The following is a 55,204-nucleotide window of genomic DNA, read 5'->3' on the forward strand; positions in this document are numbered from 1 at the left end:
GCCGAGATCGCCATCTTGGCGCTGCCCTCCTTCACCTCGCGCGAATGCGAGAGGTAGATCAGCGTGTCGTTCGCCTTGTCGTAGACGCGGGTGACGACCAGCGCCTTGAAGATCAGCGATCGACGTTCGGAGAAGATCTCCTCGCCGCCCTCGTCGAGGTCGATGTCGCCGATGACGATCGGCCCGGTCTGGCGACAGGCGATCGACGAGTTCGACGGATCCTCGAACCAGTTTCCCTGGCGCAGCCGGTCGACGACGCTGCGGTCGAAATAGCTGACATGGCAGGTGACGCCGGAGATCTTCGGATCGGTGATGGCGTCGATCTTGATGTCGTTGCCGAGCCAGTCCGTCGAGATTTCGCCGACCTGCTCGGCCACGGCGGGTGCGACGGACGGCAACAGCGCGAGGCCGGCGATCAGGGAAAGGGCGAAACGCATCTGCAGGGTTTCCTTGCGGGCCGGAAGGTCCACCCCACATGGGCCGGACAGCTTGTTTTGCAACGGCCGGTGCAGCGCGCTTGAGCCGCTTCCGTTAGGCCACAGCAGCGGCGCGGTTCATCCTATGGCCGACTTAGTGGATTTCTATCCAGCGGATATATCTGTAGAAGTCTCCCCGTCATGACGTTTCGATGATGGCCAGGGCCGTTGGTGCAAGGCCGGAAAGTTGACCTCCATGCCTTTGAAGAAATCGCCCGAGACCGACGGTCGCCGAACCTGGGAGGGCTCTCCCACCCCACGTCCCCTCCCGTGGCTCGCCGCCGCCCTCCTGTTGCTGCTGGGCGCGATGCTGCTCGGCACCGTCGTGCGCGAGTTCGACGACATCCAGGCCATGTTCATGGAGGACGGTCCGATCGAGATACTCCAGGCGGGCATGCTGGTGATCGCCGCGGCGGTGTTTGCCCTCGGCTTCCTGCGATCGGCCGGCTCGCGCGCGCTGTTCTGCGCAGTTGCCGCCTTCGCGCTGATCTTTGCGGTGACCCGCGAACTGCCGCGCTGCGGCAGCGCTTTCAGCGGCGACGGCATGTGCCTGCAATCCGGCTGGAAAACCATCATCGTTGCAGGCGCGGCTCTGCTCGCGCTCACCGCCGTCCTCGTCCGGCGCCGGGAATGGACGCGCGACGTGCTCCGTCTGTCAAATATCCGCTGGGTCTGGCCGTGCTTCGTGGTCGTTCTCTTCCTCGCCGGCGGGGAAGCGGCGGAGCACCGTATCCATGTCGAGATCGAGGAGTCGCTGGAACTGGCGGCCTATCTCTATGTCACCGCTTACGGCCTCTGGATCCTGCGCCAGACGCGGGCCGCAACCAACGCTGCAGAGCCTCGGCTGGCGGCCGGGCGCCGACACGCCGACGAGGTTCCGGGGTAGACCAGCGGCCGGCCGACACGATCCATTAAGCCTTACAGAGCATCATGGCCGGGTCCCGTCGACGCTGGAAACCTATGTCTCTCGTTGTGTCCCCGACCCGCATCCCTCTTTTTCTCGGCCTCGCCGCCCTGCTGATGCTGGCTTCCTGCGCCCGCATGCCGCGGACGATGTCGTCCGAGGAATGCATGACGCGGGTGATGTATTTCGAGTCCAACCGTTCCAGCGCCGAGGGCATGCTGGCGGTCGGCACCGTGGTGATGAACCGGATGAACTCCGGCAAATATCCCAAAAGCGTCTGCGGCGTCGTCGGCCAGAAGAACCAGTTCGCGCCGGGCGTCCTGTCGAAGCCGATGGGCAAGGGGCGCGAGCTCGCGACGAAGACGGCGCGCATCGTGCTGCGCGGCAGCAAGCATCCCGAGGTCGGCCGGGCGATGTTCTTCCACACCGCGGGCTATTCCTACCCATACAACAACATGCACTACGTCGCGATCGCCGGGGGCAACGCCTTCTACGAGAAGCGCCGCGATGCCAGCTCGACGCAGGCCGAGGTCGCCGCCCGCGGCAGCCGCCTCAGCTACGAGCCGCCGGAGCGCCGGGTCGTCGTTCGCACCGCGCCGGCGCGGCAGGTGATGGTGGTTCCAGATCCCGTGACCCCGGCGGACTGGAACCAGCCGCAGGACATCAGGACCTTCCAGGCCAGACCCCAGGCGACGCCCGCCCCAATTACGCCGGCGCCCCAGACCCTCGACGCACAGCGTCTTGCACCGATGAGCATTGACGAGGTCATCGCCGGACAAGGCCTCTATTAGGCGGCGCAGCCTGTTCGGGTAATCGACTTCCACCCTCCCGCCGGCTAAGTCCGGCCGTCTGCCGGCGAGCGACGCCGGCCCTCGTGGGAGAAAGCGCCATGTCCGACCAACTCGTCTGGGGCATCATGGGGGCGGCCAACATCGCCCTTCGCAAGGTCATTCCAGGCATGCTCGGCGATGCCACGTCGCACATCCGCGGCATTGCCTCACGCGACGGGGCCAAGGCGAAAGCTGCCGCCGAACAGTTCGGCTTCGAGACGCACTATGACAGCTACGAGGCGCTGCTCGCCGACCCCGCGATCGAGGCGGTCTACATTCCACTGCCGAACCATCTGCATGTGCCTTGGTCGGTGAAGGCGCTGGAGGCCGGCAAGCACGTGCTCTGCGAGAAGCCGATCGCGCTCGACGCGGCAGAGGCCGGACAGCTGATCGCAGCGCGCGATCGCAGCGGCAAACAGGTGCTCGAGGCCTTCATGGTGCGCCAGCATCCGCAATGGCTGCGCGCCCGTGAGATCCTGCGCAGCGGCGAGATCGGCCCGGCAAAACTGGTGCAGACGACGCTTAGCTACTTTAACGCCGACCCCGCCAATGTCCGCAACATCGCCGAGATCGGCGGCGGAGCGCTCTACGACGTCGGCTGCTATGCCTTGCAGCTCGGGCGCTTTCTCTTCGAGAGCGAGCCACTTCGCGCCATCTCGCTGATCGACCGCGACCCCGAGATGAAGACCGACCGGCTGACCTCGGCCATTCTCGATTTCGGCGCCGGCCGGCAGCTGGCCTTCTCCACCTCGACGCAGCTCGTCCCCGCGCAGCGCACGCAGATCTTCGGCACCACCGGCCGCATCGAGGTGCCGGTCTCGCTCAACGCACCGCAAGGCGAGGAAACGCGAATTCACGTCGACACGACGGGGGCAATCGACGGCAGCGGCATCCGCACCGAGACGCTTGCGCCTTGCGACCAGTACACGCTGCAGTCCGCCATGGCGGTCCGGGTATTCCAAGGGCTGGAGACACCAGATTTTCCGATCGAGGATGCCATCGCCAACATGCGGTGCATCGACGCGGTCTACCGCTCGGGGCTGAGCGGCGCCTGGAAGACAATCTGACGCGGCAGGACGGCAGCGCCTTCAAACGAGAACGCCGAGCAGCCGGAGCGAGCTAAGGATTAGGCCGTCTTCCAGACCGCGCTGCCAGCCATCGCAGCGGCAAGCTTGGTCTCGCCCTATCAAGAGTAGCTAAAGGCCGAGGGCGAGAGGAATACCGATACCGGCTGCCAGCTGACCGATCACGCCGACCGACCGTTCCACCCGGTCGTCAGCGGTGACGGACGTTCCGTTTAATGCGACACGCCGGGCATGGCGGCGCCCGTCAGTGAAGCGTAGGAATGGCGGATGGCAGACGAAGCGACGATCAATGAAGAGCCCTCGATGCGATATCGGTGTAGGCCACCTCTGTCTGCGATGATACCATCGCCATCGGCGATGTTTTCGACACTGGCGATGGTTCGGATACTGCGCGCCCCGGTTTCAAGGCACTAAGCTGCAATGGCGCATTTCGCCCTGATCTGCCCCCCGTTCTACAGTCACCTCAAGGTGTTTGAGGCACTCGCGAGCGTCCTCGTGGCGCGCGGCCATCACGTCACCTTTGTGCTGAATGCCGGTGGGGAGAAGCTTCTGACGCCGGGTGAACAGGTGGCCTGGAGAATCGTCGGCAGCGGCAATACCGACCTTGCCGCGATCACGCGCCGTGCGGCGCGGCCGAACGGCCCGCTCGGCATCCTGCGCACGGTTGCCGACACCACGGCGCTGACCGCCGCCCTCTGCCGGGACGGACCGGCAATCCTCCGCGATCTCGGCGTCGATGCGGTGATCGGTGACCAAATGGAGCCGGCTGCCGGCCTCTTGGCCGCCGCGCTGGGCCTGAAACAGATCTCGGTGGCCGCAGCACTGCCGGTCAACAGCGCGCCGGGCGTCCCGCTGCCCTTCCTCGACTGGCCCTATGATCCCTCGCAGGAGGGCCTGAAGCGCAACCGCGGCGGCGAGCGGGTGGCCGCGCTCCTTCTGCGCCGGCAACGGCGTGGGCTGGAGGAATGGTCACGCCAATTCGACCTGCCGCGCCGGGGCAGCCTCGAGGACTGCCTGTCGCCGCTGCTGCAAATCGCGCAATGCCCGGCGGCGTTCGATTTCCCGCGGCCGCCGCTCAGTGGCTTCCACGCGGTGGGCCCGATCCGATCCGAGACCCATGCGGCGACCGCGTCCCTGCCGTTCGACATCGACCCGGCAAGGCCCTTCGTCTTCGCCTCGCTCGGCACGCTGCAGGGACACCGCCTCGACATCTTCCAGGCGGTCGCAGCTGCGTGCCGGCGGCTCGGCGCGCAGCTGCTCGTCGCCCATTGCGGCGGCCTTACCCCAGAACAGGCCGGCACGATCGACGCCGACGCCGTCACCGACTTCGCCGACCAGGCGACCGTTCTCGACCGCGCCGACGTTTGTGTGACGCATGGCGGCATGAACACCGTGCTCGATGCGCTGCAGCGCCACGTGCCGCTGCTGGTCATTCCGATCGCCTTCGACCAGCCCGGCATCGCCGCCCGCGTGGTGCACCATGGCGTCGGGCGGATGCGGGCGCGCCGCGGCCTGACGGCGGCCAAGGTGGAGGCGGATCTTCGCGCCCTCATCGGATCAACGGGCACGCGCGCCGCGGCCCTGGCACTTGGTCGCGATATCGGTGCCGATCAGCACGGCCAAGGCGGCGCCCGGCGGGCCGCCGACCTGATCGAGGCGGCCATCGGTGGCTGAGATCGATCGGCAGCGGCGCCTCCGATCGACTGAACGAAGCCAGTACCTGTACTAAAGGACTTTACCGTCCACGCCGAAACGGTGGACCGGTCCGCCCCGGGGCGACAGCCCGATCGTGGTGCCGACGGCGATCTCGCTCTGGCCGGAAAGGCGGACGGTGAGTTCGGCGCCCTCGCTGAGCGTCACGTAGAGATAGGTGTCGGAGCCGAGGTGCTCGGCATGGCGGACCGTGCCGGACCAGCGCGCGCCCTCGCCGTCGACGGCCAGATGCTCGGGCCGGATGCCGATCGTCTCGGCGCCCTCCCGCGCGGCATAGGCGCCGGTCAAAAAATTCATCTTCGGCGAGCCGATGAAGCCGGCGACGAAGAGGTTGTCCGGCTTGTTGTAGAGGTCGATCGGCCGGCCGACCTGCTCAATGCGACCGGCGTTCAGAACCACGATCTTGTCGGCGAGCGTCATCGCCTCGATCTGGTCGTGGGTGACGTAAATCATCGTCGCGCCGAGCGCGCGGTGCAGGCGGGCGATCTCCAGCCGCGTGTTCACCCGCAGCGCCGCGTCGAGATTGGACAGCGGCTCGTCGAACAGGAAGAGCTTTGGGTCGCGGACGATCGCCCGGCCGATGGCGACGCGCTGGCGCTGGCCGCCGGACAGCTCGGACGGGCGGCGCTTCAGGAGCGCCGTGAGGTCGAGCAGGTTTGCGGCCTTCGCCACCGCCGCCTCGCGCTCGGCCTTGCCGATGCCGGCCTGCTTCAGCGCGAGATCCATGTTGCCGGCGACCGTGAGGTGCGGATAGAGCGCATAGGACTGGAACACCATGGCAATGCCGCGCTCGGCCGGCGGCACCGCATCGACCGACTTTCCGGCGATCTCGACCGAACCGGAGGTCTGGTCTTCGAGCCCGGCGATGATGCGCAGGAGCGTCGACTTCCCGCAGCCGGACGGGCCGACGAAGACGACGAACTCGCCGGTGCCGACCTCGAGGTCGATGCCCTTCAGGACCTCGGTGGTGCCGAAAGTCTTGACGATCCGGCTGAGACGCAGCGACTTCATGATGGCATCCTTGTCTGGCTCACAGCGTCACGCTGCGGTTCTCGCGCATGCTGACCTCGGCGGCGAGCACGATCTCCAGCGAGCGCACCGCGTCCTCGTTGTGGCGGGTGAGGTCGAGGTCCTCGCGGATGGCCTTCAGCACAAACGCCTGCTCCCGGTCGCAAAGCGCCTGATGGTCCGGCTCGTCCGCCGTCGACAGCCATGTGTCGGGCCTCGCGAAACGGCCATCGGCGCCGCGCTCGGCATGGTGCACGCGGATGCGGGCGGTGCGGGTGTGCGTGTCGATGTCGCTGGAGGCGGCGCCCTCCTCCATGACGATCGACACCGAGCCTTTCGGGCTCATCACGTCCTTCACGAAGAAGGCGGTCTCGGAAATCATCGGGCCCCAGCCGGCCTCGTACCAGCCGACCGACCCGTCGTCGAACAGCACCTGCAGATGACCGTAATTGACCTGGCTTTCGGCGATCTCGTTCGACAGGCGCACGCCCATGCCGCGCACCTCGACCGGCCGGGCATCGGTGATCTGGCACATCACGTCGACATAGTGGACGCCGCAATCGACCAGCGGCGAGGTCGTCTGCATCAGCCGCTTGTGGATCTCCCAGGCCGGCCCCGTCGACTGCTGGTTGAGGTTCAGCCGCATCACGAAGGGGGGCCCGAGCTCGCGGGCCGTTTTGATGAACTGGATCCAGGACGGGTGGTGGCGCAGGATATAGCCGATGACGAGCTTCTTGCCGGTGCGCTTGGCGCAATCGGTGACGCGCCGCGCCTCCTCGGCGGTGCCGGCGAGCGGCTTCTCGACGAAGACATGCGCCCCCGCCTCCATCGCCCGCACGGCGAAGTCGGCATGGCTGTCGGTATAGGTGCTGATGGCGACGAGGTCCGGCGATAGCGCCAAACCCGCATCGAAGCTGCTCAGCAACGGATAGGCGGCGAGTTCCGGTGGCAGGTCGACGGGCGAACGGTTGTAGAAGCCTACGATCTCGAAGCCGGGATGGGCGTGATAGGCCAGCGCATGGCTGCGGCCCATCTGGCCGAGCCCGGCGACGAAGACGCGAAGGGGTGGGCTGTCACTCATTCGGTGTTCCATCTTCGAAACTTGCGAGCGTTGCCTTAGCGGCATCGACGATCGCAGGCACAGACTGACTGGCGGCGGACCAGAGCCGATCGACAGCGATCTCGAAATATCCGTGGCTCAGCTTGTTGCGGATTGCGTAGGCCGTGCGCAGGTCGAGCCCGGCAAGGACGCTCGTGTGATCAGGTACGAGCCTCATCAGATGTCCCGAGGCCTCGCCGATCACCTCGATGCATTTCATGACGGCATGCTGCGTCATCAAGTCTGCTGCAAAAGTCTTCCGGTCCTTGCCAGCAATATGGCGCGCGACCGCGTCCCCCCACTCAATAATGTCTTCAAGCCGGGCTCTGGAGCTTCGCTGCGTCGCCATCGTCAAAGTGGCCGCTGGTCACGCAGGACGTTCGGGCGAATGTCCTTCTTCAGCGTGTCCAACGTGAAAAGATCGACGCGGACTCCCAAGAGATCGATGAGCTGGAGCTCCAGTCCAACCAGGTCGAAGAGCGACACGTCAGCGGGCGCATCTACCAGGATGTCGAGATCACTGCCGTCGCTGTCGTCACCACGCCCAACGGAGCCGAACAGCCGTGGATTGTTAAACTGCGAGGCGGCGATCACCGCCAGCACTTCGTCGCGTTTCTCCGCCAGAATCTGCGAAGGCTTCATCTCACCCTCCCTCACTTCACCGCGCCCGAAGTAATGCCGCGGATGAGGTTCTTCGAGAAGAGGAGATAGAGCACCAGAACCGGCAGGATCGCCAGCGACAGCGCCGACAGCACCGCCTCCCAGTTGGTGAGGTACTGGCCGAGGAACTGCTGGGCGCCGAGCGTCACGGTCTTGGTGGACTCGCCGGGGGCGAGGATCAGCGGGAACCAGAGGTCGTTCCAGATCGGGATCATGGTGAACACCGCGACCGTCGCCATCGCCGGCCGCACCAAAGGCAGGACGAGGACGAAGAACACCTTGTACTCCGACATCCCGTCGATCCGCCCGGCATTCTTTAGATCGTCCGAGACCTGGCGCATGAACTCCGACAGGATGAAGACGGCCAGCGGCAGGCCTTGCGCGGTGTAGACGAGGACCAGCGCCGTCAGCGTGTTGACGAGGCCCGACGCCACCATCATCTCGAGGATTGCCACCGTACCCAGCCGGATCGGGATCATGATGCCGAGCGCCAGGAAAAGGCCGAGCAGCATGTTGCCGCGGAACTTGTATTCCGACAGCGCAAAGGCCGCCATCGCCCCGAACAAAAGGACCAGGAAGATTGCCAGCAGCGTGACGATCAGGCTGTTCTGGAAGTAGAGCAGGAAGTCGCCTTGCGCCGCGACGGTGCGGTAGCCGGCGACGCTCGCCGTCTCCGGCAGCGGCGGCATCATCGGGCTGCCGAAGATGGCGCGGCGGGTCTTGAACGAGTTCATCACCACCAGGAGCACCGGCAGGACGGCGATTAGCGAATAGCCGACGAGCGCGAGGTGGACGAGGCCGGTGCGCAGGGATGCGGGTCGGGAACGGGCCATGTCAGCGCCTACATCTGGTAGCGGCGGATGCGCCGCTGGATGACGAAGAGATAGAGCGACACACCGAGGAGGATGATCAGGAACATCGCCGTTGCGATGGCCGCGCCCATCGACCGGTCGCCTTGCTGCAGCTGGAAGCCGAAGAAGGTGCGGTAAAGGAAGGTGCCGAGAATATCGGTCGAGCCGTTCGGGCCGGCGAGCGCCCCTTGCATGGAATAGACGAGGTCGAACGCGTTGAAGTTGGCGACGAAGGTGAGGATCGCGACGAGGCCGATGGTCGGCAGGATCAAGGGCAGCTTGATTTTCCAGAACTGGCTGAAGCCGGTGACGCCGTCGCATTCCGCCGCTTCCAGGATCTCGTCGGGAATGGTCAGGAGCGCGGCATAAACCAGCATCATCGGGATGCCGACATACTGCCAGACCGAGACCAGCGAGACCGTGGTCAGCGCATAGGCTTCCTGGCCGAGATAGGGCGCGAACAAGCTCTTCAAACCGACGGCGCCGAGGAGGCCGGGCGCGACGCCCCAGATCGGCGAGAGGATCAGCTTCCAGATGAAGCCGACGATGACGAAGGACAGGATCGTCGGCAGGAAGATCACCGTCCGGTAGATGGCGACGCCCCTGAGTTTCGGGATCGACAGGAGGGCGGCGAGCGCGATGCCGACCGGGTTCTGCACCAGCATGTGGATGGCGAAGAAGTAGAAATTATTGCCGAGCGCGTTCCAGAAGCTTTCCGACCAGCGTGGGTCGCCGAACAGAACCCCGAAATTGGCGAGGCCGACGAACTCCGTCCCCTCGGCGGTGCGCCGCTGCAGCGCCGCCCAGAGCGTGTCGGCGAGCGGGAAGATCATGATCGCGGTGTAGACGATGACAGCCGGTGCGAGGAACACGGCGATGTGCCAGCGTCGGGGCTTCTTCGGGGCCGTATCGTGCATGGGCTCTGGTTTCCGATGCCGGATGCGGGGACGGCGGCAGGGTTTTCGCCCGCCGCCGCGATGGATGGGTCGGCGCTTACTTCGCGATTGGCGTCGCGGTGCCCGGCTTGTACCAGCTGTCGAGGCCCTTCTGCAGCTTCTCGGCGGCTTCCGCCGGGGTTTCGACCTTGTTCATGACATTGGCCGATTCCGCCCAGGTCTCGTTCTCAAGGTTCGGCGTGCCGCGCGACAGGATCTGGTAGGTCGAGCGGATGGTCGGCTCGCATTCCGAGCGCCACTTCACGAACTCCTGCGCCAGCGGATCCTTCAGCTCGATCTTGGCGTCGATCAGCGGGAAGAAGCCCGGCGCCTCGTTGGCGTAGATCGTCGCGAACTCCGGCGACGCGACCCAGGACAGGAAGGTCTTCGCCGCCTCGGCATTCGGGCTGGCGGCGTTGAGGCCCATGGCGATGTCCGGATGGTCGGAGATGTAGCACTTGTCGCCGGCCTTCGGCACCGGCGGCTTGAAGGCGCCCATCTCGAAGTCCACCTGACCCTTGAACGGCGAGATTTCCCAAGAGCCGGTCGGGTAGATCGCGGCGCGGCCGAGGGTGAAGAGGTTCTGGCTGTCGGGATAGGTCTGCGCCTCGAAGCCGTCGCCCATATAGGGCACCCACTTCACCAGTTGCTCGTAGGGTTTTACCCAGTCGGCATCAGTCAGCTTCTGCTGGCCGCCGACCAGCGCCTTGCGGCCCTCCTCGCCCTTCCAGTAGTTCGGACCAATGTTCTGGTAGCCCATGGTGGCCGCCTCCCACTGGTCCTTGGTGCCCATGGCGAGCGGGACATAGGTGCCGTCGGCCTTGATCTTGTCGAGCACCGCGAAGAACTCGTCTTCGGTGGTCGGCACCTCGAGCTTCAGATCGGCGAACGCCTTCTTGTTGTACATGAAGCCGTGCAGCACCGAGGCCATCGGCACGCAGAAGGTCACTTTGCCGTCGTCGGTCGACCAGGCGGTCTTGGCGATGGCGCCGAAATTCTCCATGCCCGGCAGGCCGGTGAGATCGGCGAGCTGCTTCTTCTGGAACAGCGCGAGCGAGCCGTCGAACGGGCGGCAGGCGATCAGGTCGCCGCCTGAGCCGGCGTCGAGCTTGGCCGAGAGGGCCGAGTTGTACTCGGTCGGCGCCGAGGGCGAGAACACCACCTTGATGTCGGGATGCTGTGCCTCGAAGGCCGGGATGATCTTCTCCTGCCAGACGGCGAGATCGTCATTGCGCCAGCTCTCGATCGTCAGCGTCGTTTCGGCCATGGCCGGCAGCGATACGGTCAGCGCGGCAAGGCTGGCGAAGGTCTTCAGAAACATGCGGTTCATCACGGGCGTCTCCATCGGATCAAGGGTTCGGGTCAACAGGCAGACGACAGGCGCCGAGCGCGCCCGTTAGAGATCGGAGAGGGCGCGACGGAGACTTCCGTCATGCCCGGCGAGGCGCGCCCTTGCGGCGTCCAGGCCAGGCGCACCCGATGCGATGAGCACGGCGAGCTTGACGTCGCCGCCGGCCGCGCCGACGGCAGCGACCGCGGCGGCCGCGTCGACGCCGGCGATGTCGCCGACCATGCGCGCCGCCCGCTGCCGCAGCTTCTCGTTGTCGGCGCGAAGCCCCACCATGTGGCCGTCATGGACATGGCCGAGCCGCAGGGCGACGAGGGTGGACAGCATGTTGAGCGCGATCTTCTGCGCGGTCCCCGCGCCCATGCGGGTGGATCCGGCGACGACCTCCGGCCCGCTGTCGAGGACAACCGCGACGTCGGCGACCGCCAGCATCGGCGCGCCGGAATTGTTGGCGATGGCGGCGGTCGCGGCCCCGGCGGCGCGCGCCGCGACAAGGCCCGCCAGCGTATAGGGCGTCGAGCCGCTGGCGGAGATGGCGATGACGCAGTCCTTTGCGCCGACCTTGGCGGCCGCGACATCGAGCGCCGCCTGTTCGCCGTCGTCTTCCGGCCCACCGACAAGGCTCTCCGTGATCGCGAGGCCGCCGGCGAGGATGGTCGCAAAGCGCTCGGCCGGCTCGCCATAGGTCTGCGGTATTTCGAGCGCGTCGCCGAGGGCGATGAGGGCCGGGCTGCCGGAGGCGAGATAGATCAGGCGGCCGCCGTCCTTCAAGCGGCCGACGGCCAGCACTGCTACCTTTTCCAGCGCAGGAATGGCGGCACCGACACAGGCGACCGCGCGCGTCTGGCCCTCGAGCAAGACCTTCAGGACCTGCGCATCCTCCCATCCGTCGATGCCGATCACTGCCGGATCCCGCTGCTCCGTCGCGCGCAGCGTCATCGCGGGATGCCCCGAAAGGTCTCGGCGCAGACAAGGGCGGGATGATGGGAAATGGCGATCACTCTCGGTTTCGGTCCGCTGGTTTCGGTCGAGCTTGATTTTCGCCAGAGCGCTGAGAGCATTGCCTAGCTTGCAGGGATGTTACCAACTTAATGCCATTCGTCCAGCCGAAACTGTTAACTTTTTCATCTGCTGCAATGTAGCATGATTTTTGAGCATAAACGATGAATATTCTCGGTCGCGTGACCTTTCGGTAAGAGCACGTCTAGGTCAGATCCCCGATATTGGTTGCACCTCTGGCCTGTTTTGGTATTACTTCGGGATGGAGGCCTCATGCAGCAGCCTATCTTGATCGGTGTCGATGGCGGGGGCAGCCGGTGCCGTGTGCGGGCCCGACTGCGCGACGGAACGCCGCTCGGCGAAGCCGAAGGCGGATCGGCGAACATCTTCAGCGATCTCGACGGCGCGCTGGCGACGATCGTCGCGGTGGCGGCCGAGTCGCTCGCAGCGGCAGGGCTCGGCAAGGCCGATCTCGGCCGATGCCATGTCGGGCTCGGGCTCGCCGGCGCCAACATCCCCTCGCTCTCGGCCGAGCTGATGCAGCGTCCCCTGCCCTTCGCCGCCCGCGCGCTGGAAAGCGACGCCGTGGTCGCCTGCCGCGGCGCGCATGCCGGAGCGGACGGGGCGATCGCGATCATCGGCACCGGCACCGCCTATGTACTGCGGCGCGGCGACGCCTTCACCTCGATCGGCGGCTGGGGCTTCGCCCTGTCCGACCATGGCAGCGGCGCCTTCCTCGGCCGTGCCGCGCTCACCGCAGCGCTCCTCGCCCATGACGGCATCGGCCCGACGAGCGGTCTGACGGACACAGTGCTCGAGCGCTTCCACCAGGATGCGGCGCGGCTGGTGGAGTTTGCCGACGAAGCGCGCCCGGGCGATTTCGGCGGTTTCGCACCATTGGTCGTTGACCGGGCACAGGGCGGGGACGCGGTCGCCGAGGCGATCCTTTCCGACGGCCAGCGCCACATCGAGGCGGCACTGCAGCGGCTGCTCTACCTCGGCGCGCCGTCGATCGTCCTCCTCGGCGGACTGGCGCCGCGCTACCGCCCGCGTTTGCCGCAGACACTTCAGGAAAGACTCGCCGAGCCGCGCGGCGACGCGCTCGACGGCGCGCTGGCGCTGGCCGCGACGCTGCTGCCGGAGGCCCGGCCTTGAACGAGGTCTTCGACCAGAACTTCATGACGCCCGGCACCGGCGGCCCGCTCTACCGCCAGCTGCAGGAGCGTATCCGCCGCTCGGTCGCGGAGGGCCGGCTGAAGCCCAACGAGGCCTTGCCGCCCGAGCGAGACATCGCCGCCGGCATCGGCATCTCGCGCGTCACCGTGCGCAAGGCGATCCAGGCGCTGGTCGGCGAGGGCGTGATCCGCCAGCGGCATGGGTCCGGCAACTTCGTGGCGGAAGCGCCGAGCCGGGTGCAGATGGGCCTGTCGCACCTCAAATCCTTCACCGAGGACATGCGGAGCCGCGGCTCGGCCACCGGCTCGCGCTGGCTGGAACGCACGCTGTCGACCGTCAGCCCCGACGAGGCCATGCAGTTGCGGCTTTCCCCCGGCGAGCCGGTCGCGCGCTTCCACCGTCTCCGCCTCGCCAACGCGTTGCCGATGGCGATCGAGCGGGCCGTGGTGCCCGCCCGCATCCTGCCCGACCCCGCCGCGGTCGAGGCCTCGCTCTACCAGGCGATGGAGGCAGCCGGCCACCGGCCGGTGCGGGCGCTGCAGCGGATGACGGCGGCCAATCTCGCCGCGGCCGATGCGGCCCTCCTTGGGTTGGAGCCGGGCGCCGCGGCGCTGTCGATCCTGCGGCTCTGCTTCGACGCCCATGGCGAGGCCGTCGAGTTCACCCGCTCGCTCTACCGCGGCGACGCCTACGACTTCGTCGCCGAACTCACGATCTGAAGGATCCCATGAGCCAGTCCCAGAAGAGCCTGATGCGGTCCGAAATCGACGAGACGCCAGAGGCCGTGCGCCGCCTCCTGGCGCAGTCCGGCGCCGCGATGCATGCGGCAGGGCGGGCGCTGCGCGATCTCGATCCGCCGGTGGTGGCGACGGTCGCCCGCGGCTCCTCCGACCATGCCGCGACCTATTTCAAATACGCGACGGAGATTCTGAGCGGCGTGCCGGTCGCTTCCTTCGGCCCCTCCGTCGTCTCGATCTATGGCGCCCGGCTGAAGCTGAAGGGCGCCGCGGCGCTGGCGATCTCGCAGTCCGGCCAGAGCCCCGACATCGTCTCGCTGCTCGCCGCCGCGCGCACCGGCGGGGCGAAGACGATCGCGCTGGTCAATGCGCCGGACTCGCCGCTCGAGGCGTCGGCAGACCATGCCGTCCGCCTCTCGGCCGGTCCGGAGCGAAGCGTCGCGGCCACCAAGAGCTTCGTCGCCTCGGTCGCCGCCGCGCTCGGCATCCTCGCCGCCTGGACCGGCGACGAGAAGCTCGGCGCAGCGCTCGACGCCCTGCCCGGCCACCTCGACGCGGCGCTGACGCACGACTGGTCCGAGGCGCTCGAGGCAACCGTTCAGGCGGGGTCGCTCTATACGCTCGGCCGCGGCGTCGGCTTTGCGGTCGCCGGCGAGGCGGCGCTCAAATTCAAGGAGACCTCGCTCCTCCACGCCGAATCCTATTCCGGCGCCGAGCTGCTGCACGGGCCGGTCTCGCTGGTCGAAGGCGGCTTTCCGGTCTTCGCCTTCCTGCCGGACGATGCCGCGCATGCCAATCTCGTCGGCGTCGCCCGCCGGCTGGAAGAAAAAGGCGCGAAACTCTTCGTCGCCGGGCGCAACGCGCCGGGCCGCCTCCTGCCGACGACCGCCACCGGGCACCCGCTGACCGAACCACTGGTCATGCTTCTGTCGTTCTACGGCTTCGTCGAAGAGGTGGCGCGCGCCCGGGGGCTCGATCCCGACGTGCCGCGCGGCCTCTCGAAGGTGACGGAGACCGTCTGATGGCCGCATTTGCGCTGGTCGGCGCCGAAATCTTCGATGGAGAAAGCCGCCATGCCGGGCAAGCGCTGGTCGTCGCCGGCGGCGTGATCCGGGCGATGGTGCCGGCGGTGGCACTCGACCCCGTGGTCGAGCGGGTGACGCTGGACGGTGGCCTTCTCGCACCGGGCTTCATCGATATCCAGGTAAACGGCGGCGGCGGCGTGCTCCTCAACGACACGCCGACCGTCGAGGGCGTCCGCGCGATCTGCGCCGCGCATGCCCGCTTCGGCTCCACCGCCTTGCTGCCGACGGTCATCACCGACCGCCCGGCCGTCACCTTCGCCGCCATCGCCGCGGTCGAAGCGGCCCTCGCGGCCGGCGTGCCCGGCTGCCTCGGCATCCACGTCGAGGGGCCGTTCCTGTCGGTCGCCCGCAAAGGCGCACACGACCCCGCGCTGATCCGCCCAATGCAGGACGACGACCTCGCCGCATTGGTCGCGACGACCGTGCGGCCGCTGCTGCTGACCGTCGCACCGGAAAGCGTTTCGCCAGAGCAGATAAGCCGGCTTAGCAAATCTGGAATCGCCGTCTCGCTTGGGCACACCGACACCGATTTCGACACCGCCAACGCCGCCTTCGACGCCGGCGCGCGCGGCGTGACGCATCTCTTCAACGCCATGAGCCAGCTCGGGCACCGCGCGCCCGGCCTCGTCGGCGCGGCGCTGGCACGGCCGGAGATCTGGTGCGGGATCATCGCCGACGGCCACCACGTTCATCCCGCCGCCATCGCCGCCGCCTTGCGCGGCAAACGCCTGCCCGGCCGGTTGATGGCGATCACCGACGCCATGCCGACGGTCGGCGTCGACGACGATGTCTTCGTCCTCAGCGGCCGCACGGTCACCCGGCGCGACGGCCAGTTGACGCTCGACGACGGCACGCTGGCCGGCTCCGACCTCTCGATGATTTCAGCCGTCCGCTATCTCGTCGACACCGTCGGCATCGACCTCGACGAGGCGCTGCGGATGGCGGCGGTGTATCCGGCGGAATTCCTCGGGCTCTCGGCAAGCCACGGTCATCTCCGCGTCGGCGCCCGCGCCGACATCGTCCACCTCACCGCCGCGACGGAGATCGCCGGTGTCTGGATCGGCGGCGAGCGTTCGGCCTGAGCGGCGGTCGAACAGAGCCATTCTTCCCAGCGAAGCGCGGGAACCGATGCGGAGGCAAGGAAACTGGCTTCGCTGGTGAACGCGGGCCGGCACTTCCGTTACCGAACCGGCGTGGGAACGCAGAGGCATGGGTCCCCGGGGCCAAGGCCCCGAGGATGACGAGCGTCAGCGTTGCTGCACACACGGCGCCGCAGCTACGCCTCAGGCAAGCCGCTGCGCGTGCCAGCGCAGATGGTCTTCCATGAAGGTCGAGATGAAGTTGTAGCTGTGGTCGTAGCCGGGCTGGCGGCGGAGTTCGAGCGCGATGCCGGCCTTGGCGCAGGCGGCCTCGAGCTGTTCCGGCTTCAGCTGACCCTCGAGGAAGTTGTCGGCCTCGCCTTGGTCGACCAGCAGTTCCTTCACCCGCGCACCATCCTCGATCAGCGCCACCGCATCGTGCTTGCGCCAGGCGGCGCGGTCGTCGCCGAGGTACATGGTCAGCGCCTTGTGGCCCCAGGGAACCTGGCTCGGCGCGACGATCGGCGCGAAGGCCGAGACCGAGCGATAGCGATCAGGGAGACTGAGGCCGATGGTCAGCGCGCCATGGCCGCCCATCGAATGGCCGAAGATCGACTGCCGGGCCGGATCGACCGGGAAGTTGGCGGCAACGAGCGCCGGCAGCTCCTCGGTGACGTAGCGCCACATCTGGTAGTTCTTGGCAAAAGGCTCCCGCGTCGCATCGACGTAGAAGCCGGCGCCGAGGCCGGCGTCATAGGCGCCCTCGGCATCGTCCGGCACGCCCTCGCCGCGCGGCGAGGTATCGGGCGCGACGAGGATCAGGCCGAGCTCGGCGCAGGCCTTGCGGTACTCGCCCTTGTCCATGACGTTGGCATGCGTGCAGGTGAGGCCCGAGAGGTACCAGACCACCGGCAGCTTCGCGCCTTCCGCATGCGGCGGCACGTAGACCGCGAAGGTCATGTCGGTACCGGTCGCGGTGGAGGCATGGCGGTAGACGCCCTGCACCCCGCCATGCGCCTTCGCCGTCGAGACCGTCTCCATCGCCGCCGCCATCAGAACACCACGACCGAGCGGATCGACTTGCCCTCGTGCATGAGGTCGAAGCCCTTGTTGATGTCTTCCAGCGGCAGGACGTGGGTGATCATCGGGTCGATCTGGATCTTGCCGTCCATGTACCAGTCGACGATCTTCGGCGTGTCGGTGCGCCCGCGCGCGCCGCCGAAGGCCGAACCCTTCCAGACGCGGCCGGTGACGAGCTGGAACGGCCGGGTGGAGATCTCCTTGCCGGCCTCGGCGACGCCGATGACGACCGAGACGCCCCAGCCCCGGTGGCAGGCTTCGAGCGCCTGGCGCATGACCATGGTGTTGCCGGTGCAGTCGAAGGTGTAGTCGGCGCCGCCGTCAGTCAGCGCGACGAGGTGCTGGACGATGTCGCCGTCGATCTTCTTCGGGTTGACGAAATGGGTCATGCCGAACTGCCGGCCCCACTCCTCCTTGTCGTCGTTGAGGTCGACGCCGATGATCTTGTCGGCACCGACGAGGCGGGCGCCCTGGATCACGTTGAGGCCGATGCCGCCGAGGCCGAAGACGACGACATTGGCACCCGGCTCGACCTTGGCAGTGTTGACCACGGCGCCGACGCCTGTGGTGACGCCGCAGCCGCAATAGCAGGCGCTCTTGAACGGCGCGTCCTTGCGGATCTTGGCGACCGCGATCTCCGGCACGACGGTGAAGTTCGAGAAGGTCGAGCAGCCCATGTAGTGGTGGATCGCCTGGCCCTTATAGCTGAAGCGGGTGGTGCCGTCGGGCAGGAGGCCCTTGCCTTGCGTGGCGCGGATAGCGGTGCAGAGGTTCGTCTTGCCGGAGAGGCAGGATTTGCACTGCCGGCATTCCGGCGTGTAGAGCGGAATCACGTGGTCGCCGGGCTTCACATAGGTGACGCCGGCGCCGACCTCGCGCACGATGCCCGCGCCTTCATGGCCGAGCACCGAGGGAAACAGGCCCTCGCTGTCGAGGCCGTCCAGCGTATAGGCGTCGGTGTGGCAGATGCCGGTCGCCATGATCTCGACCAGGACCTCGCCGGCCTTCGGGCCTTCCAGGTCGAGCTCGACGATCTCGAGTGGCTTCTTGGCCTCGAAGGCTACGGCGGCGCGGGTCTTCATGTCAGTCTCTCCTCTTCCCTGGCGGCGATTGCTAGCCGCTTCTGCACGCGTTGCAAATGCCGTCGCGGCCAAAAAACGACAGGCTGTGGGAAGCGTGGCCGGGACGCCGGGCGTTAAGGAAGTGGTTACCATCCCAAGCCGATAACCCGGCTCCCCAATGCAAAGGAGCCAGCATGAGTGACACGGTCGGTATCGCAGGCGGACAGATCCGCGCCTTCGTCGAGCGCATCGAGCACATCGAGGCCGAGATCGCCGAGCTGAACGAGGGCAAGAAGGAAGTCTTCGCCGAGGCCAAGGGCGAGGGCTTCGACGTCAAGATCCTGAAAGAGATCATCAAGCTGCGCAAGCAGGACCAGGAAGAGCGCGACGAGCACGACACCGTCCTCGACCTCTACATGCGTGCCATGGAAGAAGAGGCAAAGGCCCCCGCCAAGGCCGCCTGAGCGACGTCCCGCAGGCCGGGGCCGGCAGCTTGATGGACGAAAGGACGGGAGGCAGATGCCTTCCGTCTTTTCACGTTGATAGCCTCAGTCCTTCAGCGTGCGCTCCAGCAGCGCTAGCCAGTTGCCGCCGGCGATCTTGCGGACCAGCGCCTCGCCGTAGCCGTGCTCCTTGAGATAGGCGAGCAGCCGCGGCAGGCCGGCGACGTCGCCGATGGCATCGGGGATGACTGCGCCGTCGAAATCCGAGCCGAGGCCGACGCGATCCTCGCCGAGTTGCTCGATCATCGCGTCGAGATGGCGGGCGACGACGTCGAGGCCGGTGTCGGGGAGCATCTGCCCGTCGGGCCTCAGGAAGGCCGCGGCGTAGTTCAGCCCGACCATGCCATTGCTCTCGCGGATCGCGGCGAACTGGCGGTCGGTGAGGTTGCGGGCGTGCGGGCAGATGGCGTGGACGTTGGAGTGCGTCGCCACCAGCGGCGCGTCGGAGAGTTGCGCGACATCCCAGAAGCCGGCCTCGTTGAGATGCGAGAGGTCGAGGAGGATGCCGAGGTCGTTGGAGCGCCGGACGAGCTCGCGGCCGCGATCGGTGAGGCCCGGGCCGGTATCGGGGGTGCTGGGATAGCGCATCGGCACGCCGTGGCCGAAAATGTTCGGGCGGCTCCAGACCATGCCGATGGAGCGGAGGCCCGCGGCGTAGAGCACGTCGAGCATGCGGAACTCGCCGTCGATCGCCTCGGCGCCCTCGACATGCATCACGGCGGCGATGGCGCCGGCGGCGAGCGCCGCGCGGATGTCGGCGTTGGAGCGGCAGATCCGGAACTGGCCGGCAGAGGCGCGCTCCAGCCGCAGCATGATCGAGGCCATCTTCAAGGTGTGGTGCTGGGCGTCCGTCCAGTCGAGCGGCTTTGGCAGCGGCAGGTTGTAGGCGTGGCCCTGCATCATCGCCAGCATGTCGCGTTCCATCACCGAGGGCGGATAGATCGCGAACAGGCCGCCGACGAAGCCACCCTGGCGCATGCGCGGCAGGTCCATCTGGCCGCCTTGCCCGCCTTCGATAAACCCACGCTCGACGTCGCCTTTCTCCTGCAGCGACAGGCGGAACAACACGTCATTATGGCCGTCAAAGACGGGTACGGGGTTATGGCCGTCGAAGACGGGAATGAGGTCGCTCATGTCGTGATCCTTGCCGGCGGCGCGTGGCAACGCCCGTCCGGCTGGGATAGCGGGCGGCCTGAGCGGAGACAACCGTCCCGGGCCGGGCTTTCCGCCTCAGGCGGCGCTGAACGCCTCCAGGCGCGCCAGCCGCTCGCGGACGCGCAGGTCGCGCGGATCCTCGGCGTCAAAGCCGGCGTCCCCGTCGTCCTCCTCGGCCTCGGTCTCCACCGTCTCGTCCGCATCCTCGTCGAGCGTCGTGCAGAAAATCTTCGAGGGCGCAAAGCGGTTGCCGAGGAAGACAGTCGTCGGGGTCGCCGTGTCGGTCCAGTTCGTCATCGGGTTGCCTCCGCGTTTCATACCGTTCGATATGATTGAAATGACGCAGCCGGCGGCTGAAATCAAGCTAAAACGTATCGGACGGTATGAAATTCCCGTGACGCCGATAAGATGCCGGCATGGCTAGGGAATTCGCTTGGACAGAAAAGCCTAGTGGGCTTGACGCTCGCCGGCTTTCCCTGACTGTGCCGGAAAGAGAATCGGGCTGAGACAAGCGACCCAAAAGGAGCGACGACACTGGAAATCGACGTCGCCACCATCGTCGTGCTGATCGCCGCCGTCGTCGCCTTCGGCGCGTTGGCCCGCCCGCTGTCGAGCCGGCTGCAGGTTCCGGTCTCCATCGTGCTGGCGCTCGGCGGCGCGACCCTCGGTTTCGCCAGCGCCTATTCGATCGCCCATCCCGGCAGCCTGCTGCCGACCGATTTCGCTCTGTTCATCTCCGACCTGCCGATCGGCTCGAACCTCTTCCTCTACGTCTTCCTGCCGACCCTGTTGTTCCAGAGCGCGCTGGGGGTGGACATGCACCGGGTGCGCGAGGACCTGCTGCCGATCATCGCCTTGGCGCTGGTTGCGGTGATCGCCGCCACGATCGGCGTCGCACTCGCGCTCTGGCCGTTCTCCGGCATGCCGCTGCTGGCCTGCCTGCTGCTGGCTTCGCTGATCGCCACCACCGACCCGGTCGCGGTGATCGCGATCTTCAAGGATGTCGGCGCGCCCGAGCGGCTGACGCAGCTCGTCGAGGGTGAGAGCCTGTTCAACGATGCGGCGGCCATCGCGCTGTTCCTGATCTTCTCGGCGGCGATCGTCTCGCCGGCGAGCCTGACCGTCACCGATGCCGCGCTCGACTTCCTGCTGCTGCCGCTCGGCGGGGCAGCCGTCGGCTTCCTGATCGCGCTGATCTTCCTGTCCCTCCTGAAGCTGATCGGCGACGACCGCCTCACCGCCATCTCGCTGAGCCTGGCCGTCCCCTATTTCTGCTTCTGGGGCGCCGAGCACATGCTGCACGTCTCCGGCATCATCGCGGTGGTGACCGCCGGCGTGACGCTCGCAACGCTCGCGCCGGGGCGAATGACCACCGACACCTGGCGCCATCTCGCCGACACCTGGGAGCAGCTCGCCTCCTGGTCGGCGATCCTGATCTTCGTCCTGACCTCGCTGACCATCCCGCGCCTTCTCGGCAAGGCCGAACCCTTCCATCTCGTTCTCCTCGGCATCGTCTTCGTCGCCGCCCTCCTCGCCCGCGCGCTGGTGCTGTTCGGCCTGCTGCCGCTGCTGACGCGGCTCGGGCTGTCGGCCGAAGTGTCGCGTCCCTACCGCATCGTCGTGCTCTGGGGCGGCCTGCGCGGGTCGATGACGCTGGCGCTGGCACTAGCGGTGACCGAGCATCCCGGCATTCCGGACGAGACCGCAGGCTTCGTCGCGACCCTTGCCACCGGCTTCACGCTGATGACGCTGCTGGTGCAAGGCACGACGCTGCGGCCGCTGATCCAAAGGCTCGGGCTGAACAAGCTGACGGGCGTCGACCGGGTGCTGCGCGACATGGCGCTCGACGTCACCGCCACCCGCGTCGGACGGTTTTCCCGCGACATGGCGCAACGCTTCCAGGCCGACGGGGCCGTGGCCGAGGGTGCCGACGACGCTGCGCTGGCCGAAGAGGTGGCGACCACGGCCTCGGCGGAACGCGCCGCCGACGCGCTGACCGAGGCCGAGCGGGTCGCCATCGCGCTCGTGTCGATCGGGCTGCGCGAGCGCGAGACGGTGCTCGAGCATTTCGCCATGGGCACCGTCGCCCCGCGCATCGCCCAGCGGCTCTCAGCCGAGGCCCGACGGCGGCTCGACATGGCGCGCGCCGACGGCATCGAGGGCTATCGCCGGGCGAACCGCGAGGAAATCGAGTTCCTTTGGCTCGACCGCTTCGCCTTCAGCCTGCAGCGCCGCTTCGGCTACAGCCGGCTGCTGTCACTGCGGCTGTCGGTGCGGTTCGAGACGCTGATCGAGACCTCGCTGGTGGTCAGCGAACTCCTGATGTTCGTCGAGAGCGACCTGCGGCCGGTGGTCGGCATAAGCACGCTCGACACCGCCACCGATGCGCTACGCGAGCGGCTGGCGCTGATCGAGCGCGAGATCGATGCGGTGCGGCTGCAATATCCGGCCTATGTCGTGGCGCTGGAAAGGGCGGTCATCGCCCGGTCGGCGCGGGCGCGCGAGGCGATGGAACTCGCGCACCTCCGGCGCTCCGGCCTGATCAGCAGCGAGGTCGAGCGCGACGTGCTCCTGACGCTGTCGGAGCGCGACGACGCCGACACGCTGAGCCCGCCGCTCGATCTCGGCCTCGACACCCGCGACATGATCGACCGATGCGACCTGTTCAGCCCGCTCTCGCCGGACGACCGCACCGATCTCGAACAGTTCCTGAAACCCTTCTTCGCCGCGCCCGGCATGCGCATCATCACCCGCGGCGAGGTCGGCGACGCCGCCTATTTCCTGCTCTCGGGCGCCGTGGAGATCGACACCGGCGCCACCGTGATCCGCCTTGGCCGCGGCGAGGTGTTCGGCGAGATGGCGCTGCTCTTCGACGTCAAGCGCCAGGCCGACGTCACGGCGATCGCCTACTGCACGCTGCTGCAGCTCTCGCTCGCCGACTTCCAGCGCTTCCTGTCGATGCACCCGGCGCTGCGGACGGCGGTCGAAACGGTTGGGCAGCGCCGGCGCGACGAAAATGCGGGGGTTGCCGACGTCGAAGCGGCCTGATGCCCGCCTGTCAGTCCCACTGACCGGCGGCGGCTGGACCGGAATGCTGAGGTTGCGGACGCTTCGTCCCTGCGGTCGAACGTCGCCGGCGCTGATGGGCGGGCTGCAAGACCTTCCGCAGGGATAGGAAGCATGCATGATGGCATCTCCGTACTGCGAGAGGGCCGCCCATGTTCCCCCTGTCCCACATGATGAAAAGCTTCATCCGCAAGGGCACCCTCGTGGTCATCGACGCCGACGGCCGGCGGCACAGTTTCGAGGGCGCGCCCGGCCCGCGCGTCGTGATGCGGCTGACCGAAAAGGCGCTCTACCGCAAGCTGGTGCTGAACCCCGACATGGCCGTCGGCGAGGCCTATACGGATGGCACGCTCCTGTTCGAGGAAGGCTCACATCTCCGCGACTTCCTGGCGCTGTTCTCGCTGAACCGAACGGGGCTCGGCGCCTATCCCTTGCAGAAGTTCGTCCGAAAATGGTCGGGCCTCTTGCGTCAGCGCCGACGCAGCAACGTCGTCGGCGAGGCCGAGAAGAACGTCGCGCACCACTACGATCTCGGCAACGCTTTCTACCGGCTCTTTCTCGACCGCAACATGCTCTACTCCTGCGCCTACTTCCGCAGTGAGGACGAGAGCCTGGAACAGGCGCAGCGCAACAAGCTGCGGCTACTGGCCGCCAAGCTCGACCTGCGGCCGGGACAGAAGGTGCTCGACATCGGCAGCGGCTGGGGGGATCTCGCGCTGTATCTGGCCGCCATGGAGGACGTTGAGGTGCTCGGCGTGACGCTGTCGACGGAGCAGCAGGCGCTGGCGACCCAGCGGGCCGCGGAAGCCGGCCTCTCGCACCGCGTCCGCTTCGAACTCATCGACTACCGAAAGGTCGAGGGACGCTTCGACCGCATCGTCTCCGTCGGCATGTTCGAGCATGTCGGCGTCAGCCACTACGACGAGTTCTTTTCGAAGATCAACGCCCTGCTGCCGGACGACGGCATCGCCCTCCTTCACTCCATCGGCCATATGAGCCCGCCGGCGCGCACCAGCGCCTGGCTGCGCAAGTACATCTTTCCCGGCGCCTATTCGCCCTCGCTGTCGGAGGTCCTGCCGGTGGTCGAGCGGCAATCGCTGTGGGTGGCCGACGTCGAGTGCCTCAGGCTGCACTACGCCCGGACGCTGGCGATCTGGGAAAGCCGCTTCCAGGCCAACCGCCCGGCCGTGGTCGCGCTCTACAACGAGCGCTTCGCCCGGATGTGGGAGTTCTATCTCCTGTCCTGCGAGACGATGTTCCGGTCGGGCGCGCAGATGGTCTTCCACCTGCAACTCTGCCGCCAGCGCGATGCCGTGCCAATCGTGCGGGACTATGCGATCGATACCCAGCGCCGCTACGCCGCGCTCGAAGCAGAACGGCTGCCGCCGCTCTGAGCGCCGGCGTCTCGCCGAGTCCTGACGGAAGGCTCGAAAGTAACGCGCTTGTCCCTAGACAGTCTCGCCGCGCCGTCGCCGCCGTTTACCATTTCTGCAATTTGTCCGTTGCCGCCCTTCGTGGAAACCGAATCATTTAGACTCGGCACGGTAAGGTAATGCAGCTAACGACCGTAAAGCGGCGAGTAGAAGAGGGGCGAAGGGCCCAGGACAGTCAAACTGCCGACCGGCATAGGTCGGCTCGTATCGAGCACCGACGATGACGAACATTGTTTTCCTGCCCGTCAGGAAACGCGAGAAGGAACAGCCCCCTCCGCCTTTGCCGATCCTGACGGCGCGGGTTCAGGAAGTGCTTGCCTTGTTTCGCTAGAACACGGCCCGTCCGACTGGCCGCTCGATCCGTTCTGTCTGCTTGATCCTCATTCGTCCTCGAGTCTCGCGAGGTCGGTGCCTTTGCCGGAGCCGAATGCGTTCCGCCGCCTCAGCGCAGCCGCCCGTTGACGTAGCGATCCCGGAGCGCCTCGACGATGTTGGTAAAGTCGTCGGTCCAGGGACGGCGGTTGAGGTCGGGCACTATCCTCTTCCCGATGCCGGCGGTGGCGATATTGCCAAGATCCTCCGGCGCGGCGGCAAACGCCATGACCTCGCTCGATTGCCGCAGCCGCTTCTCCGGCGGCTCGCTGGAGTGATCCTCGATCTTGTAGGCGACAAGGCCGGCCTCTGCCGCCGTTCGCGCCAGGATCTGGGTGAGGTCGAGGTGCCGGTTGGAGATGTGGACGAGGATGGCGCCGTTCGCCGAGAGCGTCTGCCGGTATAGCGAGAAGGCTTCGCGCGTGATGAGGTGCGCGGGGATGGAGTCGGACGAGAAGGCGTCGATGACGATGAGGCTCTCCCCGCCGGCGTTCTTGCCGAGCGTCAGCCGGGCATCGCCCAGCACCACGCCCGCTGTCGGCGCACAGGCTTCGAGGAAGTGGAAGTAGCGGGGATCGCGGGCGATCTTCAGCACTTCTGGGTCGATCTCGTAGAAGCGCCAGTCCTCGTCCGGCGCGCTGTGGCAGGCAAGACTTCCCGAGCCAAGCCCGATCGCCGCGACGCGGGCGAGATGCCCGCCTTGCGCCGCCCGGATCGACGCGATGCCGACGCCGAGACCGCCCTCGTAGGTGTAGTAGGTGGTCGGCTCCGGGCGCCCGGTGGCCGGCGTCCCGTCGTCGTTAAGACGCCGCTCCGCGCCATGCAGCGTCGTGCCGTGGGCGAGCGTCAGGTAGCGGCCGTCCGCGGTGACATCGAGCTTGTGCACGCCGTAGAACGAGCGGATCGCCTGCTCGGCCGGCGAGCCGAAGCCCGCCAGCAGCATCGCCGCCGCGAGCGCCGCGGGCGCCAGCCAGGACGGCGCCCGCCACTGGGCCATGAGCAGCACGGCGACGACCAGCATCAGCCCGCAGCGCACGAGCGGCAGCGTCCCCAGCCGCGTGCCGAGGGCATGGCCGAGAAGGATAAGCGCGCCAAGGCCGAGGGCGAGCGCCAGCGGCGTGCGCCAGCCGCCCTTGCGCAAGCCAGCGACAAAGCCGGGACTGCAGAACAGCGAGCAGAGCAGCAGCAGCGGATATTCAAGAACGGTCGAGAAGATCAGCGGCGCGACGAGCCCGGCGAAGATCCCGCCGAGGCAACCACCCAGCGACATGAAGAGGTAGAATTCGGTCAACTGCCGCGCCGGCGGACGCTGCCCGTAGAGCGTCGCATGAGAGACCATCGCCGCAAAGAAGAAGGCGACGAGGTGGATGAGGATGCCGAACCAGAACGGGGCGGGCAGCACGAGGTTGATCAGCGCGATCGCCACGGCCCAGACCTGCAGCCGCGCCAGCGCAGGAACGGCGTTCTGGAACCGGTCGCCGAAGACCAGGACGAAGGTCAGGAGGAACAGCGCCAGCGGCACGACCCACAGCAGCGGAACGGCGGCGATGTCGGTCGAAATATGCGCGGTGACCGAGACGAGAAGGCCCGAGGGCACGAAGGCGAGAAGCACCCAGCTCAGCCGCTTCCGGCCATCGATGACCTCCGCCTCGCAAGGTGTTGCCGGTGCCTGGGCGGCCATCGCCCTCCCCCGCTGGAGGGCCGCAGCGCCCGAGGCCGCCAGGAGCACGGCGAGGACGACGAAACCGCCGGCCCAGAGCCCTGTCTGGGCGCCCAGCCGGAGGAAAGGCTCGATCACCACGGGATAGGACAGGAGCGCGGCAAACGAGCCGACGTTCGAGGCGGCATAGAGGAAATAGGGCTGGTCAGCATCCGGACGGCCGCTGCGGGCGTACCAGGCTTGCAGCAGCGGCCCGTTGGCGGACAGCCAGAAGAACGGCAGCCCGACCGCGACGAGGAACAGCCCGAGCAGCCAGACCGGCTGGTAGCGCTCGGGCATGGCGCCCCAGCCGCCGGGAATCGCCACCGGCAGCATGGCGATCGCCAGCAGCGCCAGGCCGAGATGCACCGGCAGGACGAGCCGGCGCGGACAAAACCGCGTCAGGAGGTGGGCATAGCCATAGCCGAACAGCAGGATCGCCTGGAAGAAGACCATGGCGATCGACCACACTGCGGCCGAGCCGCCGACGACCGGCAGGACGAGCTTGGTGAACATCGGCTGCACGCTGAACAGCAGCGCGGCCGAGAGGAACGCCGTCGCGACGAAGAGGACAGGCAGCAGCCGGTCGGCCGACCCGGTCCGCGGCAGAACGTCAGCGGGCGACGAAAGGGACATGGCGCGGTCTCGGCGGGTCGGTCGAACCTTGCTAGCAGGCGCATGGTAAAGATCCGGTTTCCCCGGCGGCAGGCACGCCGCGCCCGCCCGCGGCGCCTCAGGACGGCGCGGTGGCGAGCCAGATGACGTGGCGGGCGCCGCCGCGGCGACCATTGGCGCGGACCTTGACCTCCTCGGCGCGGAAGCCGGCCCGCGTCAGGCGCGCGGTGAAGGCGCGGTCGGGCGCCGAGGACCAGACCGCGAGGACGCCGCCGGGGCGCAGCGCACGCCGGGCCGCGCTGAGGCCCGCCGCGTCGTAGAGACTGTCATTGCCCCGCCGCGTCAGCCCATCCGGCCCGTTGTCGACGTCGAGGAGAATGGCGTCGTAGCGTCGCTCTGCCGTTCGGATGCACGCGCCGACATCGCCCTCGATGATGGCGACCCGCGGATCGTCGAGGCAGCCGGCAAAGACCTCCGCCATCGGCCCCCGCGCCCAGGCGACGACCGCCGGCACGAGTTCGGCGACGGTGACCTTTGCCGCCGGACCAAGCGCTTCAAGCGCCGCGCGCAGCGTGAACCCCATGCCGAGCCCGCCGATCAGAAGGGCGGGCGCTGCCCGCCCGCCGAGCCGGTCGATCGAGAGCGACGCCAGCGCCTCTTCGGAGCCGCTGAGGCGGCTGTTCATCAACTCTGTCGCACCGGCCATGATGGAGAACTCCTGGCCCCGCCGCATCAGCTTGAGCTCGCCGCCACCGGGCACGGCGGCGACATCAAGGGGGATCCACGGAATCATGACGGCCTTATCCTCGATCCCTACGGCGCGACGGCGCGACGGCGCGACGGCGGCAACAAATCCTGACGCCATTCGGCCACGCTCCACCTCTGGAAAGCTTTGCTATGCTGGTAGCTTTGCCAGAGACGTGCCAATAGTTAAGAATTGGTAAAATGCCGATTCCACCGATTTGCTTATTGAGCTATCATTCGGTGATGCGCAGTGTTGGCGGAGTTGACGATGGAACAACCGACAAGGTGGGCGAACGGTCTGGAAGCCTGGGCCTTGCGCGGGACGGGCAACGAGGCAGGTGCGGGAGGCAGGCTCCCGGCGCCGGAAACCGTCGAGCTGCTGCCGCCATCGGAGGACGCCGCGCCACGCGAAGGTCCTGCCTCTGCTCCGAAGGCCGACTGGTCCGGCGCGCTTTCCCTGGTCGAGGATGCCAGCGCCGCGCTGCGCAACAGCGAGGAGCGGATCGCGCGTCTCGAGGCCGAGGCCGAACAGACACGCGAAGAGTCTCGCGCCGAACTGGAGGCGCTGCACGCGCAGCTGCGTCTGGCGCAGCGCGAGATCGAGCGCGCTTACGGCCAGGCCGCCGCCGCGACGGCGCGGGCGACCTCTGCAGAAGCATGGCTCGATCGTCTGGGCGGCACGATCGTCAACAGCTTCGGCAAGCTCGGCGGCAGCTCGCAGCGCCAAGCTTCCTGACGCTGCACTCTTACGGAACAAACGACCCCTGCGTTTGCAGGCGCGGGGCACGTCAAGGAATCAGGGATCATGGCCGAGACTCTTCGAGCACACGCTTTCGCAGACCACGATCGACAGCTGCGGGACGCGGGCGAGGACAGCACGCCCGTGCTGGCCGCGCTGAACTCCAACGCCATTGCGGTAACGACAGAGGCCATCGAGGAAACCGACGGCAACTGGCCGTCCGCCATGAAGCTGGTCGAGCGCGCGGCAGCTACGATCAAGGACTACGAGCGCAAGTTCAAGGACGTGGAAGCCGACACGCGTGCCTTCATGCAGCGGGTCGAGGAAGAACAGGCGCGGCTTCACGCCTATATCGCTTCGCTGGAGGCCAATGTCGCCGAGCTGGAGACACGCGCCCAGGAAACCGACGCTGCCCTGCATGACGTGAAGATCGAGGCCTGGGAGACCAAGCTGAAACTGCGCTCGACCGAGACCCGGCTGGCCGAGGCCGAAGCGGAGACGCAACGCGCCAACGGCTATGCCCTGCGCGTCGGGGAACTGCTCGGCGAGATCTGATCGGCACGGTCTGATTGACCGGAGCGGGCCTTGCCTCTTCCGTAGACAGCGCTGATTCACGCTGCCGGGCGAGCTTCAAGCATCGCTGATCCGTTAGTCTGGAAGTGCCCGCACCTCTTTTCCGGCGTCAGGCCTCCAGCGTCTCGACGCTGACGCCAAAATGGCGTGCCAGCGCCCGCACCGCCTTGTTGGCGGTGCCGATCCGGCCGTTCTCGATCGACAGGATCATCGCTTTTGGCAGCCGCGTGGCGGCGGCAAGCTCTTCCACGGTCTGTCCGTCGGTGATCCGCAGCCGCTGCACGTTGTCTGCAAGGCTCATTCCGTCTCCTCGTTGCCCTGCCAGCCCCTTCGCCCGCATGGCCTCCCCGCTGGGGCCGTCTGAGCTGTTCCCCGCCAGACCTTGCCGCACCCCCTCGAGAGTGGCGCTTCCCGGGACTTAGGGCGGCGGGTCCGGTTTCGGCAAGAGCGCGCGGCCGCCCTGCCCCTGCCGCGCGGCGGGAGTCCACCCAGCTTCGCTCAAGCCCGCGCCCGCTATGGATAGGCGTTCAGGAGCTGACGATGGCCTACGCACTCGACGACCTCAATGCTTTCGGCAACCACACGGCCGCCACGCGGCCCTACCGCTATGCGGCCGCCCGGCTTGCCGTTGAGCATGCCGAACGCCGCCTGCAGCAGGCGGTCGCGGCTTTCGTCGACTCGCTGGATGCGCCGAGCGAGCGCCGCGACTCGCTCGCCGAGCCGCTGTCGCGCCGGCTGGCCGCGCTGCGCGAAGCCGCGACGCCCGCGGGAACCGTGTCGGCCGGCTGACCGCTTCGCCGACCGGACACACTCCTCCCCACCCGCGAATGCAAAAACCTGACGCTGCTTCCGCCCCGCGGCTTGGCCGGCACTGGGAAGCCTTTGCCAAATGCTGCGATCGGCGTTACCGGAGAGCTGTGCCGAACGATCCCTCGGTCGGCGCCGGCGATGGTGTCAAAGCCTGTTCCTGCTCGCGGAACGGGCGGACAACGCCGCTGCGGGGCGGCTTTCAGCGGGCCGGACGCTCCTCTCCCATCCCGCCTTGCCCCACTGGCCAACCAGCTCAGGAACTTCTCCATGACGGACACCAAAGCGGATATCGGCGTGCTCGGCCTCGGCACCATGGGCGCCAATCTCGCACTCAACATCGCCGAGGAAGGTTTCCTCGTCGCCCTCCACAACCGCACGACCGCGAAGGCCTTCGCCCTGCGCGACGAGAACCCGGCGCTCGCCGGCAACCTCGTCCCCTCCGAGACGATCGAGGCCTTCATCGACGGGTTGAAGAGCCCGCGCACCGTGCTGTTCATGGTCAATGCCGGCGCCCCGGTGGACGAGCAGATGGACCTCGTCATGCCGCTGCTGTCGCCCGGCGACATCATGATCGATGCCGGCAATGCCGACTTCAACGATACCGTCCGCCGCTCGAAGCGCGTCGAGGGCACCGGCATCCACTTCGTCGGCATGGGCGTCTCCGGCGGCGAAGTCGGCGCGCGCAACGGCCCCTCGATCATGGTCGGCGGCGAGGAGAAGATCTGGCAGACGCTGCAGCCGATGCTGGAGCCGGTCTCGGCGCAATACGAGGGCCAGCCCTGCGTCGCCTGGCTCGGTCCGGACGGCGCCGGCCATTTCGTCAAGACCATCCACAACGGCATCGAATATGCCGACATGCAGATGATTGCCGAGATCTACGGCATCCTGCGTGACGGCACCGGCATGGCCGCCTCAGGCATGGCGGAGATCTTCGCCGACTGGAACACGCGCGGCCTCTCCTCCTACCTCGTCGAGATCACCGCGACGGTCCTCGCAGAGACCGACCCCGACACCGGCAAGCCGATGGTCGACGTGATCCTCGACGAAGCCGGGCAGAAAGGCACCGGGCGCTGGGCGGTGATCGAGGCGCAGAAGCTCGGCATTGGCGCGACGACGCTGGAATCGGCGGTGTCGGCGCGGGGCGTCTCCTCCCGCCGGACCGAGCGCGCGGGGGCAGAGGCGCTCTATGCCGGCGTCGCGACGAGCGCACCCGCCTTCAAGACCGATGCCGCCGGGCTCGGCGAGCTCGAGGCAGCGCTCGAGACCGCGAAGATCATCGCCTATGCGCAAGGCTATGCGACGATGGCCGAAGCCTCGACCGCCTTCCACTGGAACCTGCCGCTCGGCGACATCGCCCGCATCTGGCGCGCCGGCTGCATCATCCGCTCACGCTTCCTCGACGACATCGCCCAGGCCTACGACACCGGCGAGACGGTGGTGAACCTTCTGCAGGCGCCGAGCTTCGTCGCCCGTGTCACAGAAGGCCAGACGGCGCTGCGCAGCGTCGTCGCCAAGGCCGCGCTTGCCGGCATACCGGTCCCGGCACTCTCGGCCGCCCTCGCCTATTTCGACGATTACCGGCGCGCCCGCGGCACGGCCAACCTGATCCAGGGACAGCGCGACCTGTTCGGCGCGCACACCTATCGCCGGCTCGACCGGGAGGGCGTGTTCCACCACCATTGGCCGATCGTCTGACACCGATCCGCACCCGGTCCATGCACCAATTGCATGGACCGGGTGCGGCAGCGAGCGAAGACCGGTGAAACAGAATACGCACGCCATCTCTGTCGCGGCCCACGTCGTCCGCGTCATCGCCCTCGGCATCTATCTCTATCGTGATGAGACCGAGCCGAAAGGCGTCGAACTAGGATCGACAGGTCCGGCATCGCCTTTCGGTTAAAATAGCGCAGAGCGTTGCCGGGTGAGAGCGCCCGGTATGGCTCTGCGCACGGCTCGTCCCGACCGCTTGCCGGCTTGGCTCTCCAGCTGCCCCCCGTGACATGAAGCAACGTCTTTAACCGCAGCCGGCGCAACGCTCACGGCCGCTTGCGCTTGACCGGATGTGCGTGTTCATGCATGTTTCGGCATGTTGTTGCACGATTGGACGCCATGAGCCCGCAGCTTCTCACCGCTGAACGCCAGACGAAGATCCGCAGCCTGCTTGCGCAGGACGGCCGGGTGCTCGCGGCACGGCTCGCGCAAACCTTCGGGGTTTCCGAGGATACCGTCCGGCGCGATCTCAGGGAGATGGCCGAGGCCGGGCTTTGCCAGCGCGTCTACGGCGGCGCCGTGCCCCTGGCACCGTTCGAGGGCTCGCTTAGCGCGCGGCGACACGTCCGCACCGATGGCAAGTCCGCTCTCGCCACCGCCGTTGCGACCTCCATAGCACCGGGCTCGATGGTGTTTCTCGACGCCGGATCGACCAACCTCGCCATCGCCGGACGCCTTGCCGAAGACGCCGGCCTCACCGTCATCACCAATGCGCCGGCGATCGCCACGGTTCTGCTGGAGCGTCGCGGCATCGAGACCATCCTCCTCGGCGGCAGGGTCGACCCGGTGACCGGCGGCTGCTTCGGCGCGAAGGCACTCGCGGATGCCGAGCGTTTCCGTCCGGACGTTCTGGTGCTCGGCGCCTGCGGTGTCGATGCCGTGGCCGGCATCACCGCTCATGTCTTCGAGGAGGCCGAGTTCAAGGCGGCGCTGGCCTCCTGCAGCCGGCAGGTGCTCGTGGCCGCCACCACCGACAAGATCGGCACCGCCGCGGCCTATGCCGTGCTGGCGCCGGAGGGAATCTCGACCCTCTTCGTGGAGGCCGACTGTCCGGCAGCACTGCTCGCACGGTTCACGGCAAGCCAGATCGCCGTCGTGACCGCAGGCGCCGAGAAACCGTCGGCGACGGGCCGCCGACGATCTCGGGCCTGATGCACTTCCGCGTGACAGCATAACCCTTGATAGCCCCCAGCGAGACCAGATGACCCTCAGCCTCGACATCCCCGCCCACTCATGGCCCCGCGAGCGCATTGCCGTCGCCGCCGCCTTTCTCGCCAACGGTCTTTTGATCGGCAGCTGGGCGCCGGAGATTCCGCTGTTCCGCGAACGGCTCGGCCTGTCGGAGTCGCAGCTGGGGCTGATGATCCTCGCCTTCGGCGTCGGGGCGGTTGCGACGATGCCGCTCGCCGGCCGGGCGATCGCCGCCATGGGGTCGCGCCGGCCGACGATCATCCTGCACCTCGCGCTGATCGCAGCCCTCCCTTTGCTGGTCTTCGCACCGTCCTTGCCGCTGGCGATCCTTGCCATCGTCTTCGCCGGGATGACCACGGGCGGGCTCGACATCGCGATGAACGCCAACGCCGTCTCGGTGGAGCGGCGTCTGCCGAACCCGATCATGTCCTCCTGCCACGGCTTCTGGAGCGTCGGCGGTCTTGTCGGCGCAGGCGCCGGCGGCTTCCTGATCGAGGCCGTGGGGCCCGAGGGTCACGCCCTCATCGTGGCCGCCGTCACGCTGCTGCTGTGGTTCGTGGTCTGGCGCCATGCGCTGTCGGACAGGCTCGAGGCCCAGACCCATGTGGCGACAGGATCGGCTGGCGATACCGCCGCTCCCAGAAGCGACACCACCGCCGGCCTGCTGCTGGCCGCCGCCGTCGGCATGTTCGCGCTGTTCGCGATGATCCCGGAAGGGGCGGCGATCGACTGGAGCGCCCTCTACATGCGCCAGGAACTCGGCGCGGATGCCGCCACCTCGGGCCTTGCCTTCGCGGCGTTCTCCCTCAGCATGGCCGTGCTGCGCTTTGCTGGCGACGGGATTCGCGGCCGCTTCGGCGCGGTCACCACCACGCGTTTCAGCAGCCTCGCCGCCGGCCTCGGCCTCGTGCTCATCGCCGCCGCGAACGGCACGCCAATGGCGCTGGTGGGCTTTGCAGTGATGGGCATCGGCGTCGCCAACATCGTGCCGATCGCCTTTTCCGCTGCCGGCAACGTGCCCGGACTGAAGCCCGGCACCGGCCTCAGCATCGTGTCGGGGCTCGGCTATTCCGGCATCCTGATCGCGCCCTCGGTGATCGGCTTCGTCGCCGAGCACACCGGTTTTGCAGCGGTCTTCGCCGGCCTGTCGCTGCTGCTGGTGGTGACCTTCTTCGCCGCCCGGCTGGTCGCCGTCGCCGATCGCGCGGACGTTTGAACGCCTCAACGCAAAACGCCGGCCCCTTCCGGGACCGGCGCTTCGACGGCAGACTACTGAGACAGTTAGATCCGTCCCATCAGCAGCAGGATCAGGATCACCACGACGACGACACCCAGGATGCCGCTCGGGCCATAGCCCCAGCTGCGCGAATGCGGCCAGGACGGCAGAGCACCGATCAGGACGAGAACGAGGATGATGATGAGGATTGTGCCGAGCGTCATGTCGATATTTCCTGCCTGAGAACAACGTATGGTGTCACAAACTCGCGAGGCTACCGTGAGTTCCACTGTTGCCGCAGAAGCGCCATCTTCTGGTTCGGCATGAAGGGCTTTAGAGTGTTCGTTCCAGCCGACGGCAGGACTTGATGCTGTTGCGATCAGACCGCATTTGACAAGCTGCGCCGAAAGCGCGAACTCGAAGTGATACACGCCGCTTTGCCCGTGACCTCGACCGTCCCGGGACCTCGACCGTCTTAGAACCTCTACCGCCCCATGACCTCGACCGGATGTCGCCGATGAACATCGAAGCCCCCATCGAAGCCTTTGAGGCCCAGCCGACACCGAAGCGCCCGACCGTCGGCGTCAGGGTCGGCGGCGTGCTGGTGGGCGGCACCGCCCCGGTCGTCGTACAGTCGATGACCAACACGGACACTGCCGACGTCGATGCGACCGTCGCCCAGGTGGCGGCGCTTGCCAAGGCCGGCTCGGAGATCGTGCGCATCACCGTCGACCGCGACGAATCGGCCGCCGCCGTGCCGCATGTGCGCGATCGACTGGAGCGGCTCGGCATCTACGTGCCGCTGGTCGGCGACTTCCACTATATCGGCCACAAGCTGCTCGCCGATCACCCGGCCTGCGCCGAGGCGTTGGCGAAATACCGGATCAATCCCGGCAATGTCGGCTTCAAGGACAAGAAGGACCGGCAGTTCACCCAGATCATTGAGACCGCGATCCGCTACCAGAAGCCGGTGCGTATTGGCGTCAACTGGGGCTCGCTCGACCAGGACCTGCTGACCGCGCTGATGGACGCCAACTCGCTGCTGCACCGCCCGCGCTCTGCCGGCGCGGTGATGCGCGAGGCGATCATCCAGTCGGCGCTGCTCTCGGCGGAACTCGCCGAGGAGACCGGCCTCGCACGCGACAAGATCATCCTCTCGGCCAAGGTCTCCAACGTCCAGGACCTCATCGCCGTCTACCGCGACCTCTCCAGCCGCACCGATCTCGCGCTGCATCTCGGCTTGACCGAGGCCGGCATGGGTTCGAAGGGCATCGTCGCCTCGTCGGCGGCGCTCGGCATCCTGCTGCAGGAAGGCATTGGCGACACCATCCGCGTTTCGCTGACGCCCGAGCCCGGCGGCGATCGCACCCGCGAGGTGCAGGTGGCGCAGGAAATCCTGCAGACCATGGGCTTTCGCCAGTTCGTGCCGATCGTCGCCGCGTGCCCCGGCTGCGGGCGCACAACCTCAACCGTGTTCCAGGAACTCGCCGAACAGATCCAGGATGACCTGCGCACGTCGATGCCCGCCTGGCGGGAGAAATATCCGGGCGTCGAGGGCCTGAAAGTCGCCGTCATGGGCTGCATCGTCAACGGTCCCGGCGAATCCAAGCACGCCGACATCGGCATTTCGCTGCCCGGCACGGGCGAGACGCCATCGGCGCCGATCTTCGTCGACGGGCAGAAGGTCGCGACCTTGCGCGGTCCCAACATCGCGGAGGACTTCAAGGTGATGGTCGCCGACTACATCGAGAAGCGCTTTGGCGTCACCCACGCTGCCGCCGAGTAAACGGCGCCCGTCACGATTGCGCCGACCGTCCCTGGCCTTTCGAACCGGCCTCGCGATGAACGCTGTGACCATGGTGCTGCTGTGGGCCTTGGTGCCGGCATCGGCGGCTCCCGCACTGACCAATCTCGACCCGGGAACGCATAACCTCGCCCTCGTCCCGCCCGATCTCGTCCGCATCTCCATCCCGGTCAAGGAGCGCAGCGGCATCGACCTCGTCTGCGACCTCATCGCTGCCAACGCCGCCGCCACCGCCATGCCCCCGGACTACTTCGCCCGGCTGATCTGGAAGGAAAGCCGCTTCGACGCCGACGCACGCTCGCCGGTGGGGGCACAGGGCATCGCCCAGTTCATGCCCTACACCGCCAAGGAGCGGGGGCTCGCCGACCCGTTCGACGTGCGCGAGGCGATCCGCCATTCCGCGCTGTATCTGCGCGACCTGAAGTCCGAGCTCGGCAATTGGGGCCTTGCCGCCGCCGCCTACAATGGCGGCATCAACCGCGTGAAGCGCTGGCGCGTCAGCGGCGGGGCACTGCCCTACGAGACCGAGAACTACGTCCTCTCGATCACCGCGCGGCCGGCCGACTGGTTCGTCGACGAAGGCCGGGAGATCGAGGAGACCCCGCTCGACGAGGGCAAGGGCTTTGACGAGGCTTGCCGCGCATTGCCGGTGATGCGCACCCGCACGGCGAAGATCGCGAGTGCCCCAATGCAGCCCTGGGGCGTCCAGATCGCCGGCCACCCCAACCAGTCGATGGCGCTGAAATCGTTCCGGCGCGTGCAGGGCCGCTTCTCCTCGGTGCTCGGCGACAAGGCGCCGATCGTCCTGCGCGACCGCGCCAGCCATGGCCGCATCTACGCCGTGCGCATCGGCGCCGACTCGCGCGGCGAAGCCGACAGCCTCTGCGGCAAGCTCCGCAGCGCGGGCGGGGCCTGTGCGGTGTTCAGGAATTAGAGCTACCGGATAAGCTCGACGGATGCTGGCGATCAATCTGCTTGGGAATACAGCCGTCAGGCAGTAGGGTTCGGCAGGGGTAGAGGAGGCACGGCCATGCGCATGACCTTTTCGGTGGACGATGAACTTCTGGCGAAGGCCCAGTTCTACACCGGCCTGACCGAAACCGGCGCTGTCCTGGACGAGGCCCTGAGAGCCTTGGTGGCGCGCGAGAGCGCCCGGCGCCTCGCGCTACTGGGCGGAACCGAGCCCGAGGCCGAGCCCGCACCGAGGCCACGCTCCGGCACGCGATGATCCTCGTCGACACATCGGTCTGGATCGATCATTTCCGGACAAAGGACACCCATCTCATCGCCCTGCTGGAACGGGACTTGGTGCTTGGCCATGCCTTCGTGATCGGCGAGCTTGCGCTCGGGACATTGCGGCAGAGAGCGGTCATTCTCGACGCCCTCGGCAACCTGCCGCCGGCTGGACTGGCTGCGGACGCCGTTGTTCGCGAAGCCATCGAACGGCATTCGCTGGCGGGAAGCGGCATCGGGTATGTCGATGCCCATCTTCTCAGCGCCGTCGGGGCTATCGACGGCGCGCTTCTCTGGACACGCGACAGGCGCCTCGATGCCGTCGCCCGCCAGATGGATCGGGCCTACCTCAGCTCTTCCGCTCCGCAATAAACCGCGCCGCCGCCACCAGCACCGCCGCCCGCTCGCCATAGGGCGCGAGCAGTTCGCTCGCCTCGGCGACAAGGGCCGCCAGCCGGTCCTCCGTCCAGGCATGGCCATGCAGCGCCGGCAGCGTCTTCTTGCCGCGCGCGCGATCCTTGCCGGCGGCCTTGCCAAGGGCGGCGGCATCGGCGGTCTCGTCGAGCAGGTCGTCGGCAAGCTGGAAGGCAAGGCCGATGGTCTCGCCAAAACGCCGAAGCCGCGCCCAATCCTCCGGTGACGCTTCCGCCAGCATCGGCCCGGCCTCGCAGGCGAAGGTGATGAGCGCGCCGGTCTTCATGGCTTGCATCCGCGAGATCTCGGCCTCGCCGAGATCCTGCTGCTCGGCCTCCAGATCCAGCGCCTGCCCGCCGACCATGCCGGGCGCCCCCGCCTGCCGCGCCAGAGCACGCACCAAGTCCAGCCGGCCGGACGCGCCGATCCCCGGCGCGTCCGCGAGGAGGCCGAAAGCCAGCGTCAGCAGCGCGTCGCCGGCGAGGATAGCCGTCGCCTCGTCGAACGCCTTGTGCACCGTCGGCTGGCCGCGGCGGAGGTCGTCATCGTCCATCGCCGGCAGATCGTCGTGCACCAGCGAATAGCTGTGGATGCACTCGAGCGCAGCGGCCACCGTCACCGCCTCGTCCTGCGCGCGGCCGAAAAGCCGGGCCGTCTCGATCACCAGGAAGGGCCGCAGCCGCTTGCCGCCGTTCAGGACGCCGTGGCGCATGGCAGCGCGCAGCCGCTCCGGCGTGCCGCGCATCAGCGGATGGGCGGCGTCGAGGCAGAGATCGAGCGCCGTCTCCACCGCCAGCGCCGCCGCCCTCAGCCGGGCCTCGAAGGAGTGTGTGCTCATCAGATGTCTCCAGCATTCAGCGGCCGCCGGCTGGCCGCCAGGGAAGGCTCGGGCGGCCGGTCATTCCGGTCGGCTTCGCCGATCGCGCTTCGGCCGTCAAGCGCCGGGGACGGCGCGGGAGAAAGCGCGGCGCGGCAACCGTTGCGAGTCGCCGCACGCGCCGATATGACGGAAGGCGATCCCCGTCCGACGGCCGGGCACTTATGCCCCCAAGGCCCACCGGAAAGCCCTCCATGCTGCGACGTGTCCTCGGCCTTCTGATCGTTACGCTGGTCGTGCTGATCGCCCTGCCGATCGCGCTGGTGCCGGTCTACGCCATTCCCGGCATCCGCCCGGTCTCGACGCTGATGCTGGGCGACTATCTGACGTTCCGGCCGGTCACCCGCGACTGGGTCGATCTCGAGGATATCGCGCCCGTGCTGGTGCATTCGGTGATGATGTCGGAGGATGGGCAGTATTGCTTCCACGGCGGCGTCGACTGGCGGGAACTGAACGCGGTGATCACCGAGACGCTGGATGGCGAGGAGACCCGTGGCGCCTCGACCATTCCGATGCAGACGGCCAAGAACCTGTTCCTGTGGAACAGCCGCTCCTTCGTGCGCAAAGGTCTGGAAGTGCCGCTAGCGGTTTACGCCGACTTCTTCCTGTCGAAGAAGCGGCTGATCGAGATCTATCTCAACATCGCCGAATGGGGCGACGGAATCTACGGTATCGAGGCCGCCGCCTGGCACTATTTCAACAAGCCGGCCTTTGCCCTCACCGGCCGCGAGGCGGCGCTCCTCGCAGTGACCTTGCCGGCGCCGCGCAAGCGCAATCCTGCCAAACCCTCGCGGGGCCTTTCGCGGCTGGCGGGCACGATCGCCGCGCGGGCGCAACGCTCCGGCGACTATGTCGATTGCGTCGCCGTCACACCGAACAAGCGCACCGCCGGCCAGTAAATTTCGCTTCCGCCCTTCCCATCCCCCCATGGTTTTGCTATGGGCTGCGGCGAATTCCCGTCATCCCCGAGCCTGATGCGGTCGACATCGATCGCCGGGTTCGCGACGTGAATGCCAGGATCTGACAAGGGCACCCGACGCCTCGCGGATTTCGGCAGACATTCAATCCATGCGGATCAGCCCTCGCGGCGCCGCCGCTATCCGAACGGAGCAGACCGATGGCCGTACCGAAGAGAAAGACCTCGCCCTCCAAGCGTGGCATGCGTCGTTCGCACGACGCCCTGACCGCCCCGACCTATGTCGAGGACAAGAACTCCGGCGAACTGCGCCGTCCGCACCATGTTGACCTGAAGACCGGCATGTACCGCGGCAAGCAGATCCTGACGATCAAAGGCAACGCCTGATCTGAACGGGCTGCCGGATCACACCGGTGGTCAATGGACCGCCGTCTGATCATATCGACTTCCAAGGCCGGGCCGAAAGCCCGGCCTTTTTCATGCGATCGGTAAAGGCCCAAAAGGGACTAGAGAAAGATTCCTTTGGCGGCGTGCCGTGGGAGAGCGGGGCGAAAGCCTCCGCTGCGGACCGCTCTGCACCAGGCCCGCGGGAGGGCGGGACCGAATGGTCAAGTCGGCCCTGCCCGTGTGTCGCGGCGTTCAGGCCTTGGTCGCGGCCATCGCCTCGATCCGCTTCTGCATCTCGTCGAGCTGGCGGCGCATGTCGGAGAGGTCTTCGGGCGCGGCGGCCGGCGCCGGCACCGGGCGATCCTCGGCCGGCGCCATGGCGTTGGCGATGAACGGATTGAACATGGTCATCGCCTGCCGGAACATCTCGGTGTTGCGGCGCACCTGCGATTCCATCAGCTTCATCGGGTTCTGGCCGGCGACACCGCCCGGCTTGTCGCGATAACCCTCCTGCTCGCGAGAAAAAGCCGCCATCGTCTGCTCGAGATAGCCGGGAATCACCATCTGCATCTGGTCGCCGTAGAAGCGGATCAGCTGACGCAGGAAGGCGATCGGCATCATGTTCTGGCCAACCTTATTTTCCTGCTCGAAAATGATCTGGGTCAGGACGGAATGCGTGATGTCCTCGCCGCTCTTGGCGTCCTGCACCACGAACTCCTCGTTGCCCTTCACCATCGCGGCGAGATTCTCGAGCGTCACGTAGGTGCTGGTGCCGGTGTTGTAGAGCCGCCGGTTGGCGTATTTCTTGATGACGGTGGTTTCCGCTGACTTGGCCATGGGTGTTTTCCTCTCCCCGCGCCGCACACTGCCTGTCGGTCTCAAGGCCGACTTCCGGCGTATTGCGTTGCGCCATCGAAAGCATTCCACAAAAAAGCCTATCTTCCAAATATTTCCCGCATTGCACGCAGACTTGGCTGCGGCGCGGTCTTGCCTAAGACTTGAGCAGAATTCCCCAGCGCAAGAGGGTCCGCGCGGTGCCCTGTCGAAGCCGTTTGACAGTGCCGAACCCGGTCTGCGAAACTCGCCTCAAAGGCCTTGGGTACTGCAGATTGTAGACCTTGCAGAGCGCCGCCACGGGAGGAAAACGCCATGTCCGTCGTCATCGTGGGCGCAGCCCGCACGCCCGTCGGCTCGTTCAACGGCGCCTTTGCCGACGTCCCCGCCCACCAGCTCGGCGCTGCCGTGATCCGCGAGGCCTTGGCCCGCGCAAGGGTCGAGCCCAGCGAAGTGGACGAGGTGGTGATGGGCCAGATCCTTTCGGCCGGTGAAGGCCAAAATCCGGCACGCCAAGCGGCGATGGCGGCCGGCATCCCGAAGGAAGCGACCGCCTGGGGCCTCAACCAGCTCTGCGGCTCGGGCCTTCGCGCCGTCGCCATCGGAATGCAGCAGATCGCGCTGGGCGATGCGAAAATCGTCGTCGCCGGCGGCCAGGAATCGATGTCGATGGCCCCGCACGCCGCGCACCTGCGCGCCGGCCAGAAGATGGGCGACATGAAGCTCGTCGACACCATGCTGAAGGACGGCCTGATCGACGCCTTCCAGGGCTACCACATGGGCGTCACCGCCGAGAACGTCGCCCGCCAGTTCCAAATCACCCGCGAGATGCAGGACGAGTTCGCCGTCGCCTCGCAGAACAAGGCCGAGGCTGCCCAGTCCGCGGGTCGCTTCCGCGATGAGATCGTCGCCTTCACGGTCAAGGGCCGCAAGGGCGACACGGTGGTGTCGGAGGACGAGTACATCAAGGCCGGCACGACGCTCGACAAAGTGCAGAAGCTCCGCCCGGCCTTCGACAAGGAGGGCACGGTCACCGCGGCCAACGCCTCCGGCATCAACGACGGTGCAGCGGCGACCGTTCTGATGAGCGAGGAAGAGGCGGCGCGCCGCGGGCTGACGCCGCTGGTGCGGATCGCCTCCTGGGCGACCGCGGGCGTCGACCCCGCGGTGATGGGCACCGGGCCGATCCCGGCGTCGCGCAAGGCGCTGGAAAAGGCCGGCTGGTCGGTCGCGGACCTCGACCTCGTCGAGGCGAACGAGGCTTTTGCGGCACAGGCCTGCGCCGTCAACCGCGAACTCGGCTGGGATCCCGCCATCGTCAACGTCAACGGCGGCGCCATCGCCATCGGCCACCCGATCGGGGCGTCCGGCGCGCGGGTGCTGAACACGCTGATCCACGAGATGATTCGCCGGGATGCCCGCAAGGGCCTCGCCACCCTCTGCATCGGCGGCGGCATGGGCGTCGCCATGTGCCTTGAGCGAATGTAGGAAAGATCCGGACAGGACAGAGGCGGCAGCAAGCCGTCCTTGCAGCGGTGGGAGGCACGGCATGGGCAGAGTAGCGGTCGTCACGGGCGGCACGCGCGGTATCGGCGCGGCAATATCGAAGGCGCTGAAGGCCGAGGGCTATCAGGTGGTGGCGGTCTATGCCGGCAACGACGCCGCGGCCGAGGCCTTCACCGCCGCCAACCACATTCCGGCGCGCAAATGGGATGTCGGCGATTTCGATGCCTGCACCGCCAACCTTGCCGCCATCGAGGCCGAGCTCGGCCCGGTCGAGATTCTCGTCAACAATGCCGGCATCACCCGCGACGCGATGTTTCACAAGATGACGCTGGCGCAGTGGCAGGCGGTGATCTCGACCAACCTCAACGGCCTCTTCAACATGACCCGCCCGGTCTGGGAGGGCATGCGCGAGCGCGGTTTCGGGCGGATCATCAGCATTTCATCGATCAACGGGCAGAAGGGCCAGATGGGCCAAGCCAACTACTCCGCCGCCAAGGCGGGCGACATCGGCTTTGCTAAGGCGCTGGCGCAGGAGGGCGCCCGCAAGGGCATCACCGTCAACACCATCTGCCCCGGCTACATCGCCACCGACATGATGGCGACGATCTCCGACGACGTCATGCAGCGGCAGATCCTGCCGCAGATCCCGGTTGGCCGGCTCGGCGAGCCCGAGGAGATCGCGCGCTGCGTCGTCTTCCTCGCCTCGGACGCCGCCGGCTTCATCACCGGCTCCACCATTTCCGCCAATGGCGGGCAGTATCTGGCGTAGGGTAAGCCGCGGGCCTAGACTACGCTCTCGGGCATTCGGACCTGGCTGCGGTCCGGACACCCTTTCATCCGGCGACGCCGCACCCAGATAGACCCCATGAACCGCAGCCAGACCGAGACGATCCGATTCGACGGGACCAACGTCACCGCCGTCCTCGGGCCCACCAATACCGGCAAGACGTTTCTCGCCATCGAGCGGATGGTCGCGCACTCGTCCGGCGTCATCGGACTGCCGCTGCGCCTTCTGGCGCGCGAAGTCTACCAGAAGGTCTGCGACCGGGTCGGCGTCAGCCAGGTGGCGCTGATCACCGGCGAGGAGAAGATCCGACCGCCCAAGGCCCGCTTCCACATCTGCACGGTCGAGGCGATGCCGCGCAAGACCGACGCCGCCTTCGTCGCCATCGACGAGGTGCAGCTCGCGGCCGATCTCGAGCGTGGGCATGTCTTCACCGACCGCATCCTCCACTGCCGCGGCCGCGAGGAAACGCTGTTGCTCGGCGCCTCCACCATGCGCGGCGTCCTCGAAAAGCTCCTGAAGGGCGTCCAGACCGTCACCCGGCCACGCATGTCGAACCTCGTCTATGCCGGCTCGAAGAAGACCACCCGCCTGCCGCGCCGCTCGGCCATCGTCGCCTTCTCGGCCGACGAGGTCTATGCGGTCGCCGAGCTGATCCGCCGCCAGCGCGGCGGTGCGGCAGTGGTGATGGGGGCGCTGAGCCCGCGCACCCGCAACGCCCAGGTCGAGCTCTACCAGTCCGGCGACGTCGACTTTCTCGTGGCGACCGACGCCATCGGCATGGGCCTCAACCTCGACGTCGACCACGTCGCCTTCGCGCAGGACTGGAAGTTCGACGGTTTTCAGTACCGCCAGCTGACCCCGGCCGAGCTCGGCCAGATCGCCGGACGGGCCGGGCGGCACCTGCGCGACGGGACGTTCGGCGTCACCGGCCGGGTCGATCCGTTTCCGCAGGAGCTGGTCGAATCACTGGAAGCACATGCGTTTGCGCCGGTTCGCGTGCTGCAATGGCGCTCGCCGGACATGGATTTCCACTCCATCGACGCGCTGAAGGCGAGCCTCGACCGCCTGCCGCCGGTGCCCGAACTCACCCGTTCGCTGCGCTCGGTCGACCAGGAGGCGCTGGAATTTCTGTCGCGCTCGCCGGAGATCGTCGACCGCGCGACCAGTGCGAAAAGTGTCGAACTGTTGTGGGAAGCCTGCAAGCTGCCGGACTACCGGCGCATTGCGCCGGCCCAGCACGCGGAGATTATCGCCAGCGTCTACCAGGACTTGGTCTCCAACGGACACATCTCGGAAGACTACATGGCGACCCAGGTGATCCGGGCCGACCGGACCGAGGGCGACATCGACACGCTGTCGCGGCGCATCGCCGAAATCCGCACCTGGACCTATATTTCCCACCGGCCGGGTTGGCTTGCCGATCCGTCACACTGGCAGGAAAAGACACGTGCCATCGAGGACCGTCTGTCGGACGCATTGCACGACAGGTTGACGAAACGCTTCGTAGACCGCAGGACAAGCGTCTTGATGAAGCGGCTGAGAGAGAACGCAGTCATGGAAGCTGAAATCGGCGGCGACGGCAAGGTGCTCGTGGAGGGCCACCATGTCGGCGAACTGCAGGGGTTCAGGTTCACGCCGGACGTTAAGGCCGATGGGCCGGACGCCAAGGCCGTGCGTGCCGCAGCCCAGAAAGCACTCGCCAGCGAGTTCGAAAACCGCGCGGAGCGTTTCGGCAATTCGCCGAACGGCGACCTTGCGCTGGGTTCGGATGCGCTGCTGCGCTGGCTCGGCGCGCCCGTTGCCTCGCTGACCCAAGGCGACGATCCCCTGCAGCCCCGCGTCGTGCTGCTCGCCGACGAACAGCTGACCGGTCCGATGCGCGACAAGGTCGCCGCGCGTGCCGAGCGCTACGTGACCTATCAGGTCTCTACCGTTCTGAAGCCGCTGGTCGAGCTGAAAACCGCCGAGGGTCTCGAAGGCGCGGCGCGCGGCATCGCCTACCGGCTCTGCGAGAATTTCGGCCTGATCCAGCGCCGCGACGTCGCCGAAGAGGTTCGCGCGCTCGACCAGGACGCGCGCGCGGCGCTCCGCCGCTACGGCGTGCGCTTTGGCGCCTACCACATCTTCATTCCGGCGCTGGTGAAGCCGGCACCGGCCAATCTCCTGACGCTGCTCTGGGCGATCGCCCATGACGGCCGCGACAAGCCGGGCTTCGGCGACGTCACCCATCTCTTGTCGACCGGGCGCACATCGGCGCTGCCCAATCCCGAGTTCGATCCGGTCTTCTACGGCCTTGCCGGCTACCGCCTGCTCGGCCGCCGCGCCGTGCGCATCGACATCCTCGAGCGGCTCGCCGACCTCATCCGCCCGGCTTTGTCCTGGAAGCCCGGCAACGGCAAGCGCCCCGAGGGCGGCTACAACGGCGCGCAGTTCTTGGTGACGCCGGCGATGATGTCGATCCTCGGCGCCACCGCCGACGACATGGACGAGATCCTGCGCGGTCTCGGCTACCGCCCGCAAGGCGTCGACGCCAAGCAGGTCGAAGAGGCCCTGGCGAAGTACGACATCGAGGCGATGACGCCCTCGCCGGCCGTCCAGCCGTCGGAACCCGCGGGGGCAGCTGCCGACATCGCTTCGGTGGATGACACCGCAGCGTCGGACGAGGCGGTGACACCGGCGCCGTTCGAGGCCGACCGCATGCCGGCCCCGATCGCGGCCGAAACCGCATCTGCCGAGGATGCCGAATTCGGCGAAGGCGACGACGTCGTCACCAGCATTGCCGTCGCCAACGAGGATGAGAACGAGACGCCCGCCGAGTTCGCGGAAGGCGAGGCGGTCATCTTGCAGCGCGATGAGAACGCGGCAATGACGGCGGAGAGCGATAGCTCCGCCCCCGAGGACGTCGCGGGTGACGCCACTGCCGCGAACGGCGATCCGCTGCCCCTCGACGTCGTGTTCGGCGAGGCGGAGGCCCCCCGGACGGACGAGACTAACGAAGCTGGCGAGACCGAAGAGACCGAGGGCGTCGCGGACGACGCCGATACCGTCGAGATCCGCCACATCAAACCTGCCAGCGCTACCGAAGCGTCCGACGTGGCTCTTGCCGAACACGCTCCTGCTGCCGACAAGGCCGCTGAAGCGCCGAAGTTGTCCGAGGGCAAGGCCGAGGAGCCAAAGCTGGTGCAGGTCTGGCGTCCGCAGCGCCAGGAAGCGCGCGGCGGTGCCCGCGACAACGCCCGTTCGGGCCGCAACCGTCCGAACCGCGACGGCCAGGCACGCACCGCCGCGACCGGCGAAGGAGCGGCGACGGCTGATGCAGTGGCGGCACCGTCCGGTGAACGCGGCCCACGGCCAGGCCGCAACGACGGCCAGAGCCGCTCGCAACGGTTCGCAAAGGCTGGCGAGGCGGCAGGCAATGCCCGTCCGCCGCGCACCGGCGGAAAGCCCGGCGAAGGGCGCAACGAGCGCAACGACCGGTCCGGCCGCGACCAGCGCAGCGACAGCAAGCCGGCACCCCGCTTCGACAAGGCGCCTGCCCCTCCTGCCAAGCTTGACCCCGACTCGCCCTTCGCCAAGCTCGCGGCTTTGCGTGACAAGTTGGGAAAGTAAGGCCGCGTGCCGGGCACGGAACAGCGGATCGACAAGTGGCTGTTCTTCGCGCGCGTCTGCAAATCCCGCAGCTTGGCGCAGAAACTCACGCAGTCCGGCGCCGTCCGGATCAACCGTGAGAAGACGACGAGCGCTGCCAAGCTCGTGCGCCCCGGAGATGTGCTCACCGTCACCCTCGGGGGCGGCGTCAAGGTTCTGAAGATCCTCGATCCCGGGGAACGCCGGGGCCCGGCACCGGAAGCGCAGACGCTTTACGAGGATCTGACGCCGCCACCGGTGAAGCCGGAGACCGCGGCAGAGGCCGCGGCGGCGATCGGCTATCAGCCGAGCGACCGGCCGCCGAACAAGCGTGAGCGCCGGGCGCTCGATCGCCTTCAATGGAACGAAGGCGACTGACGCGACTAAAGCGCCGCTGGGATGGGGCAGACGGTGCCGGAAAAAGCGTTCCGGTCTGCGGCCCGCCCGCGACATGCTTTACCCTTGCCAGTCCGGTGCCGAGCCGCTACGTCCCGGGATCAGAACGACACAAGCCTCTGCGAGCGCTGCGCCGTTCGCTTCATCCCATTCGCGTCGCGCCGGTCGGGCCGCTCGAAGATCGCCGAGGATCCGTTATGACCTATGTCGTGACCGACAACTGCATCAAGTGCAAGTTCATGGACTGCGTCGAAGTCTGTCCGGTGGACTGCTTCTACGAGGGCGACAACATGCTCGTCATCCACCCGGACGAGTGCATCGATTGCGGCGTTTGCGAGCCGGAATGCCCCGCCGAGGCGATCAAGCCGGATACCGAGCCAGGCCTCGACAAGTGGCTGAAGGTCAACGCCGAGTACGCCGAGCAGTGGCCGAACATCACCATCAAGCGCGACGCGCCGGCCGATGCCGCCGAATTCGACGGGCAGACGGGCAAGTTCGAGAAATATTTCTCGCCGGAGCGCGGTCAGGGAGACTGACAGACGCTGGCCGTCCTTGGTCAATTTCGGCTGGGCTGCGCGCGCGATCGGCTGCTCCCTGGCTGGACCGGGGGCGGCATAAGGCGCGTAGGCTTTCAAACTATTTTATTTGCCAGCTATGCAACGGGCTTGAAGCGGGTGAGAGCGGATTGTTCTCTTCCCTGCCCTGCCTTGAATTTTAGCGAGCAATAGGGTAGTATTCTCGCAACAGTCGAGCGAAAACCTGCATCCAGGTCGATCTCCCGCTCTTGGTAGTTCCGGAAGGACGCTTTCATCCCAGTTTCGGTCATGACGCCCCATCCTGCGATGGGCCGCCGTTCCCTGACTGGAATGCCGGCGTTGACGGTCTGCTGCTGTTGCTTTCCGCCTCGGAGAGCGCGTCGAAATCGGCGGTGCTTCGCACCGTCATTGTGTTAGCGGCTGTCGTGGCCGGGCACAACAGGGAGTTTTGAAAGCGTATGACCATCCCGAAGAAGACCTCCCAGCGCCAAGGTTTCAAGACAGGCGAGAGCATCGTTTATCCCGCGCACGGCGTCGGCCAGATCGTCGCGATCGAAGAGCAGTTCGTTGCCGGCATGACGCTGGAACTGTTCGTCATCGACTTCGAGAAGGACAAGATGCGCCTGAAGGTACCGGTCGCCAAGGCCGAGGCCGTCGGCATGCGCAAGCTCTCAGAGACCGATTTCGTCGAGCGCGCGCTGAAGGTCGTACAGGGCCGGGCCCGGGTCAAGAAGACCATGTGGAGCCGCCGTGCGCAGGAATACGACGCGAAGATCAACTCCGGTGACCTGATCCAGATCGCCGAGGTCGTTCGTGATCTCTATCGTGCCGATAGCCAGCCGGAGCAGTCCTATTCCGAGCGCCAGCTCTACGAGGCCGCCCTCGGCCGTATGGCACGCGAGCTTGCAGCGGTGAACGAGGTCTCCGAGACCGAGGCCGTGCAGCTGATCGAAGTGAACCTCAACAAGGGTCCGAAGCGCACTGCCAAGGCCGACGAGGATACGGAAGCCGACGCGGACGCCGACACCGAAGAGGCAACAGTCGAAGTGCAGGCTGCCTGATCCGGCAACCGCCGGCTCAAGCTGGTAGAGACGTCCTTACCAAAACCGGCTGCGACCCTGTCGTGGCCGGTTTTTCTTTGGCAGGATTATCTCTCCCGATCCCCAGGGTACCGCCGTCAGGCACCCCGGATGGGCCTCCTGAGTCCGCATGCTGGGCAGCCTCCCTTGCCGAAGCGGGATACGGCGCTACCTCAGCTCTTAAAGTTTAACCTTTCAGGAACGTTTGCTGCCGGGTGCCGTTTGAAGATGGCTCGGTGCGCGGAACTGTCTGTCGGCCGCCTCTCCGGGCCCAAGCGCATTTGCTACTGGAGGGTAATCCCATGAAGTCCCAGTCCGCAGGCCGTACCATGATCCGGGCCGCGATGGCAGCGCCCTACCTCTTGCGCGAGGAGGAATATGAGCTCGCCGTGAAGTGGAAAGAGCACAGCGACCAGGATGCGCTCCATAAGATCACCTCGGCCCATATGCGGCTGGTGATCTCGATGGCGTCGAAGTTCCGTCACTTCGGCCTGTCGATGAACGATCTCATCCAGGAAGGCCATGTCGGGCTTCTCGAGGCGGCCGCCCGTTTCGAGCCCGAGCGCGAGGTTCGCTTCTCCACCTACGCCACCTGGTGGATCCGGGCCTCGATCCAGGATTACATCCTGCGCAACTGGTCCATCGTTCGCGGTGGTACGTCCTCCGCTCAGAAGGCGTTGTTCTTCAACCTCCGCCGTCTGCGCGCGCGCCTCAGCCAGGGTTCCGAGAGCCTGACGGGAACGGCGATGTACCGCGAGATCGCAACTGCGCTGAAGGTTTCCGAGAGCGACGTCGCGCTGATGGATTCGCGGCTTTCCGGTCCCGACTCCTCGCTCAACGCACCGCTGATGGAAGATGACTCCGGCAGCTCCGACCGTCAGGACTTTCTGGTCGCAAAAGAGCCGCTCCCGGACGAGATGGTCTCAACCTCGATCGACGACGAGCGCCGCGTTACCTGGCTGAAGAGCGCGCTCGATGTTCTCAGCGAGCGCGAGCTCAAGATTATCCGCGAGCGTCGGCTCCAGGACGACGGCGCGACGCTGGAAGCGCTTGGCACCAAGCTTGGCATCTCCAAGGAGCGTGTCCGCCAGATCGAGACGCGAGCGCTGGAAAAGCTCCGCACAGCGCTGCTGCAGACCAATCCGGATCAGGCGGCCTACGTCAGCTGATCTTCTTCAGCTCACGTCCAGTTCGATAACGAAACGGCCGCCGCAAGGCGGCCTTTTCGTATCCGGTCAGGCAGCCGCGTTGACGCCGCAGCATTTCTTGTACTTGCGGCCCGAGCCACAGGGACAGGGATCGTTGCGCCCGATCTTCACGACCTGAACCGGCCTCTGGACAGGATCGGGCCGGAAGGCCATCCGCCAATCGAATAGTGTTTCGGTCCAGACGGCGAGAAGGTCGGGTGCCTCCGCAACCAGTTCTGCATCCGCGTCGGATAGCGGCGCCTTGAGGTCGGGTCGCATGGCGAGGCGGGCCAGCGACAGCATGCCGTTGAAGGCCTCGATGGCTTTCTCGTCTCCGCTACCAGTGATTGCGCCCCAGCTGTCCATCCGGACCTGCATCGCCTCGGCAAAACCGGTCACCCATGGCTCCCAGATCACGTCGTCGGTCTCGTCCTCGAGATAGAAGACCGGCGCATACTCCTCCTCGGCGGCACGAAGGCCGAGCGAGGTCAGACGGTGGTGGTCGAGGATGCGGCGGGACAAGGCAGCCGCGTCGGCATCCGACACCAGCTGCGTCGTGCCGTCGTCGGCGACGTCGCGCCAGAGGAGGCCGAGCCATTCCTCCGCGTTGATCTCGACGGGACAGACGAGAATGCCGGCGATGAAGCCGTCGATCTCGCCGAGCGTCATTGCATCGCTTTCCTCGGGCAGCGCCTTCAGCGCGTCCTCAAGGGCTTCCAGTCGGCGCGGAAGAGTTTCCATCGCTCGTGTCTCCGGCGCTGATAGGTGGATCTGGTGATGGAGGCCGAAGGCCGGCCTACTCGGCGATGATCTTGTACTTCGCCCCGGCCTTTACCGCATCGGTCGGCTCGAAGTCGTTGAGCAGCCGGAACATGTCCGGCTTGCGGTCGATGCCGTCCATCCGGTTCGACAGCGAATCGACGGTGTCGCCGGCGCGCGCCGTGACGATGCGGATGCGCAGCGGCTTCAGCTGGGTCTTCTCCGCCTCGGTCAGCAAGCGGAACGACCCGGCGACGCCAGCCGCGATCTGCCCGACGCTGGCGTCGGACGCGGTCGGCAGCGCGGTGAGGAAACGGTAGACCTGCCCCTCGACGCGGATCACCGTGACGTCGAAGACGTATTCGCCGCCGGAAGCCCGCGCCGAAACCGCCTCGAGATTGCCGATCCGCTCCTGCTTGATGCTCGAAGGGTCGAGCCCGCCGATCCAACCGCTGGTGATGTAGTCGGTAAGGCTCGACGAGCGCGGCAGCGCGACGCCGTCGAAGCGGATGGCGGTGTCGCCGGGACCGGTCGCCAGCACCGCCTCAGCGGTGTTGTCGATGACGAAGCCGTTCGGCACGGCAAAGGTGATGCCGAGGCCGGGATGGTAGAACTGCCGCCCACGCACATAGCCCTCGACGGCCGAATCGCCGAACAGCATGCCCTCGATGCCCGCGAGATACCGGTCGCGGTCGATGGAGCCGGTGCCGGGCGGCCCGAATTCGCGGGCATGCCGGTCGGCCAGCTCCATGCGCTGGGGCGCCGCCGGGTGGGTGGCGAGGAAGTCGAGATTGGGGTTCTCGGCCTGGAAGGCGTTGCGGAAATGCGAGTAGGAGTCCATCGCCTTCAGGAAGCGCTCGGCAGCATAGGCGTCGTAGCCGGCACGGCCGGTCTGCTTGATGCCGATGGCGTCGGCCTCGAGCTCCTGGTTGCGCGAGAAGCTGGCAAGGTTGAGCCGCCCCCGTGCCAGCGCCGCTCGCCCGGCTGAATCGCTCTCCAGCACTTCCGAGACAACGCGCCCGGCCAACTCGGCCGCAGCTTCTCGGCGCTGGCGCTCGATGCCATGGTTCAGCGTGACGTGGCCCATCTCGTGCGCCAGCACCGCGGCGACCTCCGCCGAGTCGTTGGCAAGCGCGAGCAAGCCACGCGTGACGTAGAGGTAGCCGCCCGGCAGCGCGAAGGCGTTGACGTTCGGCGAATTGAGGACCGTGATGCGGTAGGCGCGGTTCGGATCGTCCGTGACCGCGCTGAGGCGCCCGACGATGGTCGCCAGCGTCTGCTCGAGCTCGGGATCGGAATAGGCTCCGCCATAGGCCGCGAGGATTTTCGGATGCTGCGACCGACCGATCGAGGCCTGCGGGTCGCCCTTCTGCAGGTTCTCGAACGTCACCGGCTCACGCGCCGGGCTTGGCAGATAGCCGGTCTGGGCCGGCGTCGCGCCACTGGCGACATCCTCGAGGCTCTTGTTGATGCTCTGGCAGGCGCCGAGCAGCAGCACGGCACCGAGGAGGCCAGCCACACGAAAGCCTTGCCGAACCGCGAGCGGTCGGTTTGAGGCCCGTCCTGAGCTGAACACCTGCGCCGTCATTTCCTGCCTGATCCCCGATCTGTCCACATCCGCCGGCACCGGTCCGCGCCGAAACGGGACGGGTTGCGCCCATGCTCTACGCGTACGGCAACGCAGTGCGAAAGAGCAAGCCGAGCACACGAAACGCATTTTTCGCCCGCACGGTGTTTCGAGAGCAAAACACATGGTGCCCTAACCAGTGAATCCGCCTGAAATGCGGTCCCGTCAGACCGGCCGACGGCCGAGATAGTCTGAAAGCCCGGGATGTCCCTTGGCCGCGAGAATCTCTCCGGTCGCGCCGATCGCGGCGATGCGGCCATCCTCGAGAAAGGCCATCCGGTCGGCGTAGCCCCGCGCATCCTCCGGCTGATGGGTCACCATGACGACGCTGATCGGCAGCAAGCTGCGACGGCGCAGATCCTGCAGCAGTTCCAGCATTTCGCGGCGCAGCGCCGGGCCGAGCGCCGCGAAGGGCTCGTCGAGCAGCAGCAACGGGCGCCCCCGCAGGAAGGCCCGCGCCAGAGCGACCCGCTGTCGCTCGCCGCCCGACAGCTCCGCAGGGCGACGGTGCCCAAGGTCGGCAAGGCCCACCGCGCCGAGCGCCTCCCCAACCGCCCGCCGCTCCTCCACGGTGAGCCGGAGGGAGGGCGACAGGCCGAGCGCGACGTTCCGGAACACGTCGAGATGGGAAAAGAGGTTGTTCTCCTGGAAGACGAAGCTCAGCGCCCGATCGCCTGGCGCGTCGGCGGTGACGTCCCGTCCGGCGATCTCCACCCGGCCGGCATCGGGTGCCAGAAAGCCCGCGGCAATATCCAGCAGCGTCGACTTGCCGGCGCCGCTCGGGCCGATGATCGCCAGCCACTCGCCGGTCTCGACGGCAAGGTCGAACGCCATGCGCCGGTCTTCGTATCGATGGGTGACGCCGTCGAGGCGGAGCGCATGGGTCATGTCGTCTTCCGGAAGCCGCGCTCGGCGATCGCCATCAAGGCGAGGCTGAGCGCGCCGAGAATCAGCGCGATGCCGGCCGCATCGGTGCTGCGGTAGCTGCCCATGCGCTGATGCAGGAGCAACGGCAAGGTGACGAAATCCTGGTTGCCGAAGAGGGCGGCAACGCCGAGATCGCCAAGCGACAGCGCCAGCGCAAAGGCGAAGCCGAGACCGAGGGCGCCCTGCACCGCCGGCCACTCGACGTACCGCCACCGCGACCAGCCGGTCATTGTGAGACTGGCCGCCAGGCGATCGTGGCGCGCCGCCGACGACGCGAGCGCCGGCCCGGCAATCCGCATGACGAAGGGCATGGCCATTACCGCATTGGTCAGTACCACCATCACCGGCGCCAGGGCGAAGACGTCAGTCGCCTGCCGCAGCACCAGGAACCAGCCGGCGCCGAGCACGATCGGCGGGATCACCAGCACCAGGCTGCCGGACAGGTCGAACACCCCCCGCAGCGATCGCAGCCGCCCCCTCTGATGAGCGAAGCTCGATGCGCCGAACAGCAGCGCCAGCGACAGGATGAGGCTCAGCGTCGCCGCGGCAAATCCAACCGCAAGGCTCGTCGCCAGCGCGCGCTGCAGCAGCGGCTCGCCGATAAGGCGGAAGAGATCGGCGCCAAGTCCCTTGACCAGCACCGCGACGAAAGGCGCGGCGATGAAACCAAGACCGAGGAGAATGACGAGGAGGCCGCCAGCGCGCTGCAGGGCCGTCTGCCGGTCGAAGCGGACCGCCTTGCGCCCGACCGTCACGCCGGCGTCGAGATTCCCGCCGAGGCGCAGCACCGCAGCGAGCACGAGGCCGGTCAGCGTGATCTGCACGAGGGCCAGGAGCACCGCCCGGCCGGGGTCGAAATCATAGCGCAGCGACTGGAAGATCGCGACCTCGAGCGTCGTGCCGCCCGGCCCACCTCCCAGCACCAGCACCAGGGTAAAGCTCGTGATGCAGAGCATGAAGACGAGGCTCGCCGCCCCCGGCAGCGCTGCGCGCACCGCCGGCCATTCGACCAGCCGGAACACCGCCATCGGTCGGAGCGACAACTGCCCCGCGAGCTTCCAGCTCTCGGCCGGCACGCTGTCGAGCGCGGCGAAGATCAGCCGCGCCGCCAGCGGCAGGTTGAAGAAGACATGGGCGAGGAGGATGCCGGAGAGGCCGTAGACGTCGAGGCGTGGCTGTCCCAGCGCGGCGAGCCCTTCCGACACCACCCCGCCCCGGCCCCAGACCGCGATGATGCCGAGCGCGCCGACCAGCACCGGCAGCGCCTGCGGCAGCAGGAACAGCCGCAGCACCAGCGCCCGCCCGGGAAAACGGAAGCGGTGAAGGGCGATCGCCAGCGGCACCGCCCCTGCGACCGATAGGGCCGCCGAGAGCAGCGCCTGCTGCAAGGTGAAGAGGACGACGCCTTGCAGGTAGCCGTCGCGCGCCAACGTTGGCACGTCCGGAAAGGCGCCGGCAAAGCCGAGCAGGGCGGCGAACGGGCCGGCGACGAAAAGCGCGAGGAAGCCGAGGCCGGCGATGCCTGAGGCAAGCTTCCCGCGCCGGTCGGCGGTAAGGCCCGGGCTCAGCGGCCGATCGCCTTCAGCCACTCGTCGGTCCAGGCCTTGCGGTTGGCCGCGACGTCCTCCGCCGGCACCGCGAGCGGCCTTGCGGGCTGCACCAGTTTTGCAAATTCCGGCGGCAGCGGGGTGGACGGCGCGATCACCGGCAGCGACCAGTTGGTGGTCGGGATCACGTCCTGGAAGGCGGGGGTGAGGATGAAGTCGAGGAAGGCTTTCGCTAGTTCCGGCTGCTTCGAGCCCTTCAGCCGGCCGGCGAGTTCCACCTGCAGATAGTGGCCTTCGGCGAAGCTGGCCGCCTGGTAGCGCTCCACCTTCTCCTCGATCATGTGGTAGGCCGGCGACGTCGTATAGCTCAGCACGATCGGCGCCTCGCCTTGCGTGAACAGGCCATAGGCCTCGCTCCAGCCGGGGGTGACCGTCAGGATCCGCTTCGACAGCGTCTGCCATTTCGCCGCGGCCCCCTCGCCGTAGACCGCCTTCATCCAGAGCAGCAGGCCGAGGCCTGGCGTCGAGGTGCGGGCATCCTCGATGACGATCTTCTCGTCGGGGTCGCCATTGATGAGGTCGTCAAAGCTCTTCGGCGGGTTCTTCACCGTCTCGGTGTCGTAGATGAAGGCGAGGTAGCTGTAGTCGAACGGCACGAAGACCTTGTCGTCGAAGCCGCCCGGCACCGTCAGAGCGGCGAGATCGACGCCGCTGTCGGCGAAGAGGCCGGTCGCCTTCATCTCCGGCAC

At 67.2% G+C, this 55,204-nt stretch carries 55 protein-coding genes (2 of these 55 cut by a window edge); 31 read left to right on the forward strand and 24 right to left on the reverse strand.

Features of this window, described 5'->3' with window-relative positions:
* On the reverse strand, positions 1-443 hold the 5' portion of the coding sequence (locus ACZLZQ_RS22965; RefSeq protein ID WP_472951576.1) for a CreA family protein. 52 nt of this gene lie to the left of the window's left edge; 443 of the gene's 495 nt are visible here — the first part of the coding sequence; it begins with the start codon at positions 441-443; its stop codon lies off the left edge, out of view.
* Between the two features lie 229 nt (positions 444-672).
* On the opposite strand from ACZLZQ_RS22965, the gene ACZLZQ_RS22970 reads away from it, so the two are divergent.
* From ACZLZQ_RS22970 to ACZLZQ_RS22985, 4 genes are all read left to right on the forward strand, one after another.
* Entirely contained in the window at positions 673-1,362 is a 690-nt protein-coding gene (locus ACZLZQ_RS22970) for a hypothetical protein (protein ID WP_472951468.1), read from the forward strand.
* 74 nt (positions 1,363-1,436) lie between these two features.
* On the forward strand, positions 1,437-2,171 hold the full coding sequence (locus ACZLZQ_RS22975; protein WP_472951470.1) for a cell wall hydrolase: 735 nt from the start codon (positions 1,437-1,439) through the stop codon (positions 2,169-2,171).
* Positions 2,172-2,269: 98 nt separating this feature from the next.
* Positions 2,270-3,277 carry a Gfo/Idh/MocA family protein gene (locus ACZLZQ_RS22980; RefSeq protein ID WP_472951472.1) on the forward strand — a complete coding sequence of 336 codons (1,008 nt, stop codon included), beginning with the start codon at positions 2,270-2,272 and terminating at the stop codon, positions 3,275-3,277.
* 438 nt (positions 3,278-3,715) lie between these two features.
* Positions 3,716-4,969, forward strand: coding sequence for a glycosyltransferase (locus ACZLZQ_RS22985; RefSeq protein WP_472951474.1), 1,254 nt, complete (start codon positions 3,716-3,718; stop codon positions 4,967-4,969).
* A 51-nt stretch (positions 4,970-5,020) separates the two neighbouring features.
* On the opposite strand, the gene ACZLZQ_RS22990 is transcribed toward ACZLZQ_RS22985, so the two are convergent.
* From ACZLZQ_RS22990 to ACZLZQ_RS23025, 8 genes are all read right to left on the reverse strand, one after another.
* On the reverse strand, positions 5,021-6,019 hold the full coding sequence (locus ACZLZQ_RS22990; RefSeq protein WP_472951476.1) for an ABC transporter ATP-binding protein: 999 nt from the start codon (positions 6,017-6,019) through the stop codon (positions 5,021-5,023).
* A 19-nt stretch (positions 6,020-6,038) separates the two neighbouring features.
* Positions 6,039-7,097, reverse strand: coding sequence for a Gfo/Idh/MocA family protein (locus ACZLZQ_RS22995; RefSeq protein ID WP_472951478.1), 1,059 nt, complete (start codon positions 7,095-7,097; stop codon positions 6,039-6,041).
* The gene (locus ACZLZQ_RS23000; RefSeq protein WP_472951479.1) at positions 7,090-7,464 is read right to left on the reverse strand and encodes a HepT-like ribonuclease domain-containing protein; all 375 of its coding nucleotides are present in this window, start codon (positions 7,462-7,464) and stop codon (positions 7,090-7,092) included. The genes ACZLZQ_RS22995 and ACZLZQ_RS23000 overlap by 8 nt, the downstream gene beginning before the upstream one ends.
* Before the next feature lie 2 nt (positions 7,465-7,466).
* A complete protein-coding gene (locus tag ACZLZQ_RS23005; protein WP_472951481.1) occupies positions 7,467-7,757 on the reverse strand; it encodes a nucleotidyltransferase family protein in 291 nt (96 codons plus the stop codon).
* Between the two features lie 11 nt (positions 7,758-7,768).
* On the reverse strand, positions 7,769-8,608 hold the full coding sequence (locus tag ACZLZQ_RS23010; protein WP_472951483.1) for a carbohydrate ABC transporter permease: 840 nt from the start codon (positions 8,606-8,608) through the stop codon (positions 7,769-7,771).
* An 8-nt stretch (positions 8,609-8,616) separates the two neighbouring features.
* Complete coding sequence (locus ACZLZQ_RS23015) at positions 8,617-9,543, reverse strand: carbohydrate ABC transporter permease (RefSeq protein WP_472951484.1); 927 nt, start codon at positions 9,541-9,543, stop codon at positions 8,617-8,619.
* Positions 9,544-9,619: 76 nt separating this feature from the next.
* On the reverse strand, positions 9,620-10,828 hold the full coding sequence (locus ACZLZQ_RS23020) for an ABC transporter substrate-binding protein (RefSeq protein WP_472951578.1): 1,209 nt from the start codon (positions 10,826-10,828) through the stop codon (positions 9,620-9,622).
* 129 nt (positions 10,829-10,957) lie between these two features.
* Positions 10,958-11,848 carry an N-acetylmuramic acid 6-phosphate etherase gene (locus tag ACZLZQ_RS23025; RefSeq protein ID WP_472951486.1) on the reverse strand — a complete coding sequence of 297 codons (891 nt, stop codon included), beginning with the start codon at positions 11,846-11,848 and terminating at the stop codon, positions 10,958-10,960.
* Between the two features lie 333 nt (positions 11,849-12,181).
* Between ACZLZQ_RS23025 and ACZLZQ_RS23030 the strand changes: the two genes are divergently transcribed.
* Genes ACZLZQ_RS23030 through nagA form a run of 4 tightly spaced genes read left to right on the forward strand, consistent with a single transcriptional unit; the run spans position 12,182 to position 15,988 of the window.
* Entirely contained in the window at positions 12,182-13,063 is an 882-nt protein-coding gene (locus ACZLZQ_RS23030; RefSeq protein WP_472951488.1) for a glucosamine kinase nucleotide-binding domain-containing protein, read from the forward strand.
* The gene (locus ACZLZQ_RS23035; RefSeq protein ID WP_472935884.1) at positions 13,060-13,803 is read left to right on the forward strand and encodes a GntR family transcriptional regulator; all 744 of its coding nucleotides are present in this window, start codon (positions 13,060-13,062) and stop codon (positions 13,801-13,803) included. The genes ACZLZQ_RS23030 and ACZLZQ_RS23035 overlap by 4 nt, the downstream gene beginning before the upstream one ends.
* A gap of 8 nt (positions 13,804-13,811) precedes the next feature.
* Positions 13,812-14,843 (forward strand): SIS domain-containing protein, encoded by a 1,032-nt coding sequence (locus ACZLZQ_RS23040; protein ID WP_472951490.1) that lies wholly within the window; start codon positions 13,812-13,814, stop codon positions 14,841-14,843.
* On the forward strand, positions 14,840-15,988 hold the full coding sequence (nagA, locus tag ACZLZQ_RS23045; RefSeq protein WP_472951581.1) for an N-acetylglucosamine-6-phosphate deacetylase: 1,149 nt from the start codon (positions 14,840-14,842) through the stop codon (positions 15,986-15,988). Before ACZLZQ_RS23040 ends, nagA begins: the two co-directional genes overlap by 4 nt.
* Before the next feature lie 201 nt (positions 15,989-16,189).
* Here the strand turns inward: nagA and fghA are convergent, their stop codons facing one another.
* Together fghA and ACZLZQ_RS23055 are read right to left on the reverse strand one after the other, a co-directional pair.
* Positions 16,190-17,038 (reverse strand): S-formylglutathione hydrolase, encoded by an 849-nt coding sequence (gene fghA / locus ACZLZQ_RS23050; RefSeq protein ID WP_472951492.1) that lies wholly within the window; start codon positions 17,036-17,038, stop codon positions 16,190-16,192.
* The gene (locus tag ACZLZQ_RS23055) at positions 17,038-18,147 is read right to left on the reverse strand and encodes an S-(hydroxymethyl)glutathione dehydrogenase/class III alcohol dehydrogenase (protein ID WP_472951494.1); all 1,110 of its coding nucleotides are present in this window, start codon (positions 18,145-18,147) and stop codon (positions 17,038-17,040) included. Before ACZLZQ_RS23055 ends, fghA begins: the two co-directional genes overlap by 1 nt.
* A gap of 173 nt (positions 18,148-18,320) precedes the next feature.
* Between ACZLZQ_RS23055 and ACZLZQ_RS23060 the strand changes: the two genes are divergently transcribed.
* On the forward strand, positions 18,321-18,590 hold the full coding sequence (locus tag ACZLZQ_RS23060) for a DUF2312 domain-containing protein (protein ID WP_472935888.1): 270 nt from the start codon (positions 18,321-18,323) through the stop codon (positions 18,588-18,590).
* An 84-nt stretch (positions 18,591-18,674) separates the two neighbouring features.
* Here ACZLZQ_RS23060 and ACZLZQ_RS23065 read toward each other — a convergent pair whose 3' ends face one another.
* Both ACZLZQ_RS23065 and ACZLZQ_RS23070 read right to left on the reverse strand, forming a co-directional pair.
* Complete coding sequence (locus ACZLZQ_RS23065; protein WP_472951496.1) at positions 18,675-19,763, reverse strand: dipeptidase; 1,089 nt, start codon at positions 19,761-19,763, stop codon at positions 18,675-18,677.
* A 96-nt stretch (positions 19,764-19,859) separates the two neighbouring features.
* The gene (locus ACZLZQ_RS23070; protein WP_472951498.1) at positions 19,860-20,081 is read right to left on the reverse strand and encodes a hypothetical protein; all 222 of its coding nucleotides are present in this window, start codon (positions 20,079-20,081) and stop codon (positions 19,860-19,862) included.
* Positions 20,082-20,345: 264 nt separating this feature from the next.
* On the opposite strand from ACZLZQ_RS23070, the gene ACZLZQ_RS23075 reads away from it, so the two are divergent.
* Both ACZLZQ_RS23075 and ACZLZQ_RS23080 read left to right on the forward strand, forming a co-directional pair.
* Positions 20,346-22,832, forward strand: coding sequence for a cation:proton antiporter (locus ACZLZQ_RS23075; protein WP_472951500.1), 2,487 nt, complete (start codon positions 20,346-20,348; stop codon positions 22,830-22,832).
* Between the two features lie 170 nt (positions 22,833-23,002).
* The gene (locus ACZLZQ_RS23080; protein ID WP_472951503.1) at positions 23,003-24,244 is read left to right on the forward strand and encodes a class I SAM-dependent methyltransferase; all 1,242 of its coding nucleotides are present in this window, start codon (positions 23,003-23,005) and stop codon (positions 24,242-24,244) included.
* Positions 24,245-24,725: 481 nt separating this feature from the next.
* Here ACZLZQ_RS23080 and ACZLZQ_RS23085 read toward each other — a convergent pair whose 3' ends face one another.
* Entirely contained in the window at positions 24,726-26,990 is a 2,265-nt protein-coding gene (locus ACZLZQ_RS23085; RefSeq protein ID WP_472951505.1) for a fused MFS/spermidine synthase, read from the reverse strand.
* A gap of 97 nt (positions 26,991-27,087) precedes the next feature.
* Entirely contained in the window at positions 27,088-27,762 is a 675-nt protein-coding gene (locus ACZLZQ_RS23090; RefSeq protein WP_472951583.1) for a spermidine synthase, read from the reverse strand.
* 219 nt (positions 27,763-27,981) lie between these two features.
* On the opposite strand from ACZLZQ_RS23090, the gene ACZLZQ_RS23095 reads away from it, so the two are divergent.
* Together ACZLZQ_RS23095 and ACZLZQ_RS23100 are read left to right on the forward strand one after the other, a co-directional pair.
* Entirely contained in the window at positions 27,982-28,449 is a 468-nt protein-coding gene (locus ACZLZQ_RS23095; protein ID WP_472935896.1) for a hypothetical protein, read from the forward strand.
* A 69-nt stretch (positions 28,450-28,518) separates the two neighbouring features.
* A complete protein-coding gene (locus tag ACZLZQ_RS23100) occupies positions 28,519-29,007 on the forward strand; it encodes a hypothetical protein (protein WP_472935897.1) in 489 nt (162 codons plus the stop codon).
* A gap of 127 nt (positions 29,008-29,134) precedes the next feature.
* Here ACZLZQ_RS23100 and ACZLZQ_RS23105 read toward each other — a convergent pair whose 3' ends face one another.
* Entirely contained in the window at positions 29,135-29,326 is a 192-nt protein-coding gene (locus ACZLZQ_RS23105; RefSeq protein ID WP_472935898.1) for a helix-turn-helix domain-containing protein, read from the reverse strand.
* A 239-nt stretch (positions 29,327-29,565) separates the two neighbouring features.
* On the opposite strand from ACZLZQ_RS23105, the gene ACZLZQ_RS23110 reads away from it, so the two are divergent.
* From ACZLZQ_RS23110 to ACZLZQ_RS23130, 5 genes are all read left to right on the forward strand, one after another.
* A complete protein-coding gene (locus ACZLZQ_RS23110) occupies positions 29,566-29,814 on the forward strand; it encodes a hypothetical protein (RefSeq protein WP_472951507.1) in 249 nt (82 codons plus the stop codon).
* 288 nt (positions 29,815-30,102) lie between these two features.
* Entirely contained in the window at positions 30,103-31,530 is a 1,428-nt protein-coding gene (gene gnd / locus ACZLZQ_RS23115; protein WP_472951510.1) for an NADP-dependent phosphogluconate dehydrogenase, read from the forward strand.
* Positions 31,531-31,594: 64 nt separating this feature from the next.
* On the forward strand, positions 31,595-31,735 hold the full coding sequence (locus ACZLZQ_RS23120) for a hypothetical protein (RefSeq protein ID WP_472951512.1): 141 nt from the start codon (positions 31,595-31,597) through the stop codon (positions 31,733-31,735).
* Between the two features lie 209 nt (positions 31,736-31,944).
* Positions 31,945-32,757 carry a DeoR/GlpR family DNA-binding transcription regulator gene (locus ACZLZQ_RS23125; RefSeq protein WP_472951514.1) on the forward strand — a complete coding sequence of 271 codons (813 nt, stop codon included), beginning with the start codon at positions 31,945-31,947 and terminating at the stop codon, positions 32,755-32,757.
* A gap of 49 nt (positions 32,758-32,806) precedes the next feature.
* The gene (locus ACZLZQ_RS23130) at positions 32,807-34,012 is read left to right on the forward strand and encodes an MFS transporter (protein ID WP_472951516.1); all 1,206 of its coding nucleotides are present in this window, start codon (positions 32,807-32,809) and stop codon (positions 34,010-34,012) included.
* 65 nt (positions 34,013-34,077) lie between these two features.
* Here ACZLZQ_RS23130 and ACZLZQ_RS23135 read toward each other — a convergent pair whose 3' ends face one another.
* Positions 34,078-34,236 carry a DUF3309 family protein gene (locus ACZLZQ_RS23135; protein ID WP_472935903.1) on the reverse strand — a complete coding sequence of 53 codons (159 nt, stop codon included), beginning with the start codon at positions 34,234-34,236 and terminating at the stop codon, positions 34,078-34,080.
* 293 nt (positions 34,237-34,529) lie between these two features.
* Here ACZLZQ_RS23135 and ispG point away from each other — a divergent pair, with 293 nt between their 5' ends.
* From ispG to ACZLZQ_RS23155, 4 genes are all read left to right on the forward strand, one after another.
* The gene (gene ispG, locus ACZLZQ_RS23140; RefSeq protein WP_472951518.1) at positions 34,530-35,798 is read left to right on the forward strand and encodes a flavodoxin-dependent (E)-4-hydroxy-3-methylbut-2-enyl-diphosphate synthase; all 1,269 of its coding nucleotides are present in this window, start codon (positions 34,530-34,532) and stop codon (positions 35,796-35,798) included.
* Positions 35,799-35,853: 55 nt separating this feature from the next.
* Positions 35,854-36,750: a transglycosylase SLT domain-containing protein gene (locus ACZLZQ_RS23145; protein WP_472951521.1), complete on the forward strand. Its 897-nt coding sequence runs from the start codon at positions 35,854-35,856 to the stop codon at positions 36,748-36,750.
* Between the two features lie 96 nt (positions 36,751-36,846).
* Complete coding sequence (locus tag ACZLZQ_RS23150; RefSeq protein WP_472951524.1) at positions 36,847-37,044, forward strand: type II toxin-antitoxin system VapB family antitoxin; 198 nt, start codon at positions 36,847-36,849, stop codon at positions 37,042-37,044.
* Positions 37,041-37,421, forward strand: coding sequence for a type II toxin-antitoxin system VapC family toxin (locus tag ACZLZQ_RS23155; protein ID WP_472951527.1), 381 nt, complete (start codon positions 37,041-37,043; stop codon positions 37,419-37,421). The genes ACZLZQ_RS23150 and ACZLZQ_RS23155 overlap by 4 nt, the downstream gene beginning before the upstream one ends.
* On the opposite strand, the gene ACZLZQ_RS23160 is transcribed toward ACZLZQ_RS23155, so the two are convergent.
* A complete protein-coding gene (locus ACZLZQ_RS23160) occupies positions 37,399-38,301 on the reverse strand; it encodes a polyprenyl synthetase family protein (protein ID WP_472951530.1) in 903 nt (300 codons plus the stop codon). The genes ACZLZQ_RS23155 and ACZLZQ_RS23160 overlap by 23 nt on opposite strands.
* Before the next feature lie 203 nt (positions 38,302-38,504).
* On the opposite strand from ACZLZQ_RS23160, the gene ACZLZQ_RS23165 reads away from it, so the two are divergent.
* Positions 38,505-39,239: a biosynthetic peptidoglycan transglycosylase gene (locus tag ACZLZQ_RS23165; RefSeq protein WP_472951532.1), complete on the forward strand. Its 735-nt coding sequence runs from the start codon at positions 38,505-38,507 to the stop codon at positions 39,237-39,239.
* A gap of 218 nt (positions 39,240-39,457) precedes the next feature.
* Positions 39,458-39,643 carry a 50S ribosomal protein L32 gene (gene rpmF / locus ACZLZQ_RS23170; protein ID WP_472935910.1) on the forward strand — a complete coding sequence of 62 codons (186 nt, stop codon included), beginning with the start codon at positions 39,458-39,460 and terminating at the stop codon, positions 39,641-39,643.
* 252 nt (positions 39,644-39,895) lie between these two features.
* Here the strand turns inward: rpmF and phaR are convergent, their stop codons facing one another.
* The gene (gene phaR, locus ACZLZQ_RS23175) at positions 39,896-40,480 is read right to left on the reverse strand and encodes a polyhydroxyalkanoate synthesis repressor PhaR (RefSeq protein WP_472951535.1); all 585 of its coding nucleotides are present in this window, start codon (positions 40,478-40,480) and stop codon (positions 39,896-39,898) included.
* Between the two features lie 312 nt (positions 40,481-40,792).
* Here phaR and ACZLZQ_RS23180 point away from each other — a divergent pair, with 312 nt between their 5' ends.
* From ACZLZQ_RS23180 to ACZLZQ_RS23210, 7 genes are all read left to right on the forward strand, one after another.
* Positions 40,793-41,965 (forward strand): acetyl-CoA C-acetyltransferase, encoded by a 1,173-nt coding sequence (locus tag ACZLZQ_RS23180; protein ID WP_472951537.1) that lies wholly within the window; start codon positions 40,793-40,795, stop codon positions 41,963-41,965.
* Between the two features lie 61 nt (positions 41,966-42,026).
* The gene (phbB, locus tag ACZLZQ_RS23185) at positions 42,027-42,752 is read left to right on the forward strand and encodes an acetoacetyl-CoA reductase (protein WP_472939767.1); all 726 of its coding nucleotides are present in this window, start codon (positions 42,027-42,029) and stop codon (positions 42,750-42,752) included.
* Positions 42,753-42,848: 96 nt separating this feature from the next.
* Positions 42,849-46,379 carry a helicase-related protein gene (locus ACZLZQ_RS23190; protein ID WP_472951540.1) on the forward strand — a complete coding sequence of 1,177 codons (3,531 nt, stop codon included), beginning with the start codon at positions 42,849-42,851 and terminating at the stop codon, positions 46,377-46,379.
* 6 nt (positions 46,380-46,385) lie between these two features.
* On the forward strand, positions 46,386-46,775 hold the full coding sequence (locus ACZLZQ_RS23195) for an RNA-binding S4 domain-containing protein (RefSeq protein WP_472951543.1): 390 nt from the start codon (positions 46,386-46,388) through the stop codon (positions 46,773-46,775).
* A gap of 215 nt (positions 46,776-46,990) precedes the next feature.
* Positions 46,991-47,329, forward strand: a complete 339-nt coding sequence (gene fdxA, locus ACZLZQ_RS23200) for a ferredoxin FdxA (protein WP_472939770.1) — start codon at positions 46,991-46,993, stop codon at positions 47,327-47,329.
* Positions 47,330-47,787: 458 nt separating this feature from the next.
* Positions 47,788-48,390 carry a CarD family transcriptional regulator gene (locus ACZLZQ_RS23205; RefSeq protein WP_472935917.1) on the forward strand — a complete coding sequence of 201 codons (603 nt, stop codon included), beginning with the start codon at positions 47,788-47,790 and terminating at the stop codon, positions 48,388-48,390.
* Between the two features lie 320 nt (positions 48,391-48,710).
* Positions 48,711-49,577, forward strand: a complete 867-nt coding sequence (locus ACZLZQ_RS23210; protein ID WP_472935918.1) for an RNA polymerase factor sigma-32 — start codon at positions 48,711-48,713, stop codon at positions 49,575-49,577.
* Between the two features lie 66 nt (positions 49,578-49,643).
* On the opposite strand, the gene ACZLZQ_RS23215 is transcribed toward ACZLZQ_RS23210, so the two are convergent.
* The 5 genes from ACZLZQ_RS23215 to thiB form a co-directional block, all read right to left on the reverse strand.
* Positions 49,644-50,336, reverse strand: coding sequence for a UPF0149 family protein (locus ACZLZQ_RS23215; RefSeq protein ID WP_472951545.1), 693 nt, complete (start codon positions 50,334-50,336; stop codon positions 49,644-49,646).
* Positions 50,337-50,391: 55 nt separating this feature from the next.
* A complete protein-coding gene (locus tag ACZLZQ_RS23220) occupies positions 50,392-51,942 on the reverse strand; it encodes a M48 family metalloprotease (RefSeq protein ID WP_472951548.1) in 1,551 nt (516 codons plus the stop codon).
* Between the two features lie 204 nt (positions 51,943-52,146).
* Positions 52,147-52,869: a thiamine ABC transporter ATP-binding protein gene (gene thiQ / locus ACZLZQ_RS23225; RefSeq protein WP_472951550.1), complete on the reverse strand. Its 723-nt coding sequence runs from the start codon at positions 52,867-52,869 to the stop codon at positions 52,147-52,149.
* Positions 52,866-54,497 (reverse strand): thiamine/thiamine pyrophosphate ABC transporter permease, encoded by a 1,632-nt coding sequence (gene thiP / locus ACZLZQ_RS23230; protein ID WP_472951552.1) that lies wholly within the window; start codon positions 54,495-54,497, stop codon positions 52,866-52,868. Before thiP ends, thiQ begins: the two co-directional genes overlap by 4 nt.
* Positions 54,473-55,204, reverse strand: the 3' portion of a protein-coding gene (gene thiB / locus ACZLZQ_RS23235) for a thiamine ABC transporter substrate binding subunit (protein ID WP_472951555.1). The gene runs 279 nt beyond the window's last position; 732 of the gene's 1,011 nt are visible here — the last part of the coding sequence; its start codon lies beyond the right edge, outside the window; it ends in the stop codon at positions 54,473-54,475. The genes thiP and thiB overlap by 25 nt, the downstream gene beginning before the upstream one ends.

Source organism: Mesocryomonas lacus (assembly GCF_055730105.2).

Bases quoted from the DNA above. Each gene is read 5' to 3' on its own strand.
- ACZLZQ_RS23205 (WP_472935917.1), top strand. From the start codon at position 47,788: ATGACCATCCCGAAGAAGACCTCCCAGCGCCAAGGTTTCAAGACAGGC.
- ACZLZQ_RS23160 (WP_472951530.1), bottom strand. From the start codon at position 38,301: ATGAGCACACACTCCTTCGAGGCCCGGCTGAGGGCGGCGGCGCTGGCG.
- ACZLZQ_RS22995 (WP_472951478.1), bottom strand. From the start codon at position 7,097: ATGAGTGACAGCCCACCCCTTCGCGTCTTCGTCGCCGGGCTCGGCCAG.
- ACZLZQ_RS23030 (WP_472951488.1), top strand. From the start codon at position 12,182: ATGCAGCAGCCTATCTTGATCGGTGTCGATGGCGGGGGCAGCCGGTGC.
- fdxA (WP_472939770.1), top strand. From the start codon at position 46,991: ATGACCTATGTCGTGACCGACAACTGCATCAAGTGCAAGTTCATGGAC.
- ACZLZQ_RS23060 (WP_472935888.1), top strand. From the start codon at position 18,321: ATGAGTGACACGGTCGGTATCGCAGGCGGACAGATCCGCGCCTTCGTC.
- ACZLZQ_RS23220 (WP_472951548.1), bottom strand. From the start codon at position 51,942: ATGACGGCGCAGGTGTTCAGCTCAGGACGGGCCTCAAACCGACCGCTC.
- ACZLZQ_RS23165 (WP_472951532.1), top strand. From the start codon at position 38,505: ATGCCCCCAAGGCCCACCGGAAAGCCCTCCATGCTGCGACGTGTCCTC.
- phaR (WP_472951535.1), bottom strand. From the start codon at position 40,480: ATGGCCAAGTCAGCGGAAACCACCGTCATCAAGAAATACGCCAACCGG.
- phbB (WP_472939767.1), top strand. From the start codon at position 42,027: ATGGGCAGAGTAGCGGTCGTCACGGGCGGCACGCGCGGTATCGGCGCG.
- ACZLZQ_RS23010 (WP_472951483.1), bottom strand. From the start codon at position 8,608: ATGGCCCGTTCCCGACCCGCATCCCTGCGCACCGGCCTCGTCCACCTC.
- ACZLZQ_RS23090 (WP_472951583.1), bottom strand. From the start codon at position 27,762: ATGATTCCGTGGATCCCCCTTGATGTCGCCGCCGTGCCCGGTGGCGGC.
- ACZLZQ_RS23155 (WP_472951527.1), top strand. From the start codon at position 37,041: ATGATCCTCGTCGACACATCGGTCTGGATCGATCATTTCCGGACAAAG.
- fghA (WP_472951492.1), bottom strand. From the start codon at position 17,038: ATGGCGGCGGCGATGGAGACGGTCTCGACGGCGAAGGCGCATGGCGGG.
- thiQ (WP_472951550.1), bottom strand. From the start codon at position 52,869: ATGACCCATGCGCTCCGCCTCGACGGCGTCACCCATCGATACGAAGAC.
- ACZLZQ_RS22985 (WP_472951474.1), top strand. From the start codon at position 3,716: ATGGCGCATTTCGCCCTGATCTGCCCCCCGTTCTACAGTCACCTCAAG.
- ACZLZQ_RS23190 (WP_472951540.1), top strand. From the start codon at position 42,849: ATGAACCGCAGCCAGACCGAGACGATCCGATTCGACGGGACCAACGTC.
- ispG (WP_472951518.1), top strand. From the start codon at position 34,530: ATGAACATCGAAGCCCCCATCGAAGCCTTTGAGGCCCAGCCGACACCG.
- ACZLZQ_RS23135 (WP_472935903.1), bottom strand. From the start codon at position 34,236: ATGACGCTCGGCACAATCCTCATCATCATCCTCGTTCTCGTCCTGATC.
- ACZLZQ_RS23145 (WP_472951521.1), top strand. From the start codon at position 35,854: ATGAACGCTGTGACCATGGTGCTGCTGTGGGCCTTGGTGCCGGCATCG.
- ACZLZQ_RS23130 (WP_472951516.1), top strand. From the start codon at position 32,807: ATGACCCTCAGCCTCGACATCCCCGCCCACTCATGGCCCCGCGAGCGC.
- ACZLZQ_RS23020 (WP_472951578.1), bottom strand. From the start codon at position 10,828: ATGGCCGAAACGACGCTGACGATCGAGAGCTGGCGCAATGACGATCTC.
- ACZLZQ_RS23015 (WP_472951484.1), bottom strand. From the start codon at position 9,543: ATGCACGATACGGCCCCGAAGAAGCCCCGACGCTGGCACATCGCCGTG.
- ACZLZQ_RS23110 (WP_472951507.1), top strand. From the start codon at position 29,566: ATGGCCTACGCACTCGACGACCTCAATGCTTTCGGCAACCACACGGCC.
- ACZLZQ_RS23210 (WP_472935918.1), top strand. From the start codon at position 48,711: ATGAAGTCCCAGTCCGCAGGCCGTACCATGATCCGGGCCGCGATGGCA.
- ACZLZQ_RS23150 (WP_472951524.1), top strand. From the start codon at position 36,847: ATGCGCATGACCTTTTCGGTGGACGATGAACTTCTGGCGAAGGCCCAG.
- ACZLZQ_RS23085 (WP_472951505.1), bottom strand. From the start codon at position 26,990: ATGTCCCTTTCGTCGCCCGCTGACGTTCTGCCGCGGACCGGGTCGGCC.
- ACZLZQ_RS22975 (WP_472951470.1), top strand. From the start codon at position 1,437: ATGTCTCTCGTTGTGTCCCCGACCCGCATCCCTCTTTTTCTCGGCCTC.
- gnd (WP_472951510.1), top strand. From the start codon at position 30,103: ATGACGGACACCAAAGCGGATATCGGCGTGCTCGGCCTCGGCACCATG.
- ACZLZQ_RS23180 (WP_472951537.1), top strand. From the start codon at position 40,793: ATGTCCGTCGTCATCGTGGGCGCAGCCCGCACGCCCGTCGGCTCGTTC.
- rpmF (WP_472935910.1), top strand. From the start codon at position 39,458: ATGGCCGTACCGAAGAGAAAGACCTCGCCCTCCAAGCGTGGCATGCGT.
- ACZLZQ_RS23025 (WP_472951486.1), bottom strand. From the start codon at position 11,848: ATGACGCTGCGCGCGACGGAGCAGCGGGATCCGGCAGTGATCGGCATC.
- ACZLZQ_RS23055 (WP_472951494.1), bottom strand. From the start codon at position 18,147: ATGAAGACCCGCGCCGCCGTAGCCTTCGAGGCCAAGAAGCCACTCGAG.
- ACZLZQ_RS23040 (WP_472951490.1), top strand. From the start codon at position 13,812: ATGAGCCAGTCCCAGAAGAGCCTGATGCGGTCCGAAATCGACGAGACG.
- ACZLZQ_RS23095 (WP_472935896.1), top strand. From the start codon at position 27,982: ATGGAACAACCGACAAGGTGGGCGAACGGTCTGGAAGCCTGGGCCTTG.
- ACZLZQ_RS23125 (WP_472951514.1), top strand. From the start codon at position 31,945: ATGAGCCCGCAGCTTCTCACCGCTGAACGCCAGACGAAGATCCGCAGC.
- ACZLZQ_RS23105 (WP_472935898.1), bottom strand. From the start codon at position 29,326: ATGAGCCTTGCAGACAACGTGCAGCGGCTGCGGATCACCGACGGACAG.
- ACZLZQ_RS23070 (WP_472951498.1), bottom strand. From the start codon at position 20,081: ATGACGAACTGGACCGACACGGCGACCCCGACGACTGTCTTCCTCGGC.
- ACZLZQ_RS22980 (WP_472951472.1), top strand. From the start codon at position 2,270: ATGTCCGACCAACTCGTCTGGGGCATCATGGGGGCGGCCAACATCGCC.
- ACZLZQ_RS23080 (WP_472951503.1), top strand. From the start codon at position 23,003: ATGTTCCCCCTGTCCCACATGATGAAAAGCTTCATCCGCAAGGGCACC.
- ACZLZQ_RS23000 (WP_472951479.1), bottom strand. From the start codon at position 7,464: ATGGCGACGCAGCGAAGCTCCAGAGCCCGGCTTGAAGACATTATTGAG.
- ACZLZQ_RS23005 (WP_472951481.1), bottom strand. From the start codon at position 7,757: ATGAAGCCTTCGCAGATTCTGGCGGAGAAACGCGACGAAGTGCTGGCG.
- ACZLZQ_RS22970 (WP_472951468.1), top strand. From the start codon at position 673: ATGCCTTTGAAGAAATCGCCCGAGACCGACGGTCGCCGAACCTGGGAG.
- ACZLZQ_RS22990 (WP_472951476.1), bottom strand. From the start codon at position 6,019: ATGAAGTCGCTGCGTCTCAGCCGGATCGTCAAGACTTTCGGCACCACC.
- ACZLZQ_RS23065 (WP_472951496.1), bottom strand. From the start codon at position 19,763: ATGAGCGACCTCATTCCCGTCTTCGACGGCCATAACCCCGTACCCGTC.
- ACZLZQ_RS23100 (WP_472935897.1), top strand. From the start codon at position 28,519: ATGGCCGAGACTCTTCGAGCACACGCTTTCGCAGACCACGATCGACAG.
- ACZLZQ_RS23215 (WP_472951545.1), bottom strand. From the start codon at position 50,336: ATGGAAACTCTTCCGCGCCGACTGGAAGCCCTTGAGGACGCGCTGAAG.